Consider the following 53,506-nt stretch of genomic DNA (forward strand, 5'->3'; position numbering starts at 1 on the left):
GTTCCCATGCCGAACACGGAAGTTAAGCGTCTCAGCGCCGAAAGTAGTTGGGGGATCTCCCCCTGTGAGGATAGGACGTTGCCAGGCAACAACGCAGAGGACGACCGAGCATAACGCTCGGTCGTTTTTTTGTTTCATTGAAACTTTATCCCTTCTTTTTCGTACAAAGTATGAGAAAGAGGGGATTGTTTTGTATATTCGATTAGCCACTATAAAAGACGTTTAACTGCAAGCTTTCGACAAGAGGCAGACACCTTGCAGATACCAGTAAGAGATGTGAATGTCGAGACTCCTAGATACGACAATGAACCAATACCTTATTGAATCCGATGTATGAAACGAAAGGGGAAGACCAATGAAAGATTTTCAAGATGTGCAATTAGAGTTGCAACAGCGTCTTGCCGAGCGTGACCGACTTGTCCGTAAGCAAAAGACAATTGAAACGCAGTTGAAAGAGCACGAAACCGTACGAAAAGAGTTACTCAATACATTTACAAAGGAACAGCGTGATGTTTACGATCTTGAAAGCTTTTCACTCGTGAATACATGGCGAAAGTGGAGAGGGACATTTGATGAACAGCGTACAAAAGAGGTAGAGGAAGCGGCTCGAGCAGAACTGAAGTTACGTGAACATGAGGCGATGATTGACGAATTGACGCTTGAACATCGAGATTTACGAGAAAAGCTGGAGGCCTATGAAACGATCGATGATGAATGGGAGACATTCTTAGAAACCAAAGAGGCACATCTTACTAAAGACCCGGCTGTTCGAAAAGATCTTCACCGTCTGACACATCAACAAGCGGAGATGAATGAACTTCTTATTGAATATCGGGAAGCGATTGAGGCGGGAAGATTCGCAAGAGCAACAATTGCGAAAACACTGAAGCATTTAGACAGCGCAAAGGGATGGTCGACGTATGATATGTTCTTTGGTGGAGGATTGATTGCGACTGCGATGAAGCATGATGCATTGGATGCTTCCGAACAGACGATGCATGAACTTCAATCTGCATTGGAACGTTTTTCCCGTGAATTAGCCGACGTGCAAGGAGTGGTCGAAGAGTTACATGTTCAACGTGGCTCCCTCATTCAGTTTGCGGATTACTTCTTAGATGACATTTTCTCCGAGTGGACCATGCACGGTAGAATCAATGAATCGCTTGATCATGTAAATGAACTTAATCAGGAAATCAATCGGTTGATTGCACGTATGACCATACAAGTAGAAAATCTCGAACAGCGACTCGAAGAGACTGATGAAAAAAGAAGACAGCTCATCCTCACGCGATGAGCTGCTTATTTACTCCGGTCGTTTTAACCAGTGGCGAAGTCCTTTCCCCGCATGAGGTCCTGCCTCGTAACGAGGAATGACGTGTAGATGAGCGTGAGGTACGGTTTGGTTCGAAGCCGTGCCGACGTTCCAACCGAGTGTGTATCCGTCAGGTTGAAAGGTTCGATCAAGATGTTCTTTTGCTATGTGAAGCAATTCGTTAGTATGCTGCCATTCTAACGATGTTAAGTCGAATGTCGTCGTGCGGTGCGCTTTCGGGACGATGACGCCTGAGCCGACGAGAACGTCCTGCTCGAGGTCGTGCATGAGAAAATAACAAGAGTCATTCTCAGCAACGATTGTTTGATGTGGATCGAGCGTGGGATGGCAAAATGGACAAGTAGACATGAGATTGATACACTTCCTTTCTATTATCTAGTGTACCAAAGGGGGAGAATCATGGAACGACTCATCGATGAAATCGAACAAAGGGTGAGACCGGGGCAACGAACGTTGATTGCCATCTCGGGGCATGGAGCGGCCGGTAAATCTACATTGGCTGAACGATTACGAGAAAGATTAGGGGATGTAAACCTGCTTCATACCGACCCGTACATCACAGATTCACAGTTACGGAAACAAACATTACTCACGTATGAACACGATGGAATACCCCATCACTATAAGATGACGGCTTGTCATCCGTCTGCGCATCATCTGCTTTCACTCGAGCGTGATGTCCGTATGATTCGGGAAGGGATTGGATTTTATACGATTGACGTCCCATATTTAGAGCGGACATGGATTGATCCCGAGAAGCCGATTACGATTGTTGAGGGCATGAGTGTCGCTTTTCTTGATCTCACTTCTTTTGACCAGTCGATTTATCTTTATACCGACGGAGAAACAGAATTTAGACGCAGAGCGAATCGTGATATCCAGGAACGGGGAATGGAACTGGATTACTTACGCGCCTCCCATGACGAGCGACGTCTTCAATATGAGTTGTTCATGCATCCGTATCGTCATCACTTCCAAACCATCGTCAATACGAGTGGGGATATCATTCAAATTGAAAAAACCGCTCACGAGGAGCGGTGACTGCGTAGCGTATCTTGAATACCGAGACCGAGCTGTTCTTGTTCACGTTCGAGTTGTTCCCACGTGAGGGAACGATGACGCAATTCGACGTCGTTCGCCATCGACTCAAGCGTGCGCTGAGTCTCGATGTTGTCGAGCCAATAGTAGAGGTCGATCCCGTCTTCGTGGAGGCGCCAAAACGATTTGACGACCTCAAACTCGTCGGCCCATTCACCGATTGGCTTGAATCCATACTTCTCAACGAATGGGTAAGGACGCTCTTCCCCAAGCGGGTCAATCACGTTACGAACAAACATCGGTTCAAGTCCAGCATGAGCAGTTGCGTCGAGCAGTCGTTTCAGTTCAGGCATCGGTTCGATTTCAATGTGTTCAATCACGTCAAACCAGACACGTTTCATGTCCTTGTCCCATAACGTCGCCTCCACGCTATAAGGGGCACCTGCGGAAGAAGGGGCATACATCGTCAATTCAAATGAAAATGGAACATCCTCCTTCGCACCGGGTTCTAGTACGACAGACAGCGGAATCGGTACTTCTTGAATGTCGGCTTCCCGATTGAATTCATTTCCTTCCATGGTGATGTCTTTAAAGGTCGTCAAAAAATTGAGTGTCAGTTCTTGTAGTCGAACGACGGTTGTCGTCGGGTTCGATACGTGCAGGGTTCCGGTTACTACCTGCTTCGGAATGAGTGCTGCCGGGTCAAAGGTGATATCGGCTTCGATCTCCGAAAAGAACCATTTCTTGAATCGGTTTCCCCATTTGGACATGGCGGTCGCGCCCCTTTTCTCTAAATTCTATACTGTTATATGTGTTCCCGATTCCATTTTTCAAAAAACATTGAGAAAAAGGTTGCTTTTTATAACTGTCTCGCTTATTATAGAGGATGTCGAAACAATTCAAACCATCGCGGGGTGGAGCAGTCTGGTAGCTCGTCGGGCTCATAACCCGAAGGTCGTCGGTTCAAATCCGGCCCCCGCAACCAATTTTTATTTAATTTCATATGTCGTCGCGGGGTGGAGCAGTCTGGTAGCTCGTCGGGCTCATAACCCGAAGGTCGTTGGTTCAAATCCAGCCCCCGCAACCAATTTTTAAATGAGATAGCGAAACGATAGCGTTTCGTGTTTTTTTTTGCTTAAAATGAAGTGTACAATGAGTACGTATGAGAAGTGATAAAAGGAGAACCATTCATGTATACATTGATTACGCATTCTGCGGCGGAGACGCAAGCGGTGGCAGAACGTTTGGCTACGCTCGTCGAAGCAGGAACGGTCATCACATTAAACGGTGACCTCGGCGCGGGCAAGACGACGTTCACACAAGGGTTCGCAAAAGGACTCGGTGTCACGCGGAACGTTAATAGTCCGACGTTTACGATTATGAAACAATACAAAGGGCGTTTGCCGCTCTATCATATGGATGTCTATCGTCTCGAAGATACGGGGGATGACATCGGTCTTGAGGAATACATCAACGGTGACGGTGTTGCCATCGTGGAGTGGTCGAACTTGATTGAGTCTTCTCTTCCGGAAGAACGCCTGGCCATCACAATTGAACGGGTCAGTGACGAGGAACGGAAATTGACGCTCGCTCCAACAGGTGACCGTTACGTTCGAATTGCCAAGGAGGTGCTCGCATGAAGCAATTAATGATCGATACCGCAACGACACGTTTGTCTGTCGCATTAAGTGAAGCTGGAGAAATTCAAGCTGAAGCGACAGTCATGGTCTCGAAAAATCATGCGGTCACACTCATGCCGATGATTGAACAGCTCATGGCAGCGGTCAAGTGGACACCGAATATGCTTGAACGGATCATTGTTACGACAGGACCTGGGTCGTACACAGGAATTCGGATTGGAGTGACGACAGCGAAGACACTCGCCTATACGCTGAACATTCCACTCATCGGGGTATCTGCCCTTCAACTCATGGCAGCGGCACCGAATACGGACTTGCCGGTCGTCTCGTTAATTGACGCGCGACGTGGCAACGCCTATATCGGATATTATCAGCACAACAAGGCACTGACGCACGATCAACATGCGTCAGTCGCCGACTGGTTGCGACTCAATAGTCAAGGACGTTTCCTCGTCGTTGGAGACGTCGAACCGTTCCGTGAGGTGTTGAGCGAATATGAGTATGTCGAAGCACCGGCTGCTCATCGTTACGGTCGTGCGAGCGATTTGGTTGTTTTCAGTGATGAGACGAATGACGTCCATGCGTTTGAACCAGAGTATTTGCGACTCGCCGAAGCGGAAGCAAAATGGTTAGAGGGACAAAACAATGGCTGACGTGAAAATTCGTCGAATGACGTGGCTCGATGTCGAGGAAGTGACGAAAGTCGAAGAGGCGTCGTTCTCGATTCCGTGGACAAAAGAAGCATTTATGAATGAGATGCTTCGGAATGAACAGGCCATTTATTTTGTCGCGGTCTATGACAAACGGGTTATCGGTTTTGTAGGGGTATGGCAAATCGTCGATGAAGGACATATTACAAACATTGCCGTCTTACCCGAATTTCGTGGACAAGGGATCGGGAATCAACTGTTAGCGGAGCTTGTTGCGTTCGCCAAGTCAAAGGGGCTTGTCGGATTGACGTTAGAAGTCCGCGTGTCGAACGTAGGGGCGCAAAAACTGTATGAGCAGTTTGGATTTATGCAAGCCGGACGAAGAAGACGTTACTATCAGGATAATAATGAAGACGCCTATATTTATTGGGCGAAGTTAGGAAGTGACTCAGAATGAACACATCACTGATTCTCTCGATCGAGTCGAGCTGTGACGAGACGTCTGTTGCGCTCGTCAAAGACGGAAAGACGCTCTTGTCGAACGTCGTCTCTTCTCAAATCGAGAGTCATAAACGATTTGGTGGCGTCGTCCCTGAAGTGGCGTCTCGTCATCATGTCGAGCGGATCACGTATGTCATTGACGATGCGTTGAGCGAAGCAGGCGTGACGATGGAAGACGTCGATGCGGTCGCGGTCACACAAGGACCGGGTCTCGTCGGTGCCCTTCTCGTCGGCATCAGTGCGGCCAAAGCATTGTCGTTCGCCCATCAAAAACCACTCATCGGCGTCCATCATATCGCGGGACATATTTACGCGAACGAACTCGTCGAAGAGATGCAGTTTCCACTCATCTGTCTCGTCGTCTCAGGTGGACATACAGAGCTCGTTTATATGCCAGAACACGGTGTATTCGAAGTAATCGGTGAGACACGTGATGACGCGGCAGGGGAGGCGTACGATAAAGTCGCACGCACACTCAGTCTTCCATATCCGGGAGGTCCGGCGATCGATCGTTTGGCAGCGGTCGGGGAAGACACGTACAATTTCCCACGCGTCCGTCTTGAACCAGGTAGCTTCGACTTCAGTTTCAGTGGCTTGAAGTCATCGGTCATCAACGCCGTACACAATGCGGAGCAACGTGGAGAGACGGTCATCCCGGAAAACTTGGCAGCGAGTTTCCAAGCGAGTGTCGTCGAAGTACTCGTTGAGAAAGCGATTCGTGCCGTGAAAGAAAAAGGGGCGAAGCAATTGCTCGTCGCTGGTGGTGTCGCGGCAAACCGTGGACTTCGTGCTGCGCTTCAGGAAGCTGCTACAGTTGAAGGGATTCAACTCGTCATCCCACCACTTGACCTGTGTGGGGATAACGCTGGCATGATTGGGGTTGCGGCACATCACGCGTATGTGCGCGGCAAGCGCGATACACTAGCGATGAATGCGGTTCCTGGGTTATCCTTAGAAGAGAGCATGACAGTCTAGGGGGAAATAGAGACATGACGAAACGCATCATCATCGGAGGACTTATCGTATTACTCGTCGTTGCGACGTTCTTACAAGTACGAGAGATCATCCGCGCTTACAATATCGCCTATCAAGAGGAGATTGTCCCAGAAGAGACGCGAGTGAAGTCGTTGACTGGAGAAGAGTCATTAGAGGGCATTGGTCGTGTGACCGGAGAGAACACGCTGATTGAGTCATTATATGGCTACGCAAGTGTCGTCGATCAAAAGCCAGAGCGTGTGATCGTCGTTGATCGCAATCTTGGTGTACAGCCAAAGGCGAGCGATGCTTATTATGAAATCGAGCGAGGTCGCGAGGCAACGGAAGAAGAGGCTGCGAAGTTTGACGCTTTGATTGAGGAACTCGATGAACAACAACTGTTCGCACAAGTCATCTCGACACATGAGGCACGCTATGTGACGAATGACGAAAAATCGATGACGTTCTACAAAGTGTTCACACGTGACGTTGATACGAACGAGGCTGTCTTCTTTATTGCAGAAGACGGGACGAAGCTCGACTTTCATACGATTGGATTCCAACCGTTGCGATACTTCTAACTATAAAGAGAGGCCAGCGTATGATGATACGCTGACCTCTTTTTTCATGCCTTCAAGTTGGCAACGATTTTCCCGACGACGTGTCGGTCTGACAGTTCGACCAATTTCTTCGGGATGTCCGCGACCGGAATCGTCTCTTGAATCATCGGTCGAATCTCACCCGCTGCAAGCAGTTCGAGCATGTGCGTACCGATGCGGACGATGTTCGCCTCGCTCACGCGATCCTGTTGATGATGGATTGCATTGAGCGCGACCTCATGGTAGGAGATGACGCGTGTGAACGGTTTGATGACACTCATGTCAGGGGCTCCTGCGATATGGGCGATGTGTCCGTTGTAGGCGATGACGTGAAGGGAAGCGGTCGCCGTCTCCCGACCGACGGGATCGATGACGGCATTGACACCGTGACCACTCGTCAGTTCCATCACCCGTTTTTGCCAATCTTCCGTGTTGTAATCGATTGCCTCGTCAGCTCCGAGTTGTTTGACCCAGTCATGGTTGCGCGCTGAAGCGGTCGTGATGACGCGTTTCCCGAGATACTTCGCGAGCTGAATCGCGAATCCGCCGACGCCACCGGCCCCGGCGTGAATGAGGATCGTATCGATCGCATTCATCGGGAGTTTTTCAAAGATGGCTTGGTATGCTGTGAATCCGGCTGTCGGTAACGCGACCGCATCAGCGAACGAGATGGATTCAGGGATTGGGACAACCATGTGTGCTTTGGCACGAGTGAATTCAGCGAAGCCGCCCCATTCATTCCAGTTGCCGTGATAGAGGACGCGGTCCCCGACGTTCACATTCGTTACGTCATCCGCGACAGCGGCAATCGTACCGGCAACATCGAGTCCGAGTACATGGGGGTAAGACCATTCCGGTTTGCCGTTGGTTGCCGTTTTATAGTCAACCGGGTTGAGGCCGGCGTATTCCCCTTCAATCAATACTTCGCCGGAACGAAGTGTCGGTGCGTCGACCTCCTCGATCTGCATCGCTTGCCATGCGTTCGGTTCATGTAGTAATAAAGCTTTCATGTTCAATCCACTCCTTATAAATTTATTTATCGATGTATCCTTTAAACGTTATTTGTCTTATGATTTACTCCTTTTTATACTGAAGGTAACGAATACAAAAGGAGTTTACACAGATGATTGATTTTGAATGGTATCGCAGTTTTATCCACGTGTACCAACAGCGTTCCGTGTCGGCTGCGGCGCGTGTCCGATTTTTAACACAGCCGGCTGTCAGCCAACATATCGCCGCACTTGAAGCGGAACTCGAGACGTCCCTCTTCACACGTGCACCACGTCAGATGATACCGACGGATGCAGGGAAAGAACTATACACGCAAGTGGTCGGGTTGATCGACCGTCTCGAAGAGTTATCACTTGAGATGAAATATGTCTCAGGGGAGCAACCGCGTCCGGTCCTCAAGTTCGGTGGACCGACCGAGTTCGTCACACATGAGATTATACCCGCTTTACCGTTTGATATTGCACAGTACATCGCAGATTTTGGGATGACCGCGGATTTGATTAAGCGCTTGGCGGACGGGGAACTCGACTTTGTCATCGCGACGAAGCGGATGGAGGAGCCAGGGATTCAATACGTTCCGATTGCCGACGAATCATTTCTATTAGTGGCACCGAACGATTGGGAAGTCCCGACCGACGAGTTGAAAGACTGGATGGACCGCCAGCCGTGGATCAGTTACGGATTGGAGCTGCCCATCATCCGTCGTTACTACCAGACGCAGTTCGGGGAACGTCCAGACATCCGTCCGGAGATGATTTTACCAAACGTCGACGCAATCCTTGCGGCGATCGAATCGAAGTGTGGCATCAGCATCTTGCCGAACTATTTGATTCGACATGCGCTCGAGCGGGGAAGCGTGCAAGTCGTAGCACCTGAGCGTTTTGCGACAAACGTCATTTACCTCGCACATCGGACCGAATCGAAACACGACCCCGTCATCAACCAAGTCATCCAAGCTCTGCAGGATGCAAAATGAAGTAGGACCCACGTGGGCCCTACTTTTTTTCGATTAATGTCCATTAAGTTCTTCTAAAAATTGAACATCGCGACTATCAAGCAATGCTTCTGCTTCTTTGCGATACGTTTGATAGTGGGGTGAGGCGATATGCGCCTCGAGTGCCGCCTTGTTTGCCCACTTTTCGTAAAAGACGAACGCGTCCGGGTTTCCTTCGACACGATGTAACGTATAGAAGACGCAACCTGCCTCGGCGCGTGATGGGGTGACGACTTGGCGTAAATGTGTCTCGAGTGCTGAACCGAGACCAGGCTTCGCTTTAATGTTAGCTAAAATGGTGATCATCTTTATTCCTCCTATAAAGTAAAACCCACCTGAAAACAGGCGGGTCGTCCTCTTTCATCGATTGGCAACGAGAAAGAATCGATTAGTTTAACGTGTTGATGACGGCTTTTGCGACAGCAACCGTCGACTGTGGATTTTGGCCTGTCACCAAGTTTCCATCGACTTGAACGTTTTCTGTGAAGTTGTCTGCGAGCACGATGTTCGCACCGAGTTCACGAAGACGCGTTTCAAGTAGGAACGGCATGTAAATATCAAGACCTGTCGCACGTTCTTCCTCATCCGTGAACGTCGCAATCGTTTTACCGTTCACGAGTGGTGTCCCGTCAGACAATGTCGCACCGACAAGACCAGCAGGACCGTGGCAGACGGCAGCAACCGTTTTACCTGCTTCAAATAGCGAACGGATGGCAACATTCAACGCTTCGCTTTGTGGAAGGTCGAACATTGTTCCGTGACCACCTGGCATGAAGATGGCATCGAATTGATCGAAGTTGGTGATCGTCTTCAAATCAATCGTATCTTCGAGAAGAGGAGCCGTCGCTTGAATGTCAGCCGGTACTTCTCCTTCTAAACTGCGTGCGTCGATTGGAGATTGACCACCGTTCGGGCTAGCGACCGTGATGTCATATCCTTGTTGTTTGAACTCGACGTATGCCTCACCAAATTCGGATAACCAAAGTCCAGTCGTGTGACCGTCCTTCATTTCTTTTGCGTTCGTCACGACCATTAATACATGTTTACTCATCTGTCATTCCTCCTAAGAAATACTCCTTTGTTTCGGTACGTGACTAGAATAACGCGCACTCTAACGAAAAACAAATTAAGAAAAAACGCCTAATCTATAAATAAATTTATACATAAATTAAAAAGCCGTCCTCTCGCAAAAAGAGGACGGACGGTTCACGCTTTCGGCTGTCGATAGTTCTCGCGATGCCATGTATTGATGCGGCTCACGATAAACACGAGGAGGGCGAGAATCCACATGAAGAGCGTCTCTTCATAGAAGTGGGCCCACACCGAGCCGGGCGCATAGAACGTATGAACGGTCACGTCGACCGGCCAGACGACGATACGGATGAAGAGCGTACTCATGAGAAGGCCACTGAAAAGACTGAGTAGAATCCCTGGCCACGTCTGAATGATGAAGCCAATCACGACCGGTAAAAAGTAAAAGAGAATAGACGGGACGATTGTCGATTCGCCTCGGATGAGTTCAGACACGAACTCGGTTCCGGTCGGCACAATGTAGGCCAGTCCCGTGAGGAACGCTTGGATGAACTCGATTCGCATGGCACGGGTACGCATCATGTATGGAGTTCCTCCCATTCCGCATAGAGAGCTGTGATCGATTCTTTCGCTGCGTCTGATTCGGTTGACAACTCCTGGGCGCGGGCGAAGTCGTTGAAGACATCCGGTTCACAGAGCAATTGTTCAATTTCATCAAGGCGGTTCTCATGTTGCTCAATCGCAAGTTCGATCTCTTCGATGCGCTGTTTGATCCGACGCTCTTCCCGTTGTTGCTCTTTGTCGGCACGCTGTTTCTTCACAACGACCTGCTTCGTCTCTTCACGAGCGAGACGCGCGAGTTCTTCGAGTTCTTCTTTCTTCTCGACGTAATACGAGTAGTCCCCGAGATACTCGTCGATGCCGTTCGGCGTGATTTCTAACACACGTGTCGCGAGTCGGTCAATGAAGTATCGGTCGTGTGAGACAAAGAGGATTGTACCTGGGTAGTCGAGGAGCGCGTTCTCTAAAATCATCTTCGAGTCGAGGTCCAAGTGGTTCGTCGGCTCATCTAAGATGAGCAGGTTCGGCTGCTCGAGCTTTAATTTGGCCAACGTGAGACGTGCGCGTTCGCCACCAGAGAGTTCGTGGACACGCTTCATGACATCATCGCCGCTGAAGAGGAATTGTCCGAGCAGACTCCGGACTTCCTGTTCGCGCATGAGCGGCCAGTCATTCCAAATCTCGTCGATGACACGGTTCGCGTCGGACAAGTTTTGTTGTTCCTGATCGTAGTAGCCGATCTCGACGCCGGTCCCGTAGCGAATCTCGCCAGTCAGGGCGGCTTGCTGTTTCGTTAACACTTTAAGTAATGTCGACTTACCGACTCCGTTCGGGCCGACGAGGGCGACCGATTCACCGCGTTGTAGCTGGAAGCGAAGATGTTGGGCGATTGCGTCCTCATATCCGATGGCGAGGTCACTCGCGCTCAATACATCGTTTCCGCTTTGGCGTTTGATGGAGAAGGAGAGGACGGCACTGCGCTCGTCACCATCTGGAGCATCGAGGCGGTCGACTTTCTCGAGACGCTTCCGCACGCTTTGCGCACGTTTCGTCGTCGTCGCTCGGGCGATGTTTCGCTGAATGAAGTCCTGCATCTTGGCAATCTCTTCTTGCTGCGACTCAAACTGCTTCTTTTCTTGTTCGTAGAGGGCGGCCTTCTGTTCAAGATACTTTGTATAGTTCCCGACGAAGCGACGACTGCGGTGACGCGACAGCTCGTAGACGACCGAGACGACACGGTCGAGGAAGTACCGGTCGTGGGAGACGATGAGGACGGCACCTTTATAGCCGCTCAAGTACTTCTCAAGCCAGGCAAGCGTCTCGATGTCCAAATGGTTCGTCGGCTCGTCCAAGATGAGTAGGTCGGGACTTTGAAGGAGCATCTTCGCCAAGGCGAGGCGTGTCCGTTGTCCACCGGAGAGTGTGTCGATGCGACGCTCGAAATCGTCCGGATAGAAACGCATTCCGTGGAGGACCGAGCGGATCGTTGCTTCATATTGATATCCGCCACGTTCTTTGAACGTATGCTGCTCTTCATCATAAGAAGAGAGGAGACGTTCGTACGCCGCAGCGTCATTTAAAATCCGTTCCGAGCCCATATCTGCTTCCATGCGACGGAGCGTCTTTTCTTGCTCGATTAAGCCCGTGAAGACGGTGAGCATCTCGTTCCAAATGGTCTCATCGGATTCTAGCCCTGAGTCTTGGGCGAGATAGCCGATCGTGACGTCTTTCGGCTTCATGATGTCCCCAGAGTCATAGTTATATTCACCAGCGATGACCTTCAAAAGCGTCGACTTACCGGCCCCGTTACGACCGACGAGGGCGACGCGTTCGCCTTCTTGGATTTCGAGTTTTACGTTTTCTAAAATCGGCTCAACGCCGAAGGATTTGGATAAGTTATTGACTTGCAGTAGGATCAAGTGAAAAAACCCCTTTCTCTCTATTTAGTATACTGTATTTTTCAGCGATTTTAGGTATATTCGTTGAGTGGTCATGTGAATTCGTTTACAATCAAGGTGTATGAAATTCAGATTCGTTTGTAACGTGTCGTAAAAAGGAGGCTCTTTCCGTTGAGTCAAAACGAACCAAAGATTCCACAAGCGACAGCCAAACGGTTGCCACTATACTATCGATTTATTCAAAGCCTGCATGCGTCAGGGAAACAACGTGTCTCTTCAGCAGAACTGAGTGAGGCGGTCAAGGTCGATTCGGCTACGATTCGCCGTGATTTCTCGTACTTCGGTGCGCTCGGTAAAAAGGGATATGGCTATAACGTGCAGTATCTGTTAGACTTTTTCCGAAAGACACTGAATCAGGACGAGATTACGAATGTCGCCTTGGTCGGGGTCGGTCACCTTGGGACGGCATTCGTCAACTATAACTTCCTTAAAAACAATAACACACATATCGTCGTCGGGTTCGACGCAGACGAGACAAAAGTCGGCACGACGATGTCAGGCGTCCCAATTCATCACGTCGATGAGATGGAACAGATTATGGAGCAAAACAAGATTGACGTCGCGATTTTGACGGTACCTTCTGCCTATGCGCAGTCCGTCGCAGACGACTTGGTGCGTTTCGGCATCAAGGGCATCTTGAACTTCACACCGGCACGACTTACCGTACCGGACACGGTTCGCGTTCATCACATCGATTTGTCGATTGAGCTGCAGTCACTCATTTACTTTATGCAACACTATCCAACCGCTGAGGGGGTCCATCAATAATGGAATTACTAGCATCATCACTCGTCGTCGGAATTCCGGGTGGGGCGAGTCTATTCATCATCGCCATCATCGCGCTCATCATCTTCGGACCAAAGAAATTACCGGAGTTTGGTCGCGCGGCCGGACAAACGCTTCGTGAGTTCAAAAATGCAACGAACGGCATGATGAACGAGCACGACGAGAACGACAAGAAAGCTATCGAAAAGAAAGAGCAGTAAGCCATGAATCATCAACCTGATCAAGAGCGGGAACTTACCGATCACTTGACAGAGCTGCGAAGACGACTGATGCTATCTGCATTTGTCGTCTTTGCCTTCTTTTTGATGGCTTTGCCGAGTGTCAAATATGTACTCGCCTACTTGCAAGAAGATCTCGTCGAACGCGGGCTCGAACTGAACGCCTTTGGGGTCGCGGACCCGCTGATGATTTACTTGAACTTGGCGCTCATCATCGGCCTGATTGCGGCGAGCCCATTCCTACTGTATCAAGTGTGGGCGTTTGTCGCACCCGGTCTGCATCCGAATGAACGGAAAGGCACGCTTGCCTACATCCCGATCATCTTTGGATTGTTCTTGATCGGTCTTGCGTTCGCCTACTACTGGTTGTTCCCGCTCGTCCTCGATATCTCGACGGACCTCGGGCAAGACCTCGGACTCGAACAAATCATCGGAGCCAACAATTACTTCACGTTCTTGTTGCAACTGACGATCCCGTTCGGTCTATTGTTCCAATTGCCGGTCGTGACGATGTTCTTGACCCGGATTGGTGTCGTGACACCATACTTCTTATCGAAGATTCGTAAGTATGCGTACTTCGCGCTATTCGTAGTCGCGGCATTCATCACACCGCCGGATTTGACATCGCACCTTATGGTATCGTTGCCACTCTTCTTCCTATATGAAATCAGTTTATCGATTTCACGCGTCGCCTACAAAGGAGTGCTACGTCGGGAGAAAGAAGCGATGGTGCAAGAACAGATGGATTTAATGAAACAGATGAATGAGAAATAAGCATCGTTCCGTAAATGGGACGATGCTTTTTTATGTGCACTACACTATAGTTCAATTGGAAGTTCATACTGTTCAAATTTTAGACACTTTTACGTGAAATAGTGAGCATAGTCATTGAATCCTATATTGTGAAATAGTACACTAAGGTCAAGAAGTAAATGTGATGTTTATCACAATGTGAAAAGAAACGTACTGTCTAACATAAAAGGAGAGACGACTCATATGAAAATCGCAGTCATCGGATGTACACACGCAGGAACAGCAGCTGTCAAAGGGTTACTCGCAAAGCACGACAATCTCGACATCACCGTTTACGAGCGGAACGACAACGTCAGTTTCCTCTCGTGTGGGATTGCGCTCCACGTCGGTGGGGTCGTCCAACGTGCAGAAGAATTATTCTACTCATCTCCACGTGAACTTGAAGAACTCGGAGCGACAATGCGCATGAAACATGACGTCCTATCCATCGATGCCGAAGCGAAGACGGTCCACGCCAAAAACCTCGAGACGGGAGAAGACGTGCATGACACGTATGACCGCTTGATCGTCACGACAGGTTCATGGCCGATCGTTCCGACGCTCCCAGGAATCGAAATGAATGGAATCGAACTTTGTAAAAACTATGCGCACGCACAACGCATTATCGAGCGGGCGACAGACGCGACGAAGATTGCCGTCATCGGGGCGGGGTATATCGGGGTCGAACTCGTCGAGGCGTTTGAAGCATACGGTAAACATGTCACATTCATCGACAGTGCCGACCGTATCTTGAACAAATATCTCGACAAGTCGTTCACGGATCAATTGGAAGCGGATATGACAAGTCGCGGAATCGACCTCGAACTTGGTCAGACGGTCGAGGCATTCCGTGGAACGAGCGGAAACGTCACACATGTCGTGACAGACAAAGGTGAATTCGAGGCGGACCTCGTCATCTTGTGTGTCGGATTTCGTCCGAACACAGGACTTTTAGAAGGACAGGTCGACATGCTCGGAAACGGTGCCATCATCGTCGATGAATATATGCGCACGAGCAACCCGGACATCTTTGCGGCAGGCGACAGCTGTGCCGTCTACTACAACCCGGCGCGTACACACGCCTATATCCCACTTGCAACGAACGCTGTCCGCATGGGAACGCTCGTCGCAGAAAACATGATGCAGCCTCGTGTCCGCTATCAAGGGACACAAGGAACGTCAGGACTACGACTCTATGACTGGAACATTGCGTCATCTGGTCTGACAGAAGAAGCGGCAACACTCTTCGGACTCGACGTAGAAAGTGTCGTCATCGAGGATGCGTATCGTCCGGAGTTCATGCCGACCGCAGAGAAAGTTGAATTTAAACTCGTCTATGAGACAGGGACACATCGCATTGTCGGAGGACAAGTGTTGTCGAAAGCGGATTTGACACAAGCGGTCAATACGCTCTCTCTTGCGATCCAAAACGAGATGACGATCGAAGAGCTCGCATATGTCGACTTCTTCTTCCAACCGCACTACAACAAACCATGGCACTTCTTGAACAGCGGTGCGCTTGAAGCGATGAAAGACAAAGTGAATGCCTAACAAAAAAACGCGGAAGCTAAAAGCTTTCGCGTTTTTTTATAGATAGTGTGGTTCATCCTTCATCAAATTGGCAAGTAAGATGTAGATGAGAAAGTTTGCTGGCAAAAAGACGAATAAGAGACGAATCCCAAAAGAAGAGATATTCACATATTCAGCAATCCCGCCACATACTCCGGCAATGGAACGGTCGGTCGCCGACTTTCGAAAGGTACGTTGCATAGCAAATCTCCTTATGAGTTGATATGAAAATTTTACCATATGAGCTCACGAAAAAGCGCACCGAATCAATTGGTGCGCTATTGTTTATTTTAGAATGTCGACGAGTTCATCAAGTACTTGGTTGGCAGAAAGGACACCACCTGATGTGTTCCAAATGTCATCACTGACCTCTGTCACTTCACCTGATTTGACGGCATCGAGGTCTTTCCATAACTGGTTCGACTGCCATTCTTCTGCTGTTTTTGATCCGTCTGCTCCGCCGTATGTGAAGTAGACGATATGGTCGCCAGCCATCTCTGGAATGCGTTCCATCGTGATTTCTTCAGCAAACTCGGTACGATCTTGCGAAGCTGGGCGTTTTACCCCGACATCTCCTAAGATGACACCCGAGAAGCTATCCGTGAAGTAAATACGTGACGCGCCAGGAAGGAAGCGGACGACAGAGAGTTCTTTGTTCACGGCGTCTCCGAGTTCAGCTTTCGTATCTTCGACGTGCTGATCGTAAGCAGCTAACACTTCGTTCCCTTCTTCTTCAAGGTTGAGTGCGTTCGCATAAAGGGCGAAGTTTTCTTGCCAATCTCCTTTGAGTGTTTCTGACATGACTGTTGGCGCAATGGCGTTCAATTTGTCGTAGATGTTCTCTTGACGAAGTTTTGTTCCGATGATGAGGTCTGGCTTGAGTTTCGCGATGGCCTCTAAGTTGACTTCACTTTCTGTCCCGACTTCTGTGACATCTGTCATCTCGGATTCGATGTGTGGATACCACGGGTCACCGTTCCAAGATTTGACGGCTCCGACCGGTTTGACGCCAAGGGCGAGAAGGGCCTCTGTCCCTTCATTCGTCAAAACAACGATGCGTTCCGGATTTTCAGGTACGTCGGCCGTTCCCATTGCGTGCTCGATCGAGCGCGTCGCCGCATCTGAACTTGTATCGTTATCTGTATCGTCTGATCCACCGCAAGCGGCGAGGACGACAGTTAAGCAAAGCGTAAGTAACGCAAGCATCCACTTTTTCATTTAAAATTCTCCTCTATGTAAGTGATTTTCCTACCTGACTATAAATGATAATGATTCTCACTGTCAACCCCTTTTTCTGGAACGTAATATTTGCTATGGTAGGAAAGGAAAGAAGTGAGGACATGAAAAAACCTTGGATCAAATTACTCTTCTTGATCATTTGCCTACCAATTTTAAGTTATGTCAGCTTACGTGTCGGTGTCATCGTAGTCAGTCATGAAGATGTGATGACATTTCAAGCGAACGGTTCATCACAGGCGATGATTGCATTGGCAGACAATCGCATCCCACGTACAATCGTGGCGTTACTCGTTGGCAGTGTGCTCGGTCTTGCCGGTCTCATCTTTCAACTCGTGACGCGTAACCCGCTCGCATCCCCCGATATCTTGGCCGTGAACGCAGGTGCGAGTTTGGCCATCGTGCTTGTGACCCTTTTTGGGTTCAGCAGTATCGCCTCATTCACGACAGCCTCGCTCATCGGAGCGTTTATCGCTGGTGTGATTGTATATCTGCTCAGTGCGAACGGTGGAAACGTCATGTATATGACACTTGCTGGTGCATCACTAGCGGCTTTATTTAGCTCATTCACTCAGTCGATTATCGCTTATGAGGAAGGCGCACTCGATGAGGTATTGTTCTGGTTGACCGGATCGGTCGCCGGGCGGTCACTCATGCTCGTCGAAACCTTGTTACCGTGGATGATGGGTGCAGTCGTGCTCGTGCTCTTGCTCAGTAAAGAACTCGAGACGTTATCGCTTGGAGACCAAGTGGCGCGTTCGCTTGGACAAAACGTCGGTGTCATCAAGTTTGTTGCGGTGACGCTTGCCGTCGTGCTCTCCGCATTCGGAGTGGCGCTCGCTGGACCGATTGCATTTGTCGGTCTGCTCGCACCCCATTTGGCGAAATATCTGTTCGGGACGGCCTTTTTCGCTCGTCTCGCAGGAAGTGCACTCATCGGAAGCGTTCTGTTGCTTTCGGCCGATATTTTAGGACGCGTCATCCTGTTCCCACGCGAAGTGACGGTGGGCGTCGTGCTCGCGGTCGTCGGTGGGGCATTCTTCATCTATCTCGTCAGTGTCAGACAAGGAGTCTTTAAATCATGAAAACATACCGCTTTCGAAAAGGTCCCGTCTCGTTCACGCTCCGAAAGCGTGAAATCGAGTTGGCGCTTCTACTCATCGTCGGATTACTCCTATCGATTTATTTCGGGCTCGCCATCGGTGACACGTTCCTCAGTCCAGCTTCACTCGCTGCCTTGTTCGTCGGGGCAGGAGATGCGTTCGAACAGCTCGTCGTCTTTGAGTTCCGGATGCCCCGCGTGTTGATGGCAATGACTGCCGGGGCGAGTCTCGCCGTCAGTGGACATTTGTTACAACTGACAATCAAAAATGAATTGGCATCCCCGGAGATTTTCGGGATTGTCGGTGGCGCAGGAGTCGCGACGGCCACGTTTTTTACAGTTTTCACGGATGAGCGAACGAATCAACTGTCGGTCCCGCTCGCCTATATCCCGATTGCCTCATTCCTCGGGGCGATTGTTGTTGGGATGTTCCTCTTCTATTTATTAAAACGTGGAGTTCCACCGGTTCGTCTTGCACTCGTCGGAATCGGAATCAGCATTTTCTCGCAAGGGATTGTTCAGTTCATGATGCTCGCTTCGAACGTCTACCGGAAGAATGATATTCAGCAATGGCTCACTGGTACCGTGTACGCTGCGACGTGGAATCAATTGAAGATCATGGTGCCGTTCGTACTCCTCTTTTTATTGGCTGCTTTTTTGATTGAACGTCACGTGCGTCCGCTACACATCAGTGAGGCGACGGCGACAAGTATCGGTGTTCCGGTTCGCGGGATTCAGCGTGGCACGCTATTGTTATCGTGTTTACTCGCCGGAATTGGTGTCGCTTTTGTCGGCGCGATTGGATTTGTCGGGTTGATGGCACCTCATATCGCTCGTCAAGGATTGAAGCTCCCTTACGTATGGGCAACGCTTCTCGTTGGGGCGACGATTGTGGTGTTGGCGGATGTACTCGCACGAACCATTTTTTATCCGTACGAGTTACGGACTGGCGTGATGACAGCCGTCATCGGAGCACCGTATTTCTTCTATTTACTTCGACGGATGATGAAAGGAAGCATGAGATGAACACATTTGATTTAAAAGAAGTGACCATCGGATATGAACAGAAGACGGTGCTCGATCGTTTGTCGTTTTCCATTCCCCATGGAAAAATCACCGTCCTTCTCGGGGCGAATGGCTGCGGGAAGTCGACGCTTCTCTCGACGCTCGCACGACAGCGAGATGCACTGGGCGGAGAAATCACATTTCGGGAAAAACCGCTTAATTCGTATCGCGCCAAAGAGGCGGCTCGGCTCATGGCGTTCATGCCACAAGTGAACGTGGCACCGGATGGATTGACCGTCGAACAGCTTGTCCGCTTCGGTCGTTATCCATATCAGACGTTCTTCAAACGATACTCAGAAGATGATGAACGAGCCGTGGAGAGGGCGCTCGCCTTCACGGATACGGTTTCGCTCCGTGACACGCTTGTCAGCAATCTTTCAGGTGGACAAAAGCAACGGGTATGGATCGCGTTGGCACTCGCCCAAGAGTCGGAGACGATTTTGCTTGATGAACCGACGACATATTTAGATATGTCGCACCAAATTGAGATTTTGGATTTGATGTATCGTTTGAACCGATTAGAAGGCAAAACGATTATCATGGTACTCCATGATCTCCATCTCGCCTGTCGCTATGCCGATCATGTCATCGCCCTCGCCGGTGGTAACGTGTATCGCGAAGGCAGTCCGAACGATGTTGTCGACGAGACGTTCATGAAAGACGTGTTTGGTTTAAAAGTCGTGGTGACAGAAGATCCGTTATACGGGACACCGCTCTGTGTACCGTATTCGCACTACGAGTTGAATGAAAAACGACCGACCTAAACCTAGTCTACGGACTAGGTTTTTTTACGGGAAAGCAGGGAAAAAGAGTAGAGTAAGTGCTCGTTATGTTTTCTACCTTAAAGGAGGAATTTTTCATGGCTAAAAAGGAAAAACAACCGTATCACATCGTCACGTTCACGTTCCCGGAAGAGGCCATCTCGTATCAGGCGTTCAGTAAACTGAAAAAGTATCATTCGGATGGACTCGTCGGATTCGAACAATTGGTCATCATCAAGCGTGAAGAAAACGGGGCGTTCTCGTTCGAGGATGCGGCGCAACTCGCACCGGTCAACAAGTCGACGAAAGGTGCGCTCATCGGGATGGCGGTTGGAATCCTCGGTGGACCGTTCGGAATTTTATTCGGAACACTCACAGGTGGTCTCATCGGCGGCACGAAAGACGTGAAGCATATGCAAGGTATTCAAGATACATTCAAACGGACGGTCGGTAACATCGAACCAGGTCAGACCGGAGTCATGGCCATCGGGGAAGAATTCGACCCATCGATTTTAGACGGACTCGCAGAAGAGTATGGAGGAACGGTCACGCGGACAGACGAGGAGTTGTGAGTCATGAAACTCGGAATCTTAGGTGCCGGGAAGGTCGGACGCACGCTCGGGGAGCAGTTCGAACAGGCCGGTTATCAGGTGTTGTACGGAACACGGACGGAGCGGGAAGGAACGTTGACGTTACAAGAAGTCGCCTCAGCGAGTGATGTGCTCCTGCTCTGTACGCCATTTGCGGCAGCGGTCGATCTATTGCCGACACTCGACGGACTGGATGGAAAAGTAGTGATTGATGTGACGAATCCGATTGCCATCGAGTTTAACGAAGTCGAGCGACCGGACGGGGTGTCGGGCGCGGAGTATTTGCAGCGACTCGTTCCCGATACGAAAGTTGTCAAAGCGTTCAACCAGACGGGCGTCGAGAATTTAGGTAATCCGGATGGTTCTGTCATGTTTGTCGCAGGAGATGATGAAGAAGCGGTGCGGCTTGTTGTCGAGCTATCGAACAAGATCGGCTTCGATACGCATCCGCTCCATGGGTTGAAGCTTGCTCGTGAACTAGAAGGGTTGGCGTGGCTGTGGATTCATTACGCGGTGAAAGAACGGAAGACACGAGATTTTGCATTCTACTTAAATGAACACTAAAAGACGATCGGGGCAAGAGGCCTCGATCGTCTTTTTTGATTAGAATCCTGTGTAGCGATCAGAGCGTGTTTGGAGCAGTTCAATCGTCTCACGTTCGATTTGTTCGACTTCGCGCTGTTGCCAACCTGGCATGAGGAACGCATCGACGAGTGCCCAAATTCCTGTAATGATGGCACCGAAACCGAGCGTCAAGACGACGAGGAGGACCATGGCGATCCCTGACCCAATCTTTTTGAAATAAAAGCGATGTGCACCGAGTGCACCGACGAAAAACCAAAGTAAGTACGCAACGAGTAAGCTGCGTTTCCGCTTCTCGACTTCGCTGTTGACGAGTTGCATTTCTTCCGTCGTCAAATCCATACGTGAAACATTCATCGGATTTCAACTCCCTATCCATTATTGTTATAATAAGTTCGGATTCTAGTATATCGGAAAATGGATTTGTTTCCATGATTTCCTAAAAAGAAAAGAGGTTCTCTATGCTTTTTCCGATTTTGACGTTCATCGTCGCGTTCGTACACGTCGTCGGCGGTGCGATTGCGTTATATCAATACCCACAATATAAACGAATGGCCATCAGTGCGATTGTCCTCGGATTCGTCTACGGTGGATTGACCGTGGCAGTGATTGGATTATGAAGTGGGGCGAACAATCACGCTCGTCATGTCACTCGACAAAAACCATCCCGTCTCATGAGAAGGGATGGTTTTGATTTAGGACGCCGCTCGTCGTAGGACGAGTTTTTCTTTTACGTAGATGCCGCTATAGACGAGGAAACAGCCGAAGCTGACCAACAGTCCGATGTAGACGCTCATCATGAACGGGGTGAGAAGTGAACCAATCAAGATCGTCGAGCGTGATAAGAAATCGGCACCGGCGAATGAGGTTCCCGCAAATGCCGAGTACGCACCACGTCGGTCTTCCGGCATCATGTTCGCCTTCTCCGTATTCAATACTGGCGAGTACAACAATTCGCCGAACGTAGCGATGAGCATAAAACCGAGGAGGAGCATCATCGAGTTCGCGCTCGTGATGACCGCGTAGCCGATCGTGTACAACGCGAGCCCACCGAGGAGCGTATGCTTGTTCGAGAAGCGGGAGGCGAGACGTTGGATGAAGAACGTCAACACGACGACGATGAGCGTGTTCTCGATTTGAATGAGACTCATCATCCGCACCCCGTTGATTGTCCAGTCTTCAAACGAGAGCGGTTCGAATGAATCGGCGAGCCTTACCGCGACATAACTACCCATCGAGAACTCGGCAGCGAGGATACACATTGAGCCGAAGACGACTTTGACGAACGGGCGGTCACGCCAGGCGATTTGATAACTTTGGAACACGTCGACGAAGACGAGGCGTAGCTTTTGTGAGGTCCACGTCCGTTTCGTGTCTTCGAGAAAAATGGCGTACGCGATCGGCAACATGCTCGACGTGAACGTCAAAATCCAAAACAGTAAGAGTTGGTTGCTGACATAGAGCCAGCCCCCGAGCGCCGTCCCAATCGTGATGGATAAGTTGATTAACCAGTAATCGAGCGCGTACACGGCTTTTCGATTCTCAGGCGTCGTCGCATCGATGATGATCGCGCTCATCGCCGGGCGTCCAAGGTTGTTCGTGACTGTGAAAATCGTGTAGGCGATCATGAAGACAATCATCTGGTCGAACTGGAGACTGAGCGTCATGACGAGAAACATGGATGCTGTGAGACTTGCCGTCAACACGAGAAGTCGCTTCCGTGAGAATTTATCGGCGAGGTATCCTCCAATCAACCCGATTACATATCCAAGACAGACGAGCGAGACTAAGAAGACGCCCGCAATCCATTCGTTAAACGCTTTGACAAAGAGAAGTGCCATGAACGGCATAATCGCGAATGAGACCGAACGATTGAAAAATGATGTCACGAGTCGAACTTTTATGGGTTTAGGTATATCTTTCCATTTCATCTTGTCACCTTCCATTCTGTACCTGTATGATAAACAAGACAATGGATTTGAAAAATGGACGACATGGGGAAATGATGTCCACTTTTAAGGGGGAATGCGAGGTGGATGCGTATTTATTTCGATTATGGAAAGAGTGTCGGAACGGGGCGTACACGATTTCCGATATGGCGGAAGCCATTCATTTAAGCCCGAAACAAACGAAGCGCCATTTGGCACGGTGGCAGGAAGAAGGATGGCTCACGTATACGAGCGGACGCGGACGGGGAAACTTGACGCGACTCGAATGGCTGCGACACGTTGAGCGCGATTTGGCAAAACAGCTACTCGAACGCATGGAGAAAGAGTCGGTCGAAGCGGTGACGAGTCAGTTGGAGTGGGACTGGTCGCCTGCACAGGCAGGGCAGTTCATGCGCCAACTTGAGAAGAAGTTCGGATATGTCCAGACATCGAGCGATGCGCTCATCATTCCGCGCCGTCGTCACTTTTTAACGACACATCCACTCGAAGCGGCTGACATCCACAGTGCCCACCTCGTCCAAAACGTATTCAATCGTCTCTTTATGATCGATGCTTCCGGAGAGGTCACAGGGGAGCTCGCCCATCATTACGAATGGCAGGGAAGTACGCTCGTCTTGTTTCTTCGGAAAGGGGTCCGTTTCCATGATGGGTCGCTCATGACGAGTAAAGACGTGACGAAAAGTTTGCGTACGCTCGTTCAGTCGGATGTGTATCGCTATATGTATCGGCATGTCCGGCATATCGCATCGAACGGAACGTATCGTGTCGATGTCACGCTCGACCGACGCCGGAACTCCTACATCCCGAAACTGTCGATGATTCATACGAGCATTGCCAAAGGAAGCGTCGGGACGGGTCCTTTTCAATTGGATCGCCATGACAAGGAGAAGACGGTCCTTCTCGCCTTCGAGAACTATTTTGGGATCCGGGCACTTTTGGACCGGGTCGAGTTCATCAAAGTGCCGGACGGATATGACCCGACGTATCGAATCTCGTCACGGGACTCGAAAGAGACCGGACACATCTCGACACCGTCCGGGTTCGGGCTTGTCATCTTAAACAGTCATCCGAATAGTGTGTTCGTCAATGAAGAGGCGCGACATTATATGCATCGATTGATTGCGGAGATTCGTCCGGAGATTGGGACGTTGAATGAGCGAAGAACACCGAACGATCAAGGGTTTCTCGGTTCGATGAGCGAGACGTATCGTATTCCAAAAGGAAAACCCGTCACGTTCGACCGACCGATTCGAATCAAACAGACGGACTTCACGAACGATACGACCGATTGGATTGCCGAGATGTTGACACGTCACGGGATTGCCTATGAGTTCGTACCCATCAGTTTCAAAGATTCGATTCATGACAAAACGTATTATGAATACGTCGATTTGGTCGTTCACGGGGAAGTGTTCGAACGGAACGTGACGCTCGGCTTTGAACAGTTCATGACGAACGAATACTCGCCGCCACATAAAGTATTGCCTTACATGGAGGGATTATCGGAACGAATCGAACGGTACGACGACTTGCCGTTTGAGGACTGGTTACCCCTTCACCGGGAAATCGAACGCGAGTTGAAAGAAAAGTCGTACTTTATCCCGCTCTATAACGAGGAGCGGACGATCCCGTTCCCGGTCGAGTTGAAGGATGTCTGTGTCGATTTGTTCGGTTATTTTGATTTTGCGAAACTATGGATTCCATCATAAGGAGGGGTAGTGTGCGTAAGAAATTACTAATTGGGTTTATGATTTTTTCGGTTGTTGGCTTTTTGTTCGCTCTATGGGATGGTGTGTTCCTCGGCGTTACAGTCATGAGTCTAGGGGCCACAATCTATACTTATTATCACGAGGAAATTGAAAAGCTTGAGGAAAAGGTGTCTAAGGGAATCATGAGGCAAGTCGATGCAAAGGTGATGAACTTTACGATTTATATATTGATGGTCGCGTTCATTATTGCAGTCTTTTTCATGGATGAACCACAAATCTCATTGATTGAGGGGATTTATGTCGTATTAGGTGTAGTGTTCGGTCTGCGTGGACTGCTCATTCGAAGTTTGTATCAAGAAGAGATACAGGATCAATCGAAAGTTACAACCATAACAAAAACCCCGAGCTCGTAAGACTCGGGGTTTCATTATGCGGATTTGTCCGTGCCTTCTTTTTTGACTTTTCGAGCGAGTGCCAAGATTTGATACACTTTGAAAAAGTCGTAAGCGGCGACGGCGATGATGAAGTACGTCCAGAAGCTGAACCCATACTCTTGTACCGAGAAGTACGCGAGGACGGTGAACAACACACCGAACGAAAGACTGAAGAGCATCATCACTTTTAATTGTCGCGGCATAACTGCCACCTCATTTCTACATTAAAAATAGTACGAGCATCACGAGCGCGTTGTTGAACGCATGAATCGCGATTGGGACGATCAAGCGTCTCGTCTTCGCATAAGCGTATGAGAACGCAAAGCTCATTGCGATATAGACGAGGAAGCGATTGTCTTGATGGATGAGCGCGAATAGGATCGAACTGACCGCGAAGGCAATCCAGAATCCGAAGCGCACGTTCAAGTTCCCGAACAAAATATGACGGAAGAGAATCTCTTCGATAATCGGTCCGAGCAAAATGACAGGCAAAATCATGAGTGGGATGACTTCCACCATATCGGCGATGGTTTGGGTATTCATTGATTCGACAAGTTCGCCTGAAATGGCCGTTTCAATCAAGTTCGCGACAATGACGAGCCCATATTGCATCAAAATCCCGAGTCCGATCCATTTGACCGTGTCATTCAAGTTGGATTGAACACCTTGTGCCTTATATTGCTTCAAGTCCGGCCAAATGAGTAACAACGACAATACAATCGTCACGGTAAACCCGATGGCCATCCAGAGCCCGATGAACGTTTCGGTTAACCATTCCGGTCGTACTTCACGGATGACGAGCGGGAATAGTTGGACGAACGCATATAATAAAATCGGGGTGAGGTGCCGGAGACGAATGTTAGGCGCCATCGAAAAACGGGTATTTATCGATTGGTTTGAGTTTAATGTAGCCAATTCAACACGTCCTTAATTTTTAAGAATGAACCTACCTTTTTCTCATTGTAACAAATAAGTTCTCTTGACCGCGAGTGAGAGCATTTTTTGATGTTCCCCACTTGATTTTTTAATCGTCGCATACTACACTTATCAATGTTAGCACTCCTTTTAACTGAGTGCTAAAACCTTACGATACACATTACATCATTCATATTCGGAGGAGGGTTTTTCCATGTTAAAACCACTAGGCGATCGTGTCATCATCGAAGTCGTGGAGAAAGAAGAAAAGACGATCGGGGGCATCGTGCTTCCTGATACGGCGAAAGAAAAGCCGCAACAAGGGAAAGTCATCGCAGTCGGAACGGGCCGCGTGACGGACGAAGGCAAGCGCATCGATCTCGACGTGAAAGAAAATGATTTGGTCATCTACTCGAAGTACGCAGGTACCGAAGTGAAGCATGATGGAAAAGAGTACTTAATCGTTCGCGAGAGCGACATTCTCGCAATCGTAGGCTAAGCACCATTATTCAAAAACTTTTTTAGGGGGAAATGAACGATGGCAAAAGATATCAAATTCTCAGAAGATGCACGTCACGCGATGCTTCGCGGCGTTGACGCACTCGCTGACGCAGTCAAAGTAACGATTGGACCAAAAGGACGTAACGTCGTCCTCGAGAAGAAATTCGGTTCACCACTCATCACAAACGATGGTGTGACCATCGCGAAAGAAATCGAACTCGAAGACCGCTTCGAAAACATGGGCGCGAAACTCGTTGCCGAAGTCGCGTCGAAGACGAACGAAGTCGCAGGGGACGGTACGACAACAGCGACAGTCCTCGCACAAGCGATGATTCGTGAAGGCCTCAAGAACGTCACAGCGGGCGCGAACCCGATGATCCTTCGTAAAGGGATCGACAAAGCGGTTCGTCGTGCACTCGAAGAATTGAAATTGATTTCAAAACCAATCGAATCAAAAGAAGCGATCGCACAAGTCGCGGCTATCTCGGCAGCGGACGAGGAAGTCGGCGAATTGATCGCAGAAGCGATGGAGCGCGTCGGTAACGACGGTGTCATCACAATCGAAGAATCACGTGGCTTCACGACAGAACTCGATGTTGTTGAAGGGATGCAGTTCGACCGTGGATACCTGTCACCTTACATGATCTCAGACTCTGACAAGATGGAAGCGTCACTCGACAACCCGTACATCTTGATCACAGATAAGAAGATCTCAAACATTCAAGAAATCATCCCAGTGCTTGAGCAAGTCGTGCAACAAGGGAAGCCAATCTTGATCGTCGCAGAAGATATCGAAGGCGATGCCCTCGCGACACTCGTTTTGAACAAACTCCGTGGTACGTTCAATGCGGTAGCCGTCAAAGCACCAGGATTCGGTGACCGTCGTAAAGCGATGCTTGAAGACCTCGCGACACTTACAGGTGGTCAAGTCATCACAGAAGACCTCGGTCTCGACCTCAAATCAGCATCACTCGACATGCTCGGTCGCGCATCGAAAGTCGTCGTCACAAAAGACACAACGACTGTCGTCGAAGGTGCAGGGAACGAAGAAACAATCAAAGCACGCGTTCAAACGATTCGTAACCAAATCGAAGAGACAACGTCTGACTTCGATCGTGAAAAACTCCAAGAGCGTCTCGCGAAACTAGCAGGTGGCGTAGCCGTCGTCAAAGTCGGTGCAGCTACGGAGACAGAGCTCAAAGAGCGTAAACTCCGCATCGAAGACGCACTCAACGCGACACGTGCGGCCGTCGAAGAAGGAATCGTAGCGGGTGGTGGGACATCACTCATCAACGTCATCCCAGCCGTTCGTGCATTGCTTGCAGAAGTGACAGCGGATGAAGCGACTGGTGTCAAACTCGTCCTTCGTGCACTCGAAGCACCGGTCCGTCAAATCGCGGAAAACGCGGGTGAAGAAGGTTCGGTCATCGTCGAGAAGCTCAAGAACGAGTCAGTCGGTGTCGGCTACAACGCGGCAACTGGCGAATACGTCGACATGATCGCACACGGGATCGTTGACCCTGCGAAAGTGACACGCTCAGCACTCCAAAACGCAGCATCTGTCTCAGCGATGTTCCTCACAACAGAGGCTGTCATCGCAGACAAGCCAGAAAAAGACGCTCCTGCAATGCCTGACATGGGCGGCATGGGTGGAATGGGCGGCATGATGTAAATAACCTTATTAAGCCTTTGTATTAACAACAGTAATATTTACTTTGAGGTGGATATAAAGCTATTCACCGTTAAAAGTAAAAAAAGAAATTCTTTTTAAATTCTACTATTTATTAAGAATTTCTTTTTTTTATTGAATTGTCTTAAACGTGAATTGAAAATAAATTTAATTTCTAAAGAAATGAAAAGAAAATTTAATTAGGTGAAACCTAACTTTTAAACTGTTTCCAGAATACTGTTGAATAAATCACTTTTAATTATTGGAGGTATGGACGATGAATGACGAGTTTAGATCCACGGAACTACCAAAATGGGAGAAGATGATTAAAAGTTTATTTGGGGGTGAATTACCTCTTCGTAAAGAATGGTCTAATTATGAAGACATAATTAAAATATTAGATACTATTGGAAAAAATGAGGCGGAAAACCATACATTTTTACCTAATGGAGGGGGCTTAGATTTATCTGCCTGTACAAATTCCAAGGAGAACAGTTGCATTGAATTGAATTTAGATTCAACTAAACATATTGTAAAGCCAGAAAAGTTAGTTTTTCAACGATTTGAAGATGGGGAGTTAGAGTGGTCATATTTCTTTTTAGAGACTGATGAATTAAAGCCGTCAGGTGTGTATGAAGATCTTTTATATAGCGAAGAGGAATTAGTTGAACTTTTTCCAGGTGAATACATTGATAGATATTTCTGGGATACAGGTTATTATAATGGAGATGTTCTATCAAAAGATGCTCGTTTAGTTAGTAGACATCTAAATGGATCATTTGTAATCTTTTCAAAAGCTTCCTTATACAATGCAAACAGTAGTACCTATGATGGAAGGCATAGCAAGTTAAAAGAAGAAAGATTTAAGAATCATATCCAAGAAGTGGTGCTACATTTAAATAATATTTAAAAATCATTAAAGCTAATCTTTATTTTCAAACAAAGGATAAAAATAACTTTTTTGATGTTAATTTGTTAGGGATGTGATATGATTTTTTTAACGTCATTAGGTGACTAACGGAGCCTATAAACGCCCCTCTTAAGAGGGGCTATGGAGATTACCTTTACTCAAAAAAGTTAATCGAGATTGAGCTTACTTTTATCTATAGGTTCCGTGTCTGGCCTCCTCTATTAAGAGGGGGCCTTTTTTAAAAAAAGGAGAAAAACCCAATGAGAAAAGATGATATTATTAAATCTATTTATGATTTTGCTAAAAAGAAAGTGGAACAACATGAAAGATATCATAACTCGCTTGAAATTGAATCACAAAGAAATCGAAGGAGAATTCAAGACCCACCCCATAAGGAAATAAAAATTCCTGAGCATTGGAAAGTAGATAACAAACACAATCCTTATTATGTTCTTAAGAATTATGAAAAAATAGGTGCTTCAATATTCGATAAATTAATTAAAGGAACATATGAACCACATCCACCTTTTATAAGGCATATCGAAAAAAGTGGAGGAGGGAGAAGAAAAATATACATCTTTCAGATTCCAGATGAGGCAGTCTCGAATTATTTTTATAAAAGACTTCTCAGTAAAAATAAACATAGGTTTAGCTCTTTCTCTTATGCCTACAGAAACGATAGGAATGTTCATTATGCTATAAATGATATTGGTCTAGATATTAAAATGAGTCTCAGAACATTTGTAGCAGAATTTGATTTTAAAAATTTTTTTGGAACTATAAGGCATGATTATTTGTTTGAACAGTTCAATCAAAACGGATTTTTATTAAGTGAATTTGAAAAAGATGTGATAGCTACATTTTTAAAAAACATGGATGATGGTAAAGGTATACCGCAGGGAACTTCATTGTCTCTATTTCTAGCTAATATTGCTTGTTGGTCTCTAGACAAAAAATTAGAAAAAGAGGGTCTGAGATTCGCTCGATATGCAGACGATACAATAATATGGTCCGACGACTATAGCAAAATTAGTAAGACATACGATATGTTACATTCTTTTTCTCTTGAAACTGGAGTAGAGATTAATGCTCTCAAGTCACACGGTATAAGTATTCTAGCTAAAAAAGGAATTCCATCAGAATTTGTCTCTTCAAAAAGTCATATTGAATTCCTAGGATATAAACTATCGAATGAAAATATAAGTATAAAAGAGTCTTCAATACGAAAAATTAAAAAACAAATTAGCTATATTCTGTATAGAAATTTAATACAGCCGATAAACGGTTCTACTCTAAGATCAGTAACAATACCTTCTAATAATGTGGATAGTGATTTTGTGACAGCTATTATGCAAATACGTAGATATCTATATGGTAATTTAAGTGAAAGAATGCTGAAAAATTATCTGAATGGTTCTTATAAAAGATTAAAATTTAAAGGATTAATGAGTTTCTATCCATTAATTGATGATGAGGAACAATTAAAAGATTTAGATAGATGGCTCATTTCTACAATACTGAATACTTTGAAGAAACGAAAAAAACTTTTATGTAAAAAAGTTCCGTTTAATCCAAATCAATTTCCTTTCAATGTCAATAGTGAAGAGATGATTAGTGAATGTAAAGTAATAAAAGTTAACGGGAAATCAGGACTTGTTGAAATTCCTAGTTTTTTGAGAATTTATAGGGCTATAAAGTTAAATATCATCACAGTAGGTATTGAAAAAACAATGCATCCTGAATCTAATTATTACGAATACTAATTTTTCTATTAATTTACCTCTTTAGAATATTTAAATCATGGTTAGGAATGATTTTTAATGAATGAAAATGAAGTTGAGATACTAAAGTTCAATTTTAATTGGGGTTCTCTAAATACTATTGATCAGACTGCTGATTATTTGAACTATCCGGTGATTTACATTTTGAACGGAGATAAAGAAGCATACATCGGTGAAACGGTTCACTTTAAAAAGCGAATAAAGCAACATCTAAAGCTCAAACAAACGGAACGGAAACAGCTGAGTCAAATTCATCTCATCAATCATGACAAGTTCAACCGTTCAGCGACATTCCATCTCGAAACAAAGCTTATCAATTATTTTTTAGGAGATGAGAAGTATACACTTCAGAATAAAAGTAAAACTGCGAACGACTTTACGCACAATTACTACAATAAAACTTATTACGACAACGAATTGTTTCCCGAACTCTGGGATGAATTACATCGTAAAGGACTTGTTCAAAATGAGCTTCACGCTATTGAAAACAAGGATATCTTCAAGCTGTCTCCGTTTAAAGAGTTATCTGTCGAACAGCTAGACTTAAAAGAAAAGGTACTCGACTTTTGTGAAACGCAAATGTCGAAAGTAGACCCAAATGCAACATACGGAGATTTATATGTGATTGAAGGAGAAGCAGGTGTAGGAAAGAGTGTTGTCTTGAGCTCAATCTTTAATACAATCCAAGCTCGAACAAAAGACACCCATTCAACGCTTCATCAGACAAGAAATTATCTGGTTGTTAATCACGAAGAGATGTTGAAGACCTATAAAGGAATCGCTAAGCAGGTGAAACACCTTAAAGCAGGGGACTTCACTAAACCGACGCCGTTGTTGAATAAACTGAACGATGAGAAAGCCGACATTATCTTTGTGGACGAAGCACATTTGTTGCTGACGAAATCAGATGCCTATAACAACTTCCGGCAAAACAATCATCTCGAGGAATTGTTGAAGAAAGCAAAAATTGTCATTGCTATTTTTGATCAACATCAAGTGTTGAAATTGAAAAGTCACTGGAATTCGCTCAAATTGGATGATTATAAAAAGAAAGCAAGAACAGTTGAGACATACAAACTAACCAATCAATTCCGAATGCAAGCAGATGAAGATATGATGGACTGGGTCAATGCATTTAAAGAAAAACGAATCAACCCTCTTCCGAAACCGAAGCAATATGACTTACGAATATTTGAAACATTAGAGGAGATGCATCGTACCATCATTCAACAAGATCGACGCTACGGCTTGAGTCGTGTCGTTTCGACCTTTGACTTTTTACATAAAAAAGACGGAGACACCTATTATGTATATGAGTCGAACGGAGATTATAAAATGCCATGGAATACGACTGGTGGAAAGACGACTTGGGCCGAAAAAGCAGAAACCATCGCTGAGGCCGGTTCCATCTACACGATTCAAGGATTCGACCTGAACTATGTAGGTGTCGTGTTAGGTCCATCCATATCTTATGACGAGGAGCAGGAGTGTCTGGTGATTGATTCGAATTTATATAAAGATACAGGCGCATATGCTGGAATCGAAGGCATTGAAAATGTTGATAAGGCAAAAGAACAAATCGTCTTGAATTCGATTAACATATTGATGAAGCGCGGTGTCAAAGGACTCTATTTATATGCGTCCGATGAATCGCTACGACGAAAATTATTGAAGCTACAAAGAGAGAGGGTATAAACATGAACGAAGTACAACGATTAATGGACGAGGTCATTAAATTCCGTGATGAGCGCGACTGGGCGTTTCATCATAACCCGAAGGACTTGGCACTTTCCCTGTCGCTCGAGGCGAGTGAGTTACTTGAAGTATTCCAGTGGATCTCGAGTGAAGAAGCGCTTGAGACGAAAAAGACGGAGATGGAAGAAGAACTGGCAGACGTGTTGATCTATGCGCTGACGTTGGCACATGCTGCTGACATCGATGTGTCAAAAGCGATTGAAGACAAGCTCGTGAAAAACGCAGTGAAGTATCCGATTTTGAGTGCGGAAGATTCAAGATGAAATCAAATCATCGATTGCTGTTTGTCATGTATCTCGTAGCAGGTATATTGAACTTGGCTCTTTTTCTTGCGATTCCTTTGTTCCACATTGAACGTACGAACTGGATGAACATCATGTTTCCGCTGTTGACAGTCATCTGGTTTGCGAATGCGTTTGTGCACTGGAGACAGATGAAACGAATTCATGTAGAGTGATGCGTTAAGTTTCATCAAAAAAGTCATCTTCTTCGTAAGGATTCGCATACAAGTCAATATCAAACTCGGCTTGAATACGGTGAGCAAACTGGATTGTATCCGTATCGATGACTAGCGCTGGAGCCTGTCCATCTTCAATCACGATGACGATGACAAATTTGGCTTGTAGATTTTCATATGTTTGATAGAGATGGTCTAATATTAGTTCTTTCCCATTTAATTTTTTAATAATTTGTTTTAGCTGATCGTTCACGTCAAATGAAGGTTGATAACCAGTACCAATCATCCATGCGGTAAAGGTAGATGGACGTTTAGAAGGTTCACGTGTCTCGCCCAATTTATAGAATTCGGTTGGGGTTAAATCCAGTAGCCTTGTCACTTCGTCAATCGAAAAATCATCACCGACAAGCTTGAAGTAGACATTGACTTCTGATTTCGTAGTAAACATTTCAATTCCTTCTTTCGCAGTTAATGGTTATTCAATAATTTGAGTATAGTTGAATATATAGAGAAGGAGGATTCTCTAGATGAATAGTTCTGAGCGATTTTCTCAACTCTACGCATCTGGAAAACGCTCGACCCGTCTTGCGATTCAAGTAGGGCTCTTGATTGTCTTCAGTGGTGCTTTGTTTTACTGGGGTGGTCATCAACAGTTAGCCGAAATCACTTGGTTCATCGTCTTATTTCCCATCACAGCGTGTATCAAGATTGCGGGTCGGACGAATGTTCTTTTGACATTTAACGAAAGCGTGAGATATCGACGACTCGTCTGGTATGAGTGTGCTCTAGGTCTTGGAATGATTGGAACGTTTGTGCTATTGAGTACGATGATTTTGTATGGAGAAGAATACAGTTCGGTATTGCTGTTGGCTTGTAGTCTCGTTTTATTTGTCATCGTTGCATCCGAGAGCCTTGACCGCAAATTGAAGCAAGTCGATGCGTGTCATGTGACGCATCGATTGTACAGTCGGGGAAAAGCCGGCCAGATTGATTGAAAAACGCAAGATTAGAAAAGGAGAAGGGCATCTACCATTACTTGAATGACATATAACCTTGCATACGTTTACTGCCCTCTGATTTGTCCTACACAACATCGACAAGAATACCTGGGGCGAATGTTGACGTTCGCTTTATGCGCTTCAAGATCAAGCAGGATGACATCAAAGAAGTACAGCCTTCATGAGAAGGGCTGTACTTCTTTTTGTTGAATGAATTGGAGCGTCGATTCCGTCGTTTGAATCGATGCAAATTCTTCATTTAGACTCGCGAGCGACACGTCATGGATGACCGCTGCGGGGATCCATGCCCCACTGATCGATTGACGGTCGAACGTCGCTGTCGCATCGGATACGACGATTGGATTGAAGCCCAGGTTACCTGCCATCCGTGCGGTCGTCTCGACGCAATGGTTCGTAATTAATCCGGTGATGACAATCTGTGTCGCACCAAGTGCTTCGAGTCGTTCCTGTAAGTCCGTTCCGATGAAGGCACTGTTCACCTGTTTCGTCAGAACGACATCTTGTTCACGAGGTTGTATAAAGTCTTGGAACAAATGACCCTCTTTTTTGAAATAGAAAAGTGAGGTCGGAACATTGGTGACATGTTGGACATAGATGATCGGTTGATTTTGCGCTTCCCATGCTTCAATTAACCGTGCGATATTCTCTTCACACTGTGGATTGTTGCGGTTTCCCCAGCTTGGATCATGAAAGGCTTGTTGGACATCGATGATGAGTAATGGAATAACTGGTGTTTGCATGTTGATTCCCCCCTTGAATTGGTTACTTCAAGTGTATACAACAGTGGAGTATAGATACATAAAGGTTTGACGGAATTTTCAGCGAATGACTTAAGAAAGAACGGATTATGTACCGTTTCACTTTATTTTTGAAAGGTGAATGCCAAATGGATGAAATTGATCGTCATATTCTTGAAGTAATGCAACAACAGGCCCGGATCTCGATGACCGAATTAGGACGACAGATTGGATTGTCCACGCCTGCTACGACCGAACGGGTGAAGCGACTTGAAGAACGCGGAGTCATTACAGGATACCGGGCAATCGTCAATCCCGAAAAGATGGATAAACATATGACTGCCTTTATTCTTTATGACACCCATCGGTGCGAGGCGTTCCGTGAATTTTGTCGTCAACAGCCATCCGTCATCGAATGTCATCGCTTAGCCGGACAATATAGCTATCTCGTCAAAGTAGTGACGGAGAACGTACGCACATTAGAGACATTCATCGACGAATCGATGGAGTATGGTCGTCCGTCATCTCTGATCAATCTATCTTCTCCTGTCTCATTTCGACCTATCATATAAAATGACCAGGTTATTTTTTTGTCGTAGTACTTCTGCTGAAATCTTTTAAAGTAGTTGGAGACGAACGATGAAAGGATGAAATAGGAGTGGGCATCTACTACACACATCAACGAGAAGAAGCGTGGCAGCAAGCTTTGAAGAAAGGATACCTTGAAGCGAGTGGAGAACATGCGTTGTTCAGTGAAGACGGATTGGAAGAGTTCAAGCCTGCCTATGATTGGATGGTCGAACAATACGAGAAGCGTATTGGTATTTCATTAAATGGGAACTATCCAATCTGGTGTTGGGATGAGTTCCCCGACTTAGGACGAGATGGACATATTGGCGAGGGGAACCGAGGTGTCGTCTTGACCGTTGAGATACCCGATGAAGAAGTACTGGCATCCGAGTTTTCCTATTGGCATCATGCGCTTAGTAATTTTCCGTTGTATGAAACGTTAGAAGAGTATGACCGAGAAGACGAACCGGACGAACTGTTCGTGCGTCAATCGTGGGAACGTATCTTTGACAAAGCATGGTGCGAAGCGTCCGTCGCGGACCAACCAAATGTCGGGTTGATCTATCAGTATGTCACCCATCGTATCGATCTTACGCAAGTGCGAGCGGTCATGCCATTCGTCGGTCGCGGTGACAAATGGTTTGATCGAGTGAGAGGAATCGGATGGCGCATCGGGCATAAGCTCGGACTCATTCGATCTAAACCGTTTGAATGGAAAGTGTGACAAGACGAAACGCAGCTAACTTACGTCAGCTGCGTTTTGCGTTCGAATCTAATTGCTGTTCGATATGGTCGAGACGTTCAATCAATACTTGCATCTGCTTCGAGCGTTCGCGTTCCATGAAGAGTTGCTCGTCTGCCCGTTTCTCAGACCGTACAACGACATTACGAATCCACAACATACCGATAATCAGTACGGCGATTGGCAAAATCGTGAAGATGAGTCCGAATAATGAAACCATGATGACGTTCATATAGACATGCCTCCTTTTCTACGTCTTCATTATACTTCCAAATACATCCAGATTGAAAGACTGTCACTGGCATTGTATCCTATATTCTCGTTACACTGAATACAGAGATTTGAAAGGAGTCGATAGAATGGCAATCTATTATACATATCAACATGCAGCTGCATGGGAGGCCGCTAAGAAGAATGGCTTTTTATTCGGCGATCCGAACTACGGCATGCTTAAAGATGAGGATGATGCCAATCATCGACCTGCCTATGATTGGTTGGCTGATCAATATGAGCAGCGCAAGAAACGGTTACTGAATGGGAATGATCCCGTCTGGCTTAGTGACACCAATCCAAATGTCGCACGTGGTGGTTTTTTAGAAGTTGGGGAACAGGGTGTCGTCTTGACCGTCGAGCTACCTGATGAGGCCGTTTTAGAACTTGAGGCAGGTTATTGGGTGTTCGCCTTAAATCGATGGTTCCTCTCGTTTGAAGACCGTGAGGCAAAGAGCGAGGAAGAGCTGCGTACATCGTGGGAGAAGATGTTCGACCGGGAATGGTGCGAAGCGATCGTTGAGGCCTATCCTGAAACGAATACGAAGTATTATTACATCGTCGACCAGATTCATCTTCACCAAGTGCTTGATGTCCAAACGTTCATCGAACAAGGTGTGTCATGATCAAGCCGACTCGACTAGGAACGGACGAGGCTGGTTACGTCATCAATCAAACGTCCATCCGTCATGTACAGCCTGAGTTTGAAATCGTCCTTTTTAAAGCAATCGAATTGGTGAAAGAAGCATTCGATGAACAGTTACACAGCATATATCTTTATGGAAGCATTGGGCGCGGGATGGCCGTTGCCGGGCAATCGGATTTAGACTTAACCGTACTCGTTCACGAAGATGTCAATGCGACAGAATTAGTAGAACAGACGGAGCGATTGCTGGCGGAACATCCAGAAGTCATCAAAATCGACTACGATATCGGGCGCCTCGATGTGGCACTCGATCCGGCGAACCGTTTTGAATGGGGCTTTTGGCTCCGACATTTGTGTACGTGCGTTTACGGGGAAGACGTCTCGACTCGATTCCCGCGCATGAAGCCGGATATTCGCGTGAGTGAGGCGTTGAATCAGGACTTGGTTTCCTCAATCGAAACAGCTAAGTCCAAATTGCTTTGTGGACAGATTTCTCATCTGGAGAAGCGCTCCATCGTGAAGCGCGTCATTCGAGGTTGGGTTTTGACCATCAACGTGAAGGACGAGAGTTTTGCGACGACTGTAGACGAATGCTTGAAAATTTTGAGACTTTACTACCCAGGCGATCAGAGGATAGAAAAAGGAGAGAAGCTATTGATGCAGAACGAGATTTCCAATCAACAGCTTCTAGACTATTTGAATGAGATAGATTGGACTTAACGATGCCGTTCCTCAATTGGGATATATCCGTTTGGTCGTCTTCGCTTCACGTCCGTCTCAAAGTAGAGCTGGGGTATGCATAGAGCGCTCATTAAATAAAGGACGATAACAATCTCAACTGCGATTGGCCATTGAATGAAGTCGAATAAAAAAAGAAACCATATAGAGTGTGAAAAGAGACACACCGCCCAAGTCATCCCGCCCTCTGTTCGAATAAATCGGTACAGGATGCGCATCAATACGAGATAAGGGAAGAATAGATAATAGAACATATTTTTCAATTGATGTCGTCCTTTCTTGTACATGTAACACCATCTAACTCAGTATAATCGAGGAGAGACGGACGACAAAGGAGATTTTACAATGAAATCAATCGCCATCATCGGAGCTGGTGTCAGTGGACTTTATGCTGCGACCCAACTTCATCAAAAAGGATATGACGTCACAATCTTTGAGGCACGTGACCGAGTTGGTGGACGTATCTTCACGAAGGACGGCTATGACCTCGGTCCGACGTGGTTTTGGCCGGATACGGAGAAGACAATCTCTGAACTCGTGGATACACTCGGACTCAAGTCATTCGTTCAACATACGACAGGACAAATGGTACTCGAACGTCAAACGACGACTGCACCGGAACGACATGTACTACCGGAGGAAAGCATCGTCTTATCCAAACGTTTAGTCGGTGGGATGACAAGTCTAGTGGAAGCTCTGCATGTGCAGTTGCCCGATGACAGCGTTCGGTTTGCACACCGGCTGACCTCGATCGAGCGACAGGCAGACCGAGTCCAACTGACATTTCAAAATGGTACGGTGCATCACACAGACGACGTGATTCTTGCGATTCCACCACGTCTCGTTGCAGATATAGCAATTGCACCTACGCTGTCCGCTTCAACACGCAATGCGCTCAAGACGACCTCGACCTGGATGGCGTCTCAGGCGAAGGCGCTCATCGTATACAAGACACCGTTTTGGCGAGAAGAAGGTCTGTCTGGATTTGGGATGAGTTGGGTCGGCCCGCTCCAAGAGATTCATGACGCTTCGCCAATGGACGGACAAGGTGCGTTGTTCGGATTCTTCCGCCTGTCACCGGATGAACGAACGGCGTTAGGGGAAGGACAAGTGAAGACGCGTGTCATCGAACAGCTGGAGAAGTTATACGGTCCGAAAGCAAATGACTTCGTGCGATTTCATTACATGGATTGGTCGACAGAATCAGAGACGGCGACATCTGATGACCTCATGCCGCTCACGGCATTCCCGGCTTACGGTCCGATCGAACTCGGAGACCGACTCCATTTGATTGGTTCGGAGACAGATGCCCAGTTCGGCGGACATATCGAAGGGGCGTTGCGGTCGGCAAATCGAATCGTACAAGTGTTGGCATAAAGAAAAGACAAATCGTCCGACTAGAGACGATTTGTCTTTTTCATTTAAACTTCTGAATCATCAACGCGAGCGAGCGGTTGATCATCTTCATCTCGTCATCCTCGAGGACCGAAAACATCTCTTCGGCGAGGCGCTCTTCAATCGCATCGATTTGTTTCGAGTACGCCAGACCGTTCGAACCGAGTCGGATGAAGCTTTCCCGAAGGTTCTCGGGATTTTTTTCCCGAACGACGAAATCACGTTGTTCGAGCACTTTGAGCACCTGGCTGACGGCACTTTTGGAGATGGACATCTTCGTCGCGATCTCTGTCGTCGTCCACGTCTCTTGGCGCTTGAAGAGAAGAAGCATCTGTTCTTGTTGATAACTCAACTCGAATTCGTTCAGTTCCGTAAAATATTTCGTGAACAGCAAGTCGAGTTCATCGATTTGACGATACATCGTGAGGACTTGTTGTTTTCGTGTTTCGTTCAACGTGTCATTCATCCTTTCTTTACGGTGTCTGTCGGAACGTTTCGCTCCGGAGATACAAGAGGACACCACACACTAGTCCGATTATACCAAATGCCAATAAGAGCGTTTGAATCGGTACAGATAAGGCGACGAGCACCGATAAAATGGCGAACGCAATCGGTTCAAGCCCCGAGGCGGCGAGCGACATGATGCTCATGACGCGTCCAATTTTGTCAGGGTCGCTTTGTTCCTGCATGATGGTGACGGTCGGCAAATACACGAGCATGATCATAAATCCGCTCATGGAAGCTGCGACGGCAAGCAGGGGAATCGATTGGACTTGCGTGTAGAGGAAGAATGCACCGAGTGTCAGGAATAGGGCGCGGAAGACGAAGCGTCCACGATGAACCGACCTTAACAATAGAATCAGGAAGCTTGCGACGAACGTTCCTACAGCGAGACCGCCTTCGATGATACTCAAATCAAATGCTGTTCCTCCGACCGAGCCAACGAGAATCGGGATACTCATGATGAGTGGTCCCATGACGAACAAGTTGACGATGGCGATGGCAAACGTTCCACTTCGTAAAACAGGTGTCTTGGATACGTAACGAATCCCTTCTTTCAAATCAACGAGTACATCTTTTGGTGAGAGTGGAGCGACCTCGGGAATGTTGTCTTGAATCAGCCGTGGCATAATCAAGATTGCGGAGAGAAAGATCAATGCAGCGGCCGTCCCAAAACTGAGCCCGAAGCTTCCCCACGTCAGTAGGATTCCTGCAAGGAACGGACCGATGACGAACATCAGCTCGAGTGACCCTTGGAAGAGGGAGTTTGCCCGTTGCAACTGTTGACCTGATACGATTGAAGGCATGAGTGATGACAGTGCTGGGTAAGACATGCCGTCTAAAAGACCAAACAATACGGAGATGATCAAGAGTGCTGCCACCGAATATGCGTCTGCAAAATGGAGCGAGACGACAATTAACATCAACACTCCTTGCCCGATATTCGTTAAACATAACAAGCGACTCTTTTGGAACCGATCGGCGAACACACCACCGAACACCATCATGACAACGCGAGGTAACGAAACTGCGGTCAAAATGATTCCGAGTAGCGTCGGTTGTTTCAACACATCAATGGTTAACCACGAGACGCTCAAGAAGAAAATTGAAAACCCGAGCGTGAGCGTCATCCCGGATAACCAGGTAAACACAAATCGGGAATTGCTTAATAAACTCATGTTGATAACCTCTTACTTTCATTCTTTAAGATATAGTTAAGTTAACTAAACTATAAGCCGAGACAGTCATATCGTCAAGAAACATGACTTTGGTACGAAAATGTAAAATAACGGAACTTTTCTCATGCTCATCCCGTATAGTGAAACAAGAGGTGAACGAGATGAATAAGCAAGAACGACTACATACAATCAAACAATCAAATCGAAAGCGACTCCTGCAACGCTTACTTTTAGCGCTTCCGGCAGGTCTTGCAGTTTACTTCCTCATGCGAACTGACGGGAACATCTGGATCGGGTTCGCCATCATCGGCGGGGTGTTACTTGCGACGCGTTACTTTTTTTCGAATGAAGCAGAGGCAATCAGTCAATTGTCGGAGCAAGAACAGGTGAAACGTGTCGTGACACTGCAGTATCATCTGGACTTCCTCTTTATCGCATTGCTCGGACTCGTCAATCCGCTAGCCATCCGAATCATAGACTGGTCTTGGATTCCTGTGGTCCTCATCGGTGGGGCATTGCTTTATATTTTATGGGCGCAAGAGAAGCTCGATCAACAAATCCGCTGGCTCGACCCGGAACAACCGACACGTCGCGAGATTCGACGATTCTGAAAGGATGAATGAGATGAATAAACAAGAACGAATCAATACGATTTATCGTTATCAGCAGCGTTGGCTTTTTTGGAGAATGGGGCTGGCAGGTCTGACCGGGATGTTTGTCTTTCTGGCACTCCAGTCAGACGGTGCGTCAAGATATATCATTCCATTAGGGATCACATTAGCGGGTATGTTGTTCGCAATCGGACGAGAGCGTCGCTTCGTCAGAAAGTTGACGAATGTGGAACAAGCCAAACGGATCATCGATTGGCAGTATGTATCAGAAATGGGGCTACTCGTCTTGTTGGCGATTCTCTTCCCATTCATCGTTCTGATCAATTGGCCGGAATGGTCGCTATTCGTCGTCTTCTTAGGCGGAGTCATCTTATTGCAAGTCGCACAGAAAAAGCTCGACCGACAGATTCCTGAGTATGACGAAGAACAGCCAATGCGTCACGAAATCAAACTCGACTTCGTGAAAGATTGAGGTGACACCGTGGATAAAGCGGAACGACTTCAACGAATTGAACAGTTTGAGAAGCGATTCACCCGTCTCAACATCATCGTGAGTGTAGTCATGCTAGGCGTATTCATCTATTTTCTGTCGACATGGAGCCTATATAGCATTCTCCTACCAGGTGCCGCACTTCTTTACACGACATGGCTTGAATGGAACAAGATGAGATTGCAACAATCCTTCAATCCCTCAACACGCTATCATCGTCTATTGCGAATCGATTTTGCTGTCATGTTGATCAGTTTAATATGGTTCATGATTTTGATTGCTATGCATTTCATTGGAATCAATATCTTACCGTGGATAAGTTGGGCGCTCCTCATCGGCGGACCGTGTCTCATATTGATTCCACGTTGGATTGACCGAAAGCAGTCCGGGCTTGACGAGCACCACGTCACATCGGGCGAATGGACTCGGACAAACCGGGAACGTTTGAAACATGCGTTAGATGATTTTTCAAGGAAAGGTCGTAAAGAGTCATGACGAAACAAGAACGAATTCAATATATCGGGGCATATCGGAAAATGCATCAAAATACCAGCATCTGGCTTACAGCGGTCCTCGTTGTCTGCAACAGTTTCGTGCTCGGTTTTGACACATGGTGGATATGGGGAATCGGATCGACGTTAGCAGCGACTGGACTCATGTATCTCACACGTCAAGAAAGTAAACAGTTGCAAACCATTACGTCCGGAAAAGCCAAGTCACTCACGAGACGCTTGTATCGCCTCTACTCTTACTGGATTGGAGCAATCACAGGAATGGTCCTTCTCAGTCGCCTTGAGGTTTCATCAATCGGTCTAGGCTTCATCGTCCTGGGCATCATTGGTCTAGGTATCGTCATGTTAGCATGGATCCACTATCAGACCGTCCGGAAATTACGACATGCCGACCCGGATCAACCGACACGGGATGAGGTGACGAAGCACTATCGATCTTACGAAAGGAGTACATATGCTGACGAAAGAAAAGCGAATTGAACGGTTACTCGAGCAGGATGACAGTCATTGGCGTTGGGGATGGGGCGTCGCCATCGCGACTGTCGTGATGACATTCCTCATCGCTGCGCAGTCCAAACTATACGCCCCCCTCATCGTATTTATTAGTTTTTTCCCGTATCTCTGTTTCGAGTGGCGGAAGACAAAACTGCTCCTCACCTTTAACGAGAATGCGCGTTATCAACGTGTGGTATATACAGATTTCGGGATCCAGTGGCTCTGCTTCGTCTCGACCATCTGCCTATTGGCCGCCTATTATGCCGATTTGTTATCTCCTATTTTAGCGATTGCCGGGTTATTCGGAATCGGTGCCCTATCGATTCTTGGACCATATGTCATCAATCGCTACTTGCACACCCTTGATTCCCATCATGTACGAGGGAAAGAATTGCGTGAAGCGCGTGATCAACGCCTCCATGAGTCTAAAACGAACACCTGAAAAGGGTTCGTTTTTTATTTGAGGACATCGGTCCTTTTCTTCTTCGGTACGGAGGCGTAAGCTGACAATGTACGTAGAACTAGTAGAAGAATCGAGGAAGACATTCATGTTGGCTATTTTGATTGGATTGACGATTGGGATTTTGTTGCCGATGCAGACGAGTGTGAACTCTCGTTTGCGTCAGGTGGTCGGCTCCCCATTCGTCGCATCATTTTTATCGTTTACCGTCGGGACAATCTTTTTGTCCTTGTTGCTCCTTTTGACCGGGCAGTCATTCGGGTTTGACAGCTCGGTCATTCAGCAAGGTCCCACTTGGATGTGGGTTGGCGGATTGTTAGGTGTCTTGTTCTTAACAGGAAATATCTTGCTGTTCCCGAGGCTTGGAAGTGTCCAGACGGTCATCATGCCAATCTTTGGACAGATTTTAATGGGACTGTTGATTGACCATTTTGGTTGGTTCAACTCCGTTGAGCATCCGATCACGGTATTGCGCTTATTCGGGGTCGTGCTCGTCTTACTAGGCGTCATCGGAACGGTCGCGTTATCCGACTGGCTCAACCGCCGAAGAGGCAAGTTGATCGTCTCGATGGAAACAGACACCGGGAACTTGAACCTTTGGCGACTGTTCGGGATTTTCACGGGAATGATGAGTGCCACGCAAACGGCCATTAACGGCTATTTGGGAACGGTGCTCGAATCGGCACTGAAGGGGGCACTCGTCTCCTTCGTTGTCGGGACGATGGCGCTATTGCTCATCTTGCTCGTCTCACGTCAACCTGTTCCGTTTACACAGCTGAAAGGTCAACCATGGTGGATTTGGCTTGGTGGGATCATTGGGGCGCTCTTCATCGGAGGAAACGTCCTCATCGTTCCGATTGTCGGGACGGGGATCGCTGTCATTATCGTCATTGTCGGACTGTTATGTGGAAGTTTACTGATTGACCGTTTCGGTTGGTTCGGAGCGAAGAAGAACCTGGTCACTGGTGTGCAAATCATAAGTCTCATTGTCATGGTGATTGGGATTGTATTCATTCGTCTATCTTAAGGAGGGAGAACGATGCGAGGAGTGTTGTTTGCAATCAGTGGAGGCTTCTTTCTGACGCTACAAAGTGTGGCAAATGCGCGAATCAGTTCACAGATTGGGACGTGGCAAGCGGCGACGTTGACGCAGTTCACGGGATTCGTCGTCGCCCTTCTCGTCATGTTAGTACTGCGAGATCGCACGTATGCACAGATGCGTCATGTGAACCCGCTTTATTTATCGGGTGGTGCGTTTGCGGCGCTCATCTTGTTCAGTAATATGGCGGCCGTTCATGAGCTCGGGGTCACACTTACGATTTCCCTGTTTCTCATCGCACAGTTGGCACTCGCGCTCGTCATCGACTGGCGCGGCTGGTTCGGGATGGTAAGTCGGAACTTAAACGCGGCGCAGTTGTTCGGGGTGTTCATGATGATTGCGGGCGTCATCTTATTAAAATGGTAAGGGGAGACGGAAATGGTTGATGCATACGTGAAACGATTTGAATTAGACGTTTTGCCCGTTGCTGCGCAACAAAAATTGCAACTCGTCCATTACGAAGCGGGCGACGTCATCTGTACACAGGGCGATGAAGCGGAGCACCTCCGTTTCTTAGTGAAAGGAAAGATTCGCGTCTCCCATACTTCCGCTACCGGCAAGCGACTCGTCCTTTCCTTCAAATATCCGCTCGATTTGATTGGAGATATCGAGTATATTCAGCGGACTCCTTACTTGAATACGGTTGAGGCGGTCACGGAAGTCGAGATGCTCGTCATCCGGTTCGAAGACTTGATCCAGCATGCGCACCAAGAAGTCGCCTGGTTACATTATTTATTGGAAGAAATCACGCGAAAGTTCGAACGAAAATCGCAGTCGCTCAGCTTTAACTTGTTCTATCCCGTTGAGGTCCGCCTAGCGAGTTATCTGTTATCGATGACGCCAGATGACCAAACGCTCGGCTCGACCGTGGATCAATTGACGGATATCGCCGATTTGATCGGGACAAGTTATCGTCATGTGAATCGAACGCTTCGACGTTTTGTTGAAGTGGGATTGATTGAGCGCAATCGACGGATGATTACGATTATTGACCGAGAAGGGTTGGTAGAGATTGTCGGGGAGAGCATTTATGAATAGGAGGGAAGAACCGTGGCGATTGGAATGATGCTTGCCATCTTCGGCGGAATGCTCGTCTGTGTGCAAAATACGTTTAACGCCAACGTCAAAAAGCGTGTCGGTGCATGGGCGACGACGACACTCGTTCTCTGTCTTGGATTTTTAGCGTCACTGCTCATTGGGTTGTTCCAAGAAGGGAGTGCCTTGTTCCGAGTAGATGAGATGGAGACATGGTACTGGTTTAGCGGAATCCTTGGCGTCGGGGTCGTCATGAGTGTGACGCAAGGTGTCGAACGGCTCGGACCGAGTTACGCCATCTCGATTGTCATGGTGTCACAAATCCTGTTTGCTCTCCTCTGGGATACGTTAGGATGGTTCGGATTGACGGCCGTCCCGTTCACATGGAAGACGGTCATTGGGATTGTGTTAATCATCGGTGGGGTACTTGTGTTTCAGTTAAGTGGGAAGACACGAGTCACATCAGCCAAAGTCTCAAAAGCGGGTTAACGAAAAGCATCTGATATCCATCAGGTGCTTTTTCCTTTTTAATGGAAAATCCTCGAAACTTTGCTTTTAGATTGGTAAGATAAAATTACCGAGCGAATTGGATGATTTTTACTGCTGGAGGTGTATGAGATGTTGCGTGACGAACGAATGGAGTACTTATACGATCAATCGTGGACGAATAAAGGCCCACTTCTGGTGATGATCATCGGTGCGGTGACGGCGCTTTGGTTATGGTTCAATGATTCAAGAATGAGCCTGTCCCTGTTCATTTTCTGCGCGGTGATGTTCATGCCGCTTCTGTTTGCGACGTGGCATAAAGTTCAATTGTTTTTACAGTTCAATGACTCGCCCACGTATCGGCGCTTTATCTATCTAAAAGGTGTGATTCAATTTGTCCTCTTAATCGGTGTCATGTCGATGTTGGCGTTCTACTCACTGAAGTACATCACGCTAGACACGATGAGTCTTGGAGGGGCCATGCTTATCGCAAGTTGTCTTCTTTTAGATTCATGGGTCGACTGGAAGATTCTAAAGGTCGATGACGAACATGTCGTCGAGAGCTTATTAGGACTGATGAATCGGGAGAAATAAAGAAGGAGGAAGGTAAATGGATAAACAAGAACGTATCCCGCGAATGGTCGAACAGGACCTCGACGCACGAGGGATCAGTGCGATATTTGGAATCATCGGTCTCTTTCTGTTTCTGGTTGTTTCGGTCATAAAAGGTGTCACGGTGACGACGGTTGCCTTCTCTTTCCTCGTGACCCAACTGCCGATGCTCTATCAAGCGTGGCGACGGATGAAGTTGTTACGCACATTCAACGAAGACGAGGAATACCAACACCTCGTTCGTCAAGAATTTCTCATCATCGTCACCATGTTTGTATCACTTGGTGTATTCACCTTTCTCACGTGGTTCGTGTTGGATTCGATGCAGGAACTACTCGTTGTCGCATTAATTGGCGTCATCCCGCTCCTCATCTGGTACATACCGATGGACCGTAAACTGCGTGAAGCGGACCCGGAACATGTGACGAATCGGGAATTACGACGCGCACATCGTGAATAATAAAACTCAGCCCTGACAGAGCGTCAGAGGCTGAGTTTTTTCATGAGAACATCGCAACGAGAAAGCCGCAGACGACCATCCCGATTGTATAGAATGTGAACCGGTGTCGTTCCCAAAACGAGTCATTCATCGTGTCACCGCCACATCATCAAGTGGTGTATCGACCATCCGAACGAATGCTTCGTCCGGGTCGGTCGTTCCAGATTCTTTGAGCCAGTCTTGGAAGTCACCTTCATATAAAATACGTCCACCGTGTAGGAAGATGACGTGGGCATCAAGTTGAACCAAGTCATGCAACTGATGTGTTGAGATGAGACACGTCTTGCCCTCGTCGACGAGGCGTTGCAGGCGGCGCATGATTTGAATGCGTGATGCCGGATCGACCCCGCTCGTCGGTTCGTCAAATAAATAGAGGGAACGCTTGATGGAAGACAATAGTGTCACGAAGAGCCATTTTTTCTCCCCGACCGACATCTTCCCGAGTTTCATCGTCCATAGATGTTCGAACAGTTCTTGTTCTCGGGACGTCGAAAGGTTATTTACATAAGACTCGAGTTTCTTGAAGTCGGGGCGCTGCGACAGTCGTCCAATGAAATAGGCGAAGTCTTTCCCTGTCAATTCATGATGGTTGTACATGAGTTGCGTCAAATAGAGCATGTCCGTCGTCGGGACGAGGTCGAGTGACGCTTTGTCAACAGGAAGGGTACCCGTCATACAGTCAAACAGTGTCGTCTTCCCGGCACCATTTTGTCCGATCAATACGTTCAGCTTGTTTGGTTGCAGTGTGAACGAGACGCTGTCGAGCACAGGACGCGTCGCTTTCGGATAGCGATAAGTGAGTTGGTTTACGTGCATAAGAACCTCCTAGCGTGTGATAAGTGAGACGAGACTGAAGCGTTTCAACGCAATCGCTCCGATGATGAAATAACCGAGCACGGAAAGGGATGTCGCCCATACTCCGAACGAGAGGTCGACTTGAGTCGTCAGGTGCAGCAATCCGAGCGCGAATTCATGGAGCGCATAGAATGGATTGAGGAAGCTGAACCATTGATCAGGTGACTTGATTGCCAATAAAAAGAGCGGAAACATCAGTATGTTCACGAATGTCCCGAGACTCGATACTTTCACTGGAAGTGCCGTAATGGCGACACTTGCGATCGCGAACGGGATACTACCGATCAATACGAGTAGAGACGTTGCAATCAACTTGAACGAGAAGAACCCGTGTACGAGCGTGACGATCGTTGTGAATAAGAGTAGGCTGATGGAGGCGAATAAGAGCTGCGCCAAGATGACGGCGATGACATACGTCAGTTTGTTCCCAGAAATCATCACGTACGTTTTCATCAGCCCGTATTCACGCATACGGGCGAGTTCTATGCCGACACCGTTCACATATGTAGCAAGAATAATATACACCCAGAAATAAGAGAGCCCTGGGTAGTATTCGGCTGTCGTCGCTTGGCGAATATCTGAAAACGACTGCGTCAAGGCGATCATGAGCGGAATTCCGAATGTCCAGATGAATGGAACTTTATCAGTGACGACAACTTTGGCATACATAAAGAAATAACTTGTGATTTGATGCATCCTGTTCCTCCGTTTGTATGTTTGAATGTTTGTATCGTAGCACAATATACGGAAGGTTATTGGAAAAAGTTTCAAAAAATAATCCCTCACAGCGAGAGTGAGGGATGGAAGAACATCATTTTACTTTATCGCGCTTTGCAATCTTGTCGCTCACTTGCTGACCGCTCAACGTCACCATCGGCATACCGCCGCCCGGGTTGACGGTCCCGCCGACAAAGTAGAGGTTATGATAGAGTTCGCTCTGCTTCTTATGTTTGAAGCCGCCATTCCGATTCTTGTCGGCGACCGTTCCATAAATGGCACCTCGGTCCGATCCATATGTCCGCTCGATATCGTGAGGTGTCCATACGTCACGCGTCACCGTATGTTCACGCAAGCCCTCGAGTCCCATCCGTTCTAACTTATCGAGTACACGCTCTTCAAAGGCGGCGTACTCTTCTGCGGTGAACGGATTGTCTTGGATATACGGGATGTGTGGCAAGATTTTAATGTTCTCATGTCCTGGTGGTGCTTGAGTCGGGTCGGTCTTGTTGACGTTGACGAGATAAATCGTCGGGTCGTCCGGCAATTCATGTTTCTCAAAAATTTTGTCCATTTGTTCATGCAAGTTTTCGGAGAAGAAGAAGTTATGATGTGCGAGTTGTGGATAAGCTTTCTTTACCCCGAGATGGAGGACGAAGCCTGAGCTTGCTGGTTCGTATTTATCGACGAGTTTGTCGACGTACTGTTCGTCCGCGTCGACCATCTTCTGATAGAACGGGATCACTTCCATGTTCGAGACGAAATAATCGGCTGATCGGAGACGTCCATCCTCAAGCTCGATCGCTGAAATCTTTCCATTTACCGTATGGGCACGAACGACGCCTTCTCCGGTATGTAACTTCACACCAATCTCTTCGGCAAGCTTCGTCAATCCTTCCGCGAGCTTGTGAGTCCCGCCTTCGACGTACCAACATCCTTGTGCATACTGCATGTAAATCATCATGTTTAAGACGGCTGGTGCATTATATGGAGACGACCCGACATATTTGACGTAATACGAAAGCATATCGCGTAAATGAGGGTTACTGATGCGTTTTTTGATGGCGCTATACATGGTCGACGTCAAATCGAACCCGAAGAGAGTTGGGAAAATACCTGTCTTCATGACCGCTTCTAAAGGGGACTCAAAGCCTTCGGCCAAGTATCCCTTTTCCGTCGTCTTATAAATGCGTGCTGCGTAATTCAGCAGCTCACGATATTCCTGCATGTCTTTTCGAGAGAGGGAAGGATTTGCGCGTTGCATGTGTTCGAGGTCATGGTACAAATCGAGTACGGTCTCGTCCGGGAAGAACGAGCGCCATTCGAGCTCTAATCGTTTGATGGACACATAGTCTTCCATGCGTTTGTCGCTTCCGCGGAACAGCTTATCGAAGATATGAGGCATCGTTAAAATCGAGGGCCCGAGGTCGAAACCGAACCCATCCTGTTCGAGCCGATTCACTTTCCCGCCGATGTGGTCGTTCTTTTCATAGAGCGAGACGTCGTAACCTTTTTGAGTGAGCGAGATGGCTGCAGACAATCCGCCGAGCCCTCCACCGATGACGATGACTGACTTATCCACTGATGGCATATATTCGCCGCCTTTCCGAAGTGTTATTTTCAAAAAACAGAATGATTGCTACCTCTTCTATTCCCGTTTCCAAATGAATTGAACATGCTTTTACGAATTTGCCACATCCACACAAAGATGTCATCCCTGAACGGAGAAAAGTTTTGTATAGTAAGGGAACAGAGTCTGAACGAAAGTAGGAATGTAGGATGATCGTAAAAACAATTACACTTCAATTTGCGAACGGCGATGAGATCATAATCCCGTTTGACGACATTGAGTCATGTCGGATGCATGATATAAAAGACGGGATGCGTTTAGCGACGGATGGTCAGGTGATTAAAGAAAAAGTGATGCATGGACTCGACCTCGTATTGAAAGATTCAGCGAATCAAGTCGAATGGAGCGGACACGAGGAACCGTTTGACCGTCTGCGTCGAATCGCGGACTTACAGCACCTCACTTTTGAGTTTGAAGGGATGCGAGGGAAGTCGTACCGCATCGCGTGGCATGATTTGGAGGCGTCACAAAACGTTTATCAGGAGACAACTGAAGAGAATGGAAGCTTGCACGTACAGGTTCGCGTCTCATAAAATAAGCCTCTCGCAAAAATATGCGGGAGGCTTTAGTCGTTTGATTTCACACCGCCAGCGACGAGCGGTCCTTCAAACGTGATCGTATAGATGATGCGAGCGATGTCTTCTGCTGTCTCTTCTGATGACGGATTATTCAACCATTCGTAGATGACCCCCATGTGCGCCGAAGAGAGATAGGCGACGAGATACGGGGGCGGCACCATCATCTTGTCCGGGTCAAACAACGTTGCAGGCGAACGCTGAAACAAGGCAGCCTGCATGAATGCACGGAGCTTCGTCTGAAATGTCGGGTCTCCGTTCGGTCCAAGCAGTGGCTTCATGATGATTTGGTTGTCTTCGATGAAGCGGATGAACGGGATGAGGTAATGGTAAGAGTTGTCGGTCCGCTCGTCTCCAAAGATATGGGGTAGATGATGAATCAACTTTTGTTCGGCCTCTCGAAAGATTTCGTTGACGCATTTCTCCATCAACTCGAACTTATCCACATAGTGACTATAGAACGTACCTCGATTGATTCCAGCTCGTTCGGTCAATTGCTTGACGGTGACGGCTTCGAATCCTTGCTCTTCGATGAGACTGAAGAAAGCGTCTTTAATCAATTTTTTCGTACGGATGACGCGTAAATCGGTTTGTTCCATATTATTTCTCCTTTTTCTCAACACAATCCATCCATCTGTCGGAAAACCGACACGATGACCAATATTGACGATTGTTGCTGTTCTGAACGAGGTCTATACTGAACATATAAACCAACACGGTGTCGATTATCTTGAGTATACACGATGAGGCGCCGAAAAGGAGTGATAGGCATGAACATTCAATTGCAACATGTCGAGAAGTCGTTCGGTGACCAGCTCGCCATCGACAACATCGACTTTACCATCCCGTCTGGAGAGATTTGTTGCTTGCTCGGGCCATCCGGATCGGGAAAGACGACGCTCATTCGACTCATGATTGGCGCACTTGCACCGGACAAAGGAAGTGTCCATATCGGGGAAACAAAGATGCCGAATATGGCCATGCTCCAACAAATCGGATTTATGCCGCAAAACGATGGGTTGTACGAAGACCTGTCGGCCGAGGCGAACCTTGCCTTCTTCGGTTCGATTTATAAGTTAGGGAAAAAGGCGCTTCAGGAACGGATCACCGAAGTGCTCGCGCTTGTTGATTTAACAAACGATCGGCATAAACTCGTCCGTAATTTTTCGGGAGGGATGAAGAAGCGTCTTTCCTTAGCCATTGCGATCCTTCATAAGCCGGACGTGTTGTTTCTCGATGAGCCGACGGTCGGGATTGATCCGATTTTACGCCGTCAGATTTGGGATCAGTTCCAAACGATTCGAGCGGAAGGGACGACCATCATCGTCTCGACACACGTCATGGATGAAGTGCTCGAGTGTGACCGTGCTGCACTCGTCTATAATGGACGATTGATTGCGTACGATCATGTGCAAGACTTGCTCGACCAGACCGAGAACGGTCGCGTCGAAGAACTGTTCTTAATTGCTGGGAAAGAGGAGGTGGGTGACCATGCGTAACTTAGCGAAACGTGTCATCTTCCAAACGTTGAACGACAAGCGCAGTGTCGCTTTGATTTTAATCGCACCGCTTCTCATTTTGACACTCGTCTACTTCTTACTTGGAGACTCGGATTACGTGCCGACCGTCGTTCTCGATGAAAATGCACCAGAACAGCTCGTCACTGCATTTGAGGACGAGACGCTCGAGGTGGAACAGGCATCATTTGATGATCCGAAAATGTATATCGAAGACAATGAACAGGTCGATGCCGTTTTTGAAATGGATCAGGAAGGCACGGCCATCACGTTACGTGAACCGTCGACGAAGTCTTCAAAGGCAGTTCGTGAAATTCAAGATGCGTTGACGACGCTCAACCCGGCAGCCGAGATCGATACGTCATTCGTCTACGGTGAAGAAGACCAATCTACGTTCGATTCGTTTGGCTTCGTCTTCCTATCCCTCTTTTCATTCTTCTTCGTGTTCATCCTTTCTGCGATGGCACTCGTCAAAGAACGGAGCGGGGGCACGCTTGAACGACTCTTGATGACGCCGATCAAGCGGGGACAAGTCATTTTAGGATATACGCTCGGATACGGTGTATTTGCGGTCGTTCAGTCGATTTTCATCGTACTCTATTCGATTTATGTACTCGGGCTGTCTTCGCTCGGGAATATGGCGTGGGTCATGCTGACGATGCTACTCATGGCAGGGACAGCCGTCCTCTTCGGGGCGACCATCTCCGTGTTTGCCCGATCGGAATTACAGGTCGTTCAGATGATTCCATTTACGATCATCCCGCAAGTGTTCTTCTCAGGACTCATTCCACTCGACTTGATTCCGTACGGTCTCGGAAACTTGAGTTACGTCATGCCAATCTTTTACGGGGCAACGGCAATCAAGGAAGTGATGGTATACGGAAGTGGTTTCTCAGGCATTTGGATGTATTTACTCGGGTTGATTCTTTATGCAGGTGTCTTATATCTCTTGAACATGCGTGCGCTCGGGAAATACAGAGGACACTAAGGTGAACTACTCACCACTTATTTGTTTCACAAATGGAAGTGGGAGCTTCTTGGGAA

Annotated in this window: 69 protein-coding genes, 2 tRNA genes, 1 rRNA gene and 1 pseudogene; 50 read left to right on the forward strand and 23 right to left on the reverse strand. The window is 47.4% G+C overall.

Annotation, left to right across the window (positions count from 1 at the left end; genetic code table 11):
* Both rrf and KNO75_RS13135 read left to right on the forward strand, forming a co-directional pair.
* Positions 1-87, forward strand: a 5S ribosomal RNA gene (gene rrf / locus KNO75_RS13130); the annotation flags it as partial.
* 268 nt (positions 88-355) lie between these two features.
* Entirely contained in the window at positions 356-1,294 is a 939-nt protein-coding gene (locus tag KNO75_RS13135; protein WP_214822273.1) for a coiled-coil domain-containing protein, read from the forward strand.
* Between the two features lie 9 nt (positions 1,295-1,303).
* Here KNO75_RS13135 and KNO75_RS13140 read toward each other — a convergent pair whose 3' ends face one another.
* Positions 1,304-1,681: an HIT family protein gene (locus tag KNO75_RS13140; protein ID WP_214814830.1), complete on the reverse strand. Its 378-nt coding sequence runs from the start codon at positions 1,679-1,681 to the stop codon at positions 1,304-1,306.
* Positions 1,682-1,732: 51 nt separating this feature from the next.
* On the opposite strand from KNO75_RS13140, the gene KNO75_RS13145 reads away from it, so the two are divergent.
* On the forward strand, positions 1,733-2,374 hold the full coding sequence (locus tag KNO75_RS13145; RefSeq protein WP_214814828.1) for a uridine kinase family protein: 642 nt from the start codon (positions 1,733-1,735) through the stop codon (positions 2,372-2,374).
* Here the strand turns inward: KNO75_RS13145 and KNO75_RS13150 are convergent.
* On the reverse strand, positions 2,359-3,141 hold the full coding sequence (locus KNO75_RS13150) for a sporulation protein (protein ID WP_214814826.1): 783 nt from the start codon (positions 3,139-3,141) through the stop codon (positions 2,359-2,361). The genes KNO75_RS13145 and KNO75_RS13150 overlap by 16 nt on opposite strands.
* A gap of 138 nt (positions 3,142-3,279) precedes the next feature.
* Between KNO75_RS13150 and KNO75_RS13155 the strand changes: the two genes are divergently transcribed.
* From KNO75_RS13155 to KNO75_RS13185, 7 genes are all read left to right on the forward strand, one after another.
* Positions 3,280-3,356: transfer RNA gene (locus tag KNO75_RS13155), tRNA-Met, on the forward strand.
* Between the two features lie 25 nt (positions 3,357-3,381).
* Positions 3,382-3,458 (forward strand) — tRNA-Met (locus KNO75_RS13160).
* A 103-nt stretch (positions 3,459-3,561) separates the two neighbouring features.
* On the forward strand, positions 3,562-4,011 hold the full coding sequence (gene tsaE / locus KNO75_RS13165) for a tRNA (adenosine(37)-N6)-threonylcarbamoyltransferase complex ATPase subunit type 1 TsaE (protein ID WP_214790828.1): 450 nt from the start codon (positions 3,562-3,564) through the stop codon (positions 4,009-4,011).
* Positions 4,008-4,664 (forward strand): tRNA (adenosine(37)-N6)-threonylcarbamoyltransferase complex dimerization subunit type 1 TsaB, encoded by a 657-nt coding sequence (tsaB, locus tag KNO75_RS13170; protein ID WP_214818599.1) that lies wholly within the window; start codon positions 4,008-4,010, stop codon positions 4,662-4,664. Before tsaE ends, tsaB begins: the two co-directional genes overlap by 4 nt.
* Positions 4,657-5,118, forward strand: coding sequence for a ribosomal protein S18-alanine N-acetyltransferase (gene rimI / locus KNO75_RS13175; RefSeq protein WP_214814822.1), 462 nt, complete (start codon positions 4,657-4,659; stop codon positions 5,116-5,118). The genes tsaB and rimI overlap by 8 nt, the downstream gene beginning before the upstream one ends.
* Complete coding sequence (gene tsaD / locus KNO75_RS13180; RefSeq protein ID WP_214814820.1) at positions 5,115-6,137, forward strand: tRNA (adenosine(37)-N6)-threonylcarbamoyltransferase complex transferase subunit TsaD; 1,023 nt, start codon at positions 5,115-5,117, stop codon at positions 6,135-6,137. Before rimI ends, tsaD begins: the two co-directional genes overlap by 4 nt.
* Positions 6,138-6,151: 14 nt before the next feature.
* A complete protein-coding gene (locus KNO75_RS13185; protein WP_214818595.1) occupies positions 6,152-6,718 on the forward strand; it encodes a hypothetical protein in 567 nt (188 codons plus the stop codon).
* A 44-nt stretch (positions 6,719-6,762) separates the two neighbouring features.
* Here the strand turns inward: KNO75_RS13185 and KNO75_RS13190 are convergent, their stop codons facing one another.
* Positions 6,763-7,746, reverse strand: a complete 984-nt coding sequence (locus KNO75_RS13190; protein ID WP_214822281.1) for a zinc-binding dehydrogenase — start codon at positions 7,744-7,746, stop codon at positions 6,763-6,765.
* Between the two features lie 113 nt (positions 7,747-7,859).
* Here KNO75_RS13190 and KNO75_RS13195 point away from each other — a divergent pair, with 113 nt between their 5' ends.
* Positions 7,860-8,723 (forward strand): LysR family transcriptional regulator, encoded by an 864-nt coding sequence (locus KNO75_RS13195; RefSeq protein ID WP_214822283.1) that lies wholly within the window; start codon positions 7,860-7,862, stop codon positions 8,721-8,723.
* 33 nt (positions 8,724-8,756) lie between these two features.
* Here KNO75_RS13195 and KNO75_RS13200 read toward each other — a convergent pair whose 3' ends face one another.
* From KNO75_RS13200 to KNO75_RS13215, 4 genes are all read right to left on the reverse strand, one after another.
* Positions 8,757-9,047, reverse strand: coding sequence for a putative quinol monooxygenase (locus KNO75_RS13200; protein WP_214822285.1), 291 nt, complete (start codon positions 9,045-9,047; stop codon positions 8,757-8,759).
* 82 nt (positions 9,048-9,129) lie between these two features.
* Positions 9,130-9,792 carry a type 1 glutamine amidotransferase domain-containing protein gene (locus KNO75_RS13205; RefSeq protein ID WP_214818586.1) on the reverse strand — a complete coding sequence of 221 codons (663 nt, stop codon included), beginning with the start codon at positions 9,790-9,792 and terminating at the stop codon, positions 9,130-9,132.
* A gap of 155 nt (positions 9,793-9,947) precedes the next feature.
* Entirely contained in the window at positions 9,948-10,355 is a 408-nt protein-coding gene (locus KNO75_RS13210; RefSeq protein ID WP_214790850.1) for a hypothetical protein, read from the reverse strand.
* Positions 10,352-12,253, reverse strand: coding sequence for an ABC-F family ATP-binding cassette domain-containing protein (locus KNO75_RS13215; protein WP_214790852.1), 1,902 nt, complete (start codon positions 12,251-12,253; stop codon positions 10,352-10,354). Before KNO75_RS13215 ends, KNO75_RS13210 begins: the two co-directional genes overlap by 4 nt.
* Before the next feature lie 150 nt (positions 12,254-12,403).
* On the opposite strand from KNO75_RS13215, the gene KNO75_RS13220 reads away from it, so the two are divergent.
* The 4 genes from KNO75_RS13220 (at position 12,404) to KNO75_RS13235 (ending at position 15,639) form a co-directional block, all read left to right on the forward strand.
* Positions 12,404-13,060 carry a redox-sensing transcriptional repressor Rex gene (locus tag KNO75_RS13220; RefSeq protein ID WP_214790854.1) on the forward strand — a complete coding sequence of 219 codons (657 nt, stop codon included), beginning with the start codon at positions 12,404-12,406 and terminating at the stop codon, positions 13,058-13,060.
* On the forward strand, positions 13,060-13,278 hold the full coding sequence (tatA, locus tag KNO75_RS13225) for a twin-arginine translocase TatA/TatE family subunit (RefSeq protein WP_034770678.1): 219 nt from the start codon (positions 13,060-13,062) through the stop codon (positions 13,276-13,278). Before KNO75_RS13220 ends, tatA begins: the two co-directional genes overlap by 1 nt.
* 3 nt (positions 13,279-13,281) lie before the next feature.
* The gene (gene tatC / locus KNO75_RS13230) at positions 13,282-14,070 is read left to right on the forward strand and encodes a twin-arginine translocase subunit TatC (RefSeq protein WP_214742996.1); all 789 of its coding nucleotides are present in this window, start codon (positions 13,282-13,284) and stop codon (positions 14,068-14,070) included.
* Positions 14,071-14,292: 222 nt separating this feature from the next.
* Positions 14,293-15,639, forward strand: coding sequence for an FAD-dependent oxidoreductase (locus tag KNO75_RS13235; protein WP_214822286.1), 1,347 nt, complete (start codon positions 14,293-14,295; stop codon positions 15,637-15,639).
* Between the two features lie 36 nt (positions 15,640-15,675).
* Here KNO75_RS13235 and KNO75_RS13240 read toward each other — a convergent pair whose 3' ends face one another.
* Together KNO75_RS13240 and KNO75_RS13245 are read right to left on the reverse strand one after the other, a co-directional pair.
* Entirely contained in the window at positions 15,676-15,858 is a 183-nt protein-coding gene (locus tag KNO75_RS13240; RefSeq protein WP_214814804.1) for a PspC domain-containing protein, read from the reverse strand.
* A gap of 84 nt (positions 15,859-15,942) precedes the next feature.
* Positions 15,943-16,875: an ABC transporter substrate-binding protein gene (locus KNO75_RS13245; RefSeq protein WP_214814803.1), complete on the reverse strand. Its 933-nt coding sequence runs from the start codon at positions 16,873-16,875 to the stop codon at positions 15,943-15,945.
* A gap of 122 nt (positions 16,876-16,997) precedes the next feature.
* On the opposite strand from KNO75_RS13245, the gene KNO75_RS13250 reads away from it, so the two are divergent.
* The 5 genes from KNO75_RS13250 (at position 16,998) to KNO75_RS13270 (ending at position 20,975) form a co-directional block, all read left to right on the forward strand.
* Complete coding sequence (locus KNO75_RS13250; RefSeq protein ID WP_214818584.1) at positions 16,998-17,978, forward strand: FecCD family ABC transporter permease; 981 nt, start codon at positions 16,998-17,000, stop codon at positions 17,976-17,978.
* Positions 17,975-19,021: a FecCD family ABC transporter permease gene (locus KNO75_RS13255; protein WP_214814799.1), complete on the forward strand. Its 1,047-nt coding sequence runs from the start codon at positions 17,975-17,977 to the stop codon at positions 19,019-19,021. Before KNO75_RS13250 ends, KNO75_RS13255 begins: the two co-directional genes overlap by 4 nt.
* The gene (locus tag KNO75_RS13260; protein WP_214822288.1) at positions 19,018-19,824 is read left to right on the forward strand and encodes an ABC transporter ATP-binding protein; all 807 of its coding nucleotides are present in this window, start codon (positions 19,018-19,020) and stop codon (positions 19,822-19,824) included. Before KNO75_RS13255 ends, KNO75_RS13260 begins: the two co-directional genes overlap by 4 nt.
* 95 nt (positions 19,825-19,919) lie before the next feature.
* Positions 19,920-20,393 (forward strand): hypothetical protein, encoded by a 474-nt coding sequence (locus KNO75_RS13265; RefSeq protein ID WP_214814795.1) that lies wholly within the window; start codon positions 19,920-19,922, stop codon positions 20,391-20,393.
* Positions 20,394-20,396: 3 nt separating this feature from the next.
* A complete protein-coding gene (locus KNO75_RS13270; RefSeq protein ID WP_214822290.1) occupies positions 20,397-20,975 on the forward strand; it encodes an NADPH-dependent F420 reductase in 579 nt (192 codons plus the stop codon).
* A gap of 39 nt (positions 20,976-21,014) precedes the next feature.
* Here KNO75_RS13270 and KNO75_RS13275 read toward each other — a convergent pair whose 3' ends face one another.
* Positions 21,015-21,350, reverse strand: coding sequence for a TM2 domain-containing protein (locus KNO75_RS13275; protein ID WP_214814791.1), 336 nt, complete (start codon positions 21,348-21,350; stop codon positions 21,015-21,017).
* Positions 21,351-21,454: 104 nt separating this feature from the next.
* Between KNO75_RS13275 and KNO75_RS13280 the strand changes: the two genes are divergently transcribed.
* Positions 21,455-21,613, forward strand: a complete 159-nt coding sequence (locus KNO75_RS13280) for a hypothetical protein (protein ID WP_015880595.1) — start codon at positions 21,455-21,457, stop codon at positions 21,611-21,613.
* A gap of 75 nt (positions 21,614-21,688) precedes the next feature.
* Here KNO75_RS13280 and KNO75_RS13285 read toward each other — a convergent pair whose 3' ends face one another.
* Positions 21,689-22,924, reverse strand: a complete 1,236-nt coding sequence (locus tag KNO75_RS13285) for an MDR family MFS transporter (RefSeq protein WP_214822292.1) — start codon at positions 22,922-22,924, stop codon at positions 21,689-21,691.
* Between the two features lie 101 nt (positions 22,925-23,025).
* Between KNO75_RS13285 and KNO75_RS13290 the strand changes: the two genes are divergently transcribed.
* The gene (locus KNO75_RS13290) at positions 23,026-24,651 is read left to right on the forward strand and encodes an ABC transporter substrate-binding protein (protein WP_214822297.1); all 1,626 of its coding nucleotides are present in this window, start codon (positions 23,026-23,028) and stop codon (positions 24,649-24,651) included.
* Between the two features lie 11 nt (positions 24,652-24,662).
* Positions 24,663-25,064: a hypothetical protein gene (locus tag KNO75_RS13295; protein ID WP_214822298.1), complete on the forward strand. Its 402-nt coding sequence runs from the start codon at positions 24,663-24,665 to the stop codon at positions 25,062-25,064.
* Between the two features lie 14 nt (positions 25,065-25,078).
* On the opposite strand, the gene KNO75_RS13300 is transcribed toward KNO75_RS13295, so the two are convergent.
* Entirely contained in the window at positions 25,079-25,288 is a 210-nt protein-coding gene (locus tag KNO75_RS13300) for a YdiK family protein (RefSeq protein WP_015880600.1), read from the reverse strand.
* A 16-nt stretch (positions 25,289-25,304) separates the two neighbouring features.
* Entirely contained in the window at positions 25,305-26,000 is a 696-nt protein-coding gene (locus tag KNO75_RS13305) for a CPBP family intramembrane glutamic endopeptidase (RefSeq protein WP_251126208.1), read from the reverse strand.
* 214 nt (positions 26,001-26,214) lie between these two features.
* Here KNO75_RS13305 and groES point away from each other — a divergent pair, with 214 nt between their 5' ends.
* The 7 genes from groES (at position 26,215) to KNO75_RS13340 (ending at position 33,073) form a co-directional block, all read left to right on the forward strand.
* On the forward strand, positions 26,215-26,499 hold the full coding sequence (groES, locus tag KNO75_RS13310) for a co-chaperone GroES (protein WP_214689558.1): 285 nt from the start codon (positions 26,215-26,217) through the stop codon (positions 26,497-26,499).
* 39 nt (positions 26,500-26,538) lie between these two features.
* A complete protein-coding gene (gene groL / locus KNO75_RS13315) occupies positions 26,539-28,173 on the forward strand; it encodes a chaperonin GroEL (RefSeq protein WP_214697033.1) in 1,635 nt (544 codons plus the stop codon).
* A 274-nt stretch (positions 28,174-28,447) separates the two neighbouring features.
* Positions 28,448-29,080 carry a serine/threonine protein kinase gene (locus KNO75_RS13320; RefSeq protein WP_214822299.1) on the forward strand — a complete coding sequence of 211 codons (633 nt, stop codon included), beginning with the start codon at positions 28,448-28,450 and terminating at the stop codon, positions 29,078-29,080.
* Between the two features lie 260 nt (positions 29,081-29,340).
* Positions 29,341-30,843, forward strand: a complete 1,503-nt coding sequence (locus tag KNO75_RS13325; RefSeq protein WP_214822300.1) for a reverse transcriptase domain-containing protein — start codon at positions 29,341-29,343, stop codon at positions 30,841-30,843.
* A 162-nt stretch (positions 30,844-31,005) separates the two neighbouring features.
* Positions 31,006-32,556 (forward strand): DUF2075 domain-containing protein, encoded by a 1,551-nt coding sequence (locus tag KNO75_RS13330; RefSeq protein WP_251126209.1) that lies wholly within the window; start codon positions 31,006-31,008, stop codon positions 32,554-32,556.
* 2 nt (positions 32,557-32,558) lie between these two features.
* Complete coding sequence (locus KNO75_RS13335; RefSeq protein ID WP_214822303.1) at positions 32,559-32,879, forward strand: nucleotide pyrophosphohydrolase; 321 nt, start codon at positions 32,559-32,561, stop codon at positions 32,877-32,879.
* Entirely contained in the window at positions 32,876-33,073 is a 198-nt protein-coding gene (locus tag KNO75_RS13340; RefSeq protein WP_214822304.1) for a hypothetical protein, read from the forward strand. Before KNO75_RS13335 ends, KNO75_RS13340 begins: the two co-directional genes overlap by 4 nt.
* A 4-nt stretch (positions 33,074-33,077) precedes the next feature.
* Here KNO75_RS13340 and KNO75_RS13345 read toward each other — a convergent pair whose 3' ends face one another.
* Positions 33,078-33,521, reverse strand: coding sequence for a DUF4279 domain-containing protein (locus KNO75_RS13345; protein WP_214818558.1), 444 nt, complete (start codon positions 33,519-33,521; stop codon positions 33,078-33,080).
* A gap of 79 nt (positions 33,522-33,600) precedes the next feature.
* On the opposite strand from KNO75_RS13345, the gene KNO75_RS13350 reads away from it, so the two are divergent.
* A complete protein-coding gene (locus KNO75_RS13350; protein ID WP_214822306.1) occupies positions 33,601-34,068 on the forward strand; it encodes a hypothetical protein in 468 nt (155 codons plus the stop codon).
* Between the two features lie 182 nt (positions 34,069-34,250).
* Here the strand turns inward: KNO75_RS13350 and KNO75_RS13355 are convergent, their stop codons facing one another.
* A complete protein-coding gene (locus KNO75_RS13355; protein ID WP_214822308.1) occupies positions 34,251-34,832 on the reverse strand; it encodes a cysteine hydrolase family protein in 582 nt (193 codons plus the stop codon).
* A gap of 146 nt (positions 34,833-34,978) precedes the next feature.
* On the opposite strand from KNO75_RS13355, the gene KNO75_RS13360 reads away from it, so the two are divergent.
* Both KNO75_RS13360 and KNO75_RS13365 read left to right on the forward strand, forming a co-directional pair.
* Complete coding sequence (locus KNO75_RS13360) at positions 34,979-35,401, forward strand: Lrp/AsnC family transcriptional regulator (RefSeq protein ID WP_214822309.1); 423 nt, start codon at positions 34,979-34,981, stop codon at positions 35,399-35,401.
* Between the two features lie 86 nt (positions 35,402-35,487).
* Positions 35,488-36,123: a DUF3841 domain-containing protein gene (locus KNO75_RS13365; protein WP_214822310.1), complete on the forward strand. Its 636-nt coding sequence runs from the start codon at positions 35,488-35,490 to the stop codon at positions 36,121-36,123.
* 25 nt (positions 36,124-36,148) lie between these two features.
* Here KNO75_RS13365 and KNO75_RS13370 read toward each other — a convergent pair whose 3' ends face one another.
* A complete protein-coding gene (locus tag KNO75_RS13370; RefSeq protein ID WP_214822311.1) occupies positions 36,149-36,373 on the reverse strand; it encodes a hypothetical protein in 225 nt (74 codons plus the stop codon).
* Between the two features lie 127 nt (positions 36,374-36,500).
* On the opposite strand from KNO75_RS13370, the gene KNO75_RS13375 reads away from it, so the two are divergent.
* Complete coding sequence (locus KNO75_RS13375; protein ID WP_214822312.1) at positions 36,501-37,037, forward strand: DUF3841 domain-containing protein; 537 nt, start codon at positions 36,501-36,503, stop codon at positions 37,035-37,037.
* On the forward strand, positions 37,034-37,777 hold the full coding sequence (locus KNO75_RS13380) for a nucleotidyltransferase domain-containing protein (RefSeq protein WP_214822315.1): 744 nt from the start codon (positions 37,034-37,036) through the stop codon (positions 37,775-37,777). Before KNO75_RS13375 ends, KNO75_RS13380 begins: the two co-directional genes overlap by 4 nt.
* On the opposite strand, the gene KNO75_RS13385 is transcribed toward KNO75_RS13380, so the two are convergent.
* Complete coding sequence (locus KNO75_RS13385; protein WP_214822317.1) at positions 37,774-38,082, reverse strand: hypothetical protein; 309 nt, start codon at positions 38,080-38,082, stop codon at positions 37,774-37,776. The genes KNO75_RS13380 and KNO75_RS13385 overlap by 4 nt on opposite strands.
* A 43-nt stretch (positions 38,083-38,125) precedes the next feature.
* Between KNO75_RS13385 and KNO75_RS13390 the strand changes: the two are divergent.
* Positions 38,126-39,172: pseudogene (locus tag KNO75_RS13390) on the forward strand (flavin monoamine oxidase family protein); the annotation flags it as partial.
* A gap of 40 nt (positions 39,173-39,212) precedes the next feature.
* Here KNO75_RS13390 and KNO75_RS13395 read toward each other — a convergent pair.
* Positions 39,213-39,644: a MarR family winged helix-turn-helix transcriptional regulator gene (locus KNO75_RS13395; protein WP_214822328.1), complete on the reverse strand. Its 432-nt coding sequence runs from the start codon at positions 39,642-39,644 to the stop codon at positions 39,213-39,215.
* 19 nt (positions 39,645-39,663) lie between these two features.
* Complete coding sequence (locus KNO75_RS13400; protein WP_214822329.1) at positions 39,664-40,869, reverse strand: MFS transporter; 1,206 nt, start codon at positions 40,867-40,869, stop codon at positions 39,664-39,666.
* Between the two features lie 161 nt (positions 40,870-41,030).
* Here KNO75_RS13400 and KNO75_RS13405 point away from each other — a divergent pair, with 161 nt between their 5' ends.
* The 11 genes from KNO75_RS13405 to KNO75_RS13455 all read left to right on the forward strand — a co-directional run bounded on the left by KNO75_RS13405 (position 41,031) and on the right by KNO75_RS13455 (position 47,129).
* Positions 41,031-41,480, forward strand: coding sequence for a hypothetical protein (locus KNO75_RS13405; RefSeq protein WP_214814735.1), 450 nt, complete (start codon positions 41,031-41,033; stop codon positions 41,478-41,480).
* Between the two features lie 13 nt (positions 41,481-41,493).
* Positions 41,494-41,952, forward strand: a complete 459-nt coding sequence (locus KNO75_RS13410) for a hypothetical protein (RefSeq protein WP_214814733.1) — start codon at positions 41,494-41,496, stop codon at positions 41,950-41,952.
* A 9-nt stretch (positions 41,953-41,961) separates the two neighbouring features.
* Entirely contained in the window at positions 41,962-42,465 is a 504-nt protein-coding gene (locus tag KNO75_RS13415; RefSeq protein WP_214822331.1) for a hypothetical protein, read from the forward strand.
* Positions 42,462-42,962 (forward strand): hypothetical protein, encoded by a 501-nt coding sequence (locus tag KNO75_RS13420; protein WP_214822333.1) that lies wholly within the window; start codon positions 42,462-42,464, stop codon positions 42,960-42,962. Before KNO75_RS13415 ends, KNO75_RS13420 begins: the two co-directional genes overlap by 4 nt.
* On the forward strand, positions 42,937-43,419 hold the full coding sequence (locus KNO75_RS13425) for a hypothetical protein (RefSeq protein WP_214822335.1): 483 nt from the start codon (positions 42,937-42,939) through the stop codon (positions 43,417-43,419). Before KNO75_RS13420 ends, KNO75_RS13425 begins: the two co-directional genes overlap by 26 nt.
* A gap of 67 nt (positions 43,420-43,486) precedes the next feature.
* The gene (locus KNO75_RS13430; protein WP_214822337.1) at positions 43,487-44,464 is read left to right on the forward strand and encodes a DMT family transporter; all 978 of its coding nucleotides are present in this window, start codon (positions 43,487-43,489) and stop codon (positions 44,462-44,464) included.
* A gap of 12 nt (positions 44,465-44,476) precedes the next feature.
* Positions 44,477-44,902, forward strand: coding sequence for a DMT family transporter (locus KNO75_RS13435; protein ID WP_214822339.1), 426 nt, complete (start codon positions 44,477-44,479; stop codon positions 44,900-44,902).
* Positions 44,903-44,914: 12 nt separating this feature from the next.
* Complete coding sequence (locus KNO75_RS13440; RefSeq protein WP_214822341.1) at positions 44,915-45,574, forward strand: Crp/Fnr family transcriptional regulator; 660 nt, start codon at positions 44,915-44,917, stop codon at positions 45,572-45,574.
* A gap of 12 nt (positions 45,575-45,586) precedes the next feature.
* Entirely contained in the window at positions 45,587-46,060 is a 474-nt protein-coding gene (locus tag KNO75_RS13445) for a DMT family transporter (RefSeq protein ID WP_214822343.1), read from the forward strand.
* A gap of 129 nt (positions 46,061-46,189) precedes the next feature.
* Positions 46,190-46,651: a hypothetical protein gene (locus tag KNO75_RS13450; protein WP_214822345.1), complete on the forward strand. Its 462-nt coding sequence runs from the start codon at positions 46,190-46,192 to the stop codon at positions 46,649-46,651.
* A gap of 16 nt (positions 46,652-46,667) precedes the next feature.
* Positions 46,668-47,129 (forward strand): hypothetical protein, encoded by a 462-nt coding sequence (locus KNO75_RS13455; RefSeq protein ID WP_214814717.1) that lies wholly within the window; start codon positions 46,668-46,670, stop codon positions 47,127-47,129.
* Between the two features lie 126 nt (positions 47,130-47,255).
* Here the strand turns inward: KNO75_RS13455 and KNO75_RS13460 are convergent, their stop codons facing one another.
* The 3 genes from KNO75_RS13460 to KNO75_RS13470 form a co-directional block, all read right to left on the reverse strand.
* The gene (locus KNO75_RS13460; protein WP_214822348.1) at positions 47,256-47,984 is read right to left on the reverse strand and encodes an AAA family ATPase; all 729 of its coding nucleotides are present in this window, start codon (positions 47,982-47,984) and stop codon (positions 47,256-47,258) included.
* A 9-nt stretch (positions 47,985-47,993) separates the two neighbouring features.
* Entirely contained in the window at positions 47,994-48,719 is a 726-nt protein-coding gene (locus KNO75_RS13465; protein WP_214818492.1) for a hypothetical protein, read from the reverse strand.
* 115 nt (positions 48,720-48,834) lie between these two features.
* Positions 48,835-50,331 carry a phytoene desaturase family protein gene (locus tag KNO75_RS13470; RefSeq protein WP_214822350.1) on the reverse strand — a complete coding sequence of 499 codons (1,497 nt, stop codon included), beginning with the start codon at positions 50,329-50,331 and terminating at the stop codon, positions 48,835-48,837.
* Positions 50,332-50,519: 188 nt separating this feature from the next.
* Between KNO75_RS13470 and KNO75_RS13475 the strand changes: the two genes are divergently transcribed.
* Positions 50,520-50,903 carry a hypothetical protein gene (locus KNO75_RS13475; RefSeq protein WP_214814709.1) on the forward strand — a complete coding sequence of 128 codons (384 nt, stop codon included), beginning with the start codon at positions 50,520-50,522 and terminating at the stop codon, positions 50,901-50,903.
* A 32-nt stretch (positions 50,904-50,935) separates the two neighbouring features.
* Here the strand turns inward: KNO75_RS13475 and KNO75_RS13480 are convergent, their stop codons facing one another.
* Positions 50,936-51,544, reverse strand: coding sequence for a TetR/AcrR family transcriptional regulator (locus tag KNO75_RS13480; RefSeq protein ID WP_214822352.1), 609 nt, complete (start codon positions 51,542-51,544; stop codon positions 50,936-50,938).
* A gap of 171 nt (positions 51,545-51,715) precedes the next feature.
* On the opposite strand from KNO75_RS13480, the gene KNO75_RS13485 reads away from it, so the two are divergent.
* Together KNO75_RS13485 and KNO75_RS13490 are read left to right on the forward strand one after the other, a co-directional pair.
* Positions 51,716-52,444 (forward strand): ABC transporter ATP-binding protein, encoded by a 729-nt coding sequence (locus KNO75_RS13485; protein WP_214818482.1) that lies wholly within the window; start codon positions 51,716-51,718, stop codon positions 52,442-52,444.
* Positions 52,437-53,450, forward strand: a complete 1,014-nt coding sequence (locus tag KNO75_RS13490; protein ID WP_214818480.1) for an ABC transporter permease — start codon at positions 52,437-52,439, stop codon at positions 53,448-53,450. Before KNO75_RS13485 ends, KNO75_RS13490 begins: the two co-directional genes overlap by 8 nt.
* Positions 53,451-53,506: the final 56 nt, after the last annotated feature.

It is taken from the genome of Exiguobacterium sp. s35, assembly GCF_018617535.1.
Lineage (GTDB): Bacteria > Bacillota > Bacilli > Exiguobacteriales > Exiguobacteriaceae > Exiguobacterium > Exiguobacterium aestuarii.

Excerpts from the sequence above, each read along its gene's own strand:
- KNO75_RS13135 (WP_214822273.1), top strand. The coding sequence starts at position 356 with ATGAAAGATTTTCAAGATGTGCAATTAGAGTTGCAACAGCGTCTTGCC.
- KNO75_RS13140 (WP_214814830.1), bottom strand. The coding sequence starts at position 1,681 with ATGTCTACTTGTCCATTTTGCCATCCCACGCTCGATCCACATCAAACA.
- KNO75_RS13145 (WP_214814828.1), top strand. The coding sequence starts at position 1,733 with ATGGAACGACTCATCGATGAAATCGAACAAAGGGTGAGACCGGGGCAA.
- KNO75_RS13150 (WP_214814826.1), bottom strand. The coding sequence starts at position 3,141 with ATGTCCAAATGGGGAAACCGATTCAAGAAATGGTTCTTTTCGGAGATC.
- tsaE (WP_214790828.1), top strand. The coding sequence starts at position 3,562 with ATGTATACATTGATTACGCATTCTGCGGCGGAGACGCAAGCGGTGGCA.
- tsaB (WP_214818599.1), top strand. The coding sequence starts at position 4,008 with ATGAAGCAATTAATGATCGATACCGCAACGACACGTTTGTCTGTCGCA.
- rimI (WP_214814822.1), top strand. The coding sequence starts at position 4,657 with ATGGCTGACGTGAAAATTCGTCGAATGACGTGGCTCGATGTCGAGGAA.
- tsaD (WP_214814820.1), top strand. The coding sequence starts at position 5,115 with ATGAACACATCACTGATTCTCTCGATCGAGTCGAGCTGTGACGAGACG.
- KNO75_RS13185 (WP_214818595.1), top strand. The coding sequence starts at position 6,152 with ATGACGAAACGCATCATCATCGGAGGACTTATCGTATTACTCGTCGTT.
- KNO75_RS13190 (WP_214822281.1), bottom strand. The coding sequence starts at position 7,746 with ATGAAAGCTTTATTACTACATGAACCGAACGCATGGCAAGCGATGCAG.
- KNO75_RS13195 (WP_214822283.1), top strand. The coding sequence starts at position 7,860 with ATGATTGATTTTGAATGGTATCGCAGTTTTATCCACGTGTACCAACAG.
- KNO75_RS13200 (WP_214822285.1), bottom strand. The coding sequence starts at position 9,047 with ATGATCACCATTTTAGCTAACATTAAAGCGAAGCCTGGTCTCGGTTCA.
- KNO75_RS13205 (WP_214818586.1), bottom strand. The coding sequence starts at position 9,792 with ATGAGTAAACATGTATTAATGGTCGTGACGAACGCAAAAGAAATGAAG.
- KNO75_RS13210 (WP_214790850.1), bottom strand. The coding sequence starts at position 10,355 with ATGATGCGTACCCGTGCCATGCGAATCGAGTTCATCCAAGCGTTCCTC.
- tatA (WP_034770678.1), top strand. The coding sequence starts at position 13,060 with ATGGAATTACTAGCATCATCACTCGTCGTCGGAATTCCGGGTGGGGCG.
- tatC (WP_214742996.1), top strand. The coding sequence starts at position 13,282 with ATGAATCATCAACCTGATCAAGAGCGGGAACTTACCGATCACTTGACA.
- KNO75_RS13235 (WP_214822286.1), top strand. The coding sequence starts at position 14,293 with ATGAAAATCGCAGTCATCGGATGTACACACGCAGGAACAGCAGCTGTC.
- KNO75_RS13240 (WP_214814804.1), bottom strand. The coding sequence starts at position 15,858 with ATGCAACGTACCTTTCGAAAGTCGGCGACCGACCGTTCCATTGCCGGA.
- KNO75_RS13245 (WP_214814803.1), bottom strand. The coding sequence starts at position 16,875 with ATGAAAAAGTGGATGCTTGCGTTACTTACGCTTTGCTTAACTGTCGTC.
- KNO75_RS13250 (WP_214818584.1), top strand. The coding sequence starts at position 16,998 with ATGAAAAAACCTTGGATCAAATTACTCTTCTTGATCATTTGCCTACCA.
- KNO75_RS13255 (WP_214814799.1), top strand. The coding sequence starts at position 17,975 with ATGAAAACATACCGCTTTCGAAAAGGTCCCGTCTCGTTCACGCTCCGA.
- KNO75_RS13260 (WP_214822288.1), top strand. The coding sequence starts at position 19,018 with ATGAACACATTTGATTTAAAAGAAGTGACCATCGGATATGAACAGAAG.
- KNO75_RS13265 (WP_214814795.1), top strand. The coding sequence starts at position 19,920 with ATGGCTAAAAAGGAAAAACAACCGTATCACATCGTCACGTTCACGTTC.
- KNO75_RS13270 (WP_214822290.1), top strand. The coding sequence starts at position 20,397 with ATGAAACTCGGAATCTTAGGTGCCGGGAAGGTCGGACGCACGCTCGGG.
- KNO75_RS13275 (WP_214814791.1), bottom strand. The coding sequence starts at position 21,350 with ATGAATGTTTCACGTATGGATTTGACGACGGAAGAAATGCAACTCGTC.
- KNO75_RS13280 (WP_015880595.1), top strand. The coding sequence starts at position 21,455 with ATGCTTTTTCCGATTTTGACGTTCATCGTCGCGTTCGTACACGTCGTC.
- KNO75_RS13285 (WP_214822292.1), bottom strand. The coding sequence starts at position 22,924 with ATGAAATGGAAAGATATACCTAAACCCATAAAAGTTCGACTCGTGACA.
- KNO75_RS13300 (WP_015880600.1), bottom strand. The coding sequence starts at position 25,288 with ATGCCGCGACAATTAAAAGTGATGATGCTCTTCAGTCTTTCGTTCGGT.
- groES (WP_214689558.1), top strand. The coding sequence starts at position 26,215 with ATGTTAAAACCACTAGGCGATCGTGTCATCATCGAAGTCGTGGAGAAA.
- groL (WP_214697033.1), top strand. The coding sequence starts at position 26,539 with ATGGCAAAAGATATCAAATTCTCAGAAGATGCACGTCACGCGATGCTT.
- KNO75_RS13320 (WP_214822299.1), top strand. The coding sequence starts at position 28,448 with ATGAATGACGAGTTTAGATCCACGGAACTACCAAAATGGGAGAAGATG.
- KNO75_RS13325 (WP_214822300.1), top strand. The coding sequence starts at position 29,341 with ATGAGAAAAGATGATATTATTAAATCTATTTATGATTTTGCTAAAAAG.
- KNO75_RS13335 (WP_214822303.1), top strand. The coding sequence starts at position 32,559 with ATGAACGAAGTACAACGATTAATGGACGAGGTCATTAAATTCCGTGAT.
- KNO75_RS13340 (WP_214822304.1), top strand. The coding sequence starts at position 32,876 with ATGAAATCAAATCATCGATTGCTGTTTGTCATGTATCTCGTAGCAGGT.
- KNO75_RS13345 (WP_214818558.1), bottom strand. The coding sequence starts at position 33,521 with ATGTTTACTACGAAATCAGAAGTCAATGTCTACTTCAAGCTTGTCGGT.
- KNO75_RS13350 (WP_214822306.1), top strand. The coding sequence starts at position 33,601 with ATGAATAGTTCTGAGCGATTTTCTCAACTCTACGCATCTGGAAAACGC.
- KNO75_RS13355 (WP_214822308.1), bottom strand. The coding sequence starts at position 34,832 with ATGCAAACACCAGTTATTCCATTACTCATCATCGATGTCCAACAAGCC.
- KNO75_RS13360 (WP_214822309.1), top strand. The coding sequence starts at position 34,979 with ATGGATGAAATTGATCGTCATATTCTTGAAGTAATGCAACAACAGGCC.
- KNO75_RS13370 (WP_214822311.1), bottom strand. The coding sequence starts at position 36,373 with ATGAACGTCATCATGGTTTCATTATTCGGACTCATCTTCACGATTTTG.
- KNO75_RS13375 (WP_214822312.1), top strand. The coding sequence starts at position 36,501 with ATGGCAATCTATTATACATATCAACATGCAGCTGCATGGGAGGCCGCT.
- KNO75_RS13380 (WP_214822315.1), top strand. The coding sequence starts at position 37,034 with ATGATCAAGCCGACTCGACTAGGAACGGACGAGGCTGGTTACGTCATC.
- KNO75_RS13385 (WP_214822317.1), bottom strand. The coding sequence starts at position 38,082 with ATGTACAAGAAAGGACGACATCAATTGAAAAATATGTTCTATTATCTA.
- KNO75_RS13400 (WP_214822329.1), bottom strand. The coding sequence starts at position 40,869 with ATGAGTTTATTAAGCAATTCCCGATTTGTGTTTACCTGGTTATCCGGG.
- KNO75_RS13405 (WP_214814735.1), top strand. The coding sequence starts at position 41,031 with ATGAATAAGCAAGAACGACTACATACAATCAAACAATCAAATCGAAAG.
- KNO75_RS13410 (WP_214814733.1), top strand. The coding sequence starts at position 41,494 with ATGAATAAACAAGAACGAATCAATACGATTTATCGTTATCAGCAGCGT.
- KNO75_RS13420 (WP_214822333.1), top strand. The coding sequence starts at position 42,462 with ATGACGAAACAAGAACGAATTCAATATATCGGGGCATATCGGAAAATG.
- KNO75_RS13425 (WP_214822335.1), top strand. The coding sequence starts at position 42,937 with ATGCTGACGAAAGAAAAGCGAATTGAACGGTTACTCGAGCAGGATGAC.
- KNO75_RS13430 (WP_214822337.1), top strand. The coding sequence starts at position 43,487 with ATGTACGTAGAACTAGTAGAAGAATCGAGGAAGACATTCATGTTGGCT.
- KNO75_RS13435 (WP_214822339.1), top strand. The coding sequence starts at position 44,477 with ATGCGAGGAGTGTTGTTTGCAATCAGTGGAGGCTTCTTTCTGACGCTA.
- KNO75_RS13440 (WP_214822341.1), top strand. The coding sequence starts at position 44,915 with ATGGTTGATGCATACGTGAAACGATTTGAATTAGACGTTTTGCCCGTT.
- KNO75_RS13450 (WP_214822345.1), top strand. The coding sequence starts at position 46,190 with ATGTTGCGTGACGAACGAATGGAGTACTTATACGATCAATCGTGGACG.
- KNO75_RS13455 (WP_214814717.1), top strand. The coding sequence starts at position 46,668 with ATGGATAAACAAGAACGTATCCCGCGAATGGTCGAACAGGACCTCGAC.
- KNO75_RS13460 (WP_214822348.1), bottom strand. The coding sequence starts at position 47,984 with ATGCACGTAAACCAACTCACTTATCGCTATCCGAAAGCGACGCGTCCT.
- KNO75_RS13465 (WP_214818492.1), bottom strand. The coding sequence starts at position 48,719 with ATGCATCAAATCACAAGTTATTTCTTTATGTATGCCAAAGTTGTCGTC.
- KNO75_RS13470 (WP_214822350.1), bottom strand. The coding sequence starts at position 50,331 with ATGCCATCAGTGGATAAGTCAGTCATCGTCATCGGTGGAGGGCTCGGC.
- KNO75_RS13475 (WP_214814709.1), top strand. The coding sequence starts at position 50,520 with ATGATCGTAAAAACAATTACACTTCAATTTGCGAACGGCGATGAGATC.
- KNO75_RS13480 (WP_214822352.1), bottom strand. The coding sequence starts at position 51,544 with ATGGAACAAACCGATTTACGCGTCATCCGTACGAAAAAATTGATTAAA.
- KNO75_RS13485 (WP_214818482.1), top strand. The coding sequence starts at position 51,716 with ATGAACATTCAATTGCAACATGTCGAGAAGTCGTTCGGTGACCAGCTC.
- KNO75_RS13490 (WP_214818480.1), top strand. The coding sequence starts at position 52,437 with ATGCGTAACTTAGCGAAACGTGTCATCTTCCAAACGTTGAACGACAAG.